The sequence below is a fragment of the Moraxella sp. CTOTU48268 genome (assembly GCF_032069585.1).
Taxonomy (GTDB): Bacteria; Pseudomonadota; Gammaproteobacteria; order Pseudomonadales; family Moraxellaceae; genus Faucicola; species Faucicola cinerea.
Map to the genome: position 1 here is coordinate 57,672 of NZ_DAMALV010000002.1, position 49,883 is coordinate 107,554.

The following is a 49,883-nucleotide window of genomic DNA, read 5'->3' on the forward strand; positions in this document are numbered from 1 at the left end:
CGTTTAGCATGGGGCTGTTTGGCTCACCGCACTGTCTGGGTATGTGCGGTGGCATTGTGACGGCGTTTGGGCTGTCTATGCAGCATGTATCTGATAGCAAAAAAAATGGCTTGATTTTGACGTATCATTTGGGACGCCTCATCAGTTATTCATTGCTTGGATTGATTGCCAGTCTTGTTGGGGTGGCAATCTTTCAGTCTATTATGAGCAATAGTGCGCCAAGAATAGTACTGGGTGCGGTATTGGTGTTGATTGGGCTTGCGATGCTTGGGTTACCGCTGTTTAATCAGTTAGAAAAGTTCGGGATGCGCTTTTGGCAATCGCTTGCCCCGCTACGCAAAAAAGTGTTTCCGATTGATAGCTTTGGTAAAGCTTTGTTTGCTGGCCTGCTTTGGGGGTTTTTGCCGTGTGGATTGGTGTATGGTGCGCTCATGATGGCGATTGCTGGCAATAACATCGCTACAGGGGCGGCTCTGATGTTTGTATTTGGACTGGGTACGATGCCGATGTTGATTGCCACGCAAAAAACTGTGGGGATGTTACAGTCAAGTATTAAAAATTTTCGTCTTCGCCAAATTAATGGGGTGATTATGATGTTGTCTGGGCTTGCGGTGATTTTTATTCCGATGATGATGCACCATAATCATAACCATGGTACACACAGTCATGCCAGTCATACCATGAATGAGACGAGTATGCACCATGATATGTCGACAATGAATCATTCTGCGTCTAATCTTGCTTCTATGACAGCTTCGACTACCATGCCGACTAGTATGCCTATGAACCTTAATATGAGCCATAACATGAATCACGACATGCATAATATGCAGGATATGAAAGATAAGCACCATGAGATGGCGATGCCTGCCAGTACCAGTCATAATCACTAGTCAGTAATCATTCATTTATATTGCCCAAAAAAAACAAACCTCTTAATCGGTATATTAAGAGGTTATCAGTTGCGAATTTTTATGTTTTACGCTTAACTTGCAGTTTACATTTCTACCGCATCATCGCCTTCGTCAAGATAGATGATATCGGTTTCATATTCAAACGCTTCATTTAACATATCTAACATTTTTTACTCCTATCCTTCTTTATCCAATATCCCATAGTGGTGGATTTTTTATTAATTTTAAGGCTTTTGCCATTTTTTAGTTGTTTACTTACTATTTTACGTTATCAATGCAACTTCATAACGTCATGATATTTAACGTGAGTTTGATGACAGTAACATGAAATTCCTGTAACAGGAATATGAATTTACAAAAAATTACTTTTATTGAAGAATACTCCCTCTACCATGAAGGTTTGTCGGTGTCGTAAGTAGTTTTAGGCACGCTTTTGAGTCGTTGTTGCTGTTCGTCATAGGCTTGTTTTTGGACGCGGTAAATTTCATACACGCACAATTCTTCGCAGCTGTTGTTGCAACATTCCCAGTCTTCGGGATAGGTAGGTTCTTCAATTAGGCGTTCGCCATTAGGTAATTGATTTTCCATCATTTTCTAAATCTTCTTTTTCGCTATAACACGCTTATGATGAGCCAATAATTATTTATTATCAGGTCATCATCACGCTTTTAAAGATAATTTCTCTATGAGATTCTTCACCGCGTCAATCCGCCCTTCTGGTGTGGCAAGGGCTTTGTCATCCATCATTTTTAGCCCTGTCGCGCCATTCATTTTAAATTTTTTCGGATTCGACTGAATAAGCCCAATAATGGTAATGGCTTCCACAGGGGTGCTGGGTGAAAACTCAAAGGTGACTTGCCGCTCATTGCCATCAATCTTACTTATCTCCAGCGCTTCAGCCATTAAACGGATTTGGTGAATGGCAAATAAATTTTTGGTCGGCTCCGGCAAACTGCCAAAACGGTCTAGCATTTCGCTGCGAATGCTAATTAGGCTGTCATAGTCTTCAGCATTGGCGATTTTTTTATAAAACAATAGCCGCTGATGCACATCACCCAGATAATCTTCAGGAATGAGTGCCGACAAATGCAGATTAATGTCACTGGTTAGCGATAATGGGGTGTTTAAATCAGGTTGTTTGCCTGCTTTGATGGCTTTGGTGGCACGGTTTAGCATATCCATATACAGGTTAAAACCAACCGCTTGCATATTGCCGCTTTGGTTTTTGCCCAGCAGCTCACCCGCCCCACGAATCTCAAGGTCTTCACTGGCAAGCATAAAGCCTGCCCCCAATGTGTTAGCACGGCTGATGGCATCAAGCCGCTTTTGGGCGTCGCTGGTCAAGCCTTTAATAGACGGCACAAGCAGATAACAATAGGCTTGGTGGTGACTACGCCCGACTCGACCGCGCAGTTGGTGAAGCTGGGCTAGCCCGAATTTATCGGCACGGTTGATGATAATGGTGTTGGCATTGGGGATATCAATGCCCGTTTCGATAATAGTAGTACACACCAGCACATTGTGTCTTTTGTGGTAAAACGATTGCATGATTTGCTCAAGCTCTCGTTCTTTCATCTGACCGTGAGCCACTGCCACCCGAGATTCGGGCACAAGCTCTCGCACGGTTTCTGCCATGCGCTCAATGCTCGCCACATCGTTATGCAGTAAAAACACCTGTCCGCCACGTAATAATTCACGCAAAATCGCTTCTTTGAGTAAGTTATCAGACTTTTGCATAACAAAGGTTTTAATTGCCAACCGCCTTGCCGGGGGCGTGGCGATAATCGACATGTTTCGCATACCCGATAACGCCATGTTCAGCGTGCGCGGAATGGGTGTTGCGGTCATCGATAGTACGTCAACATCCGATTGCATGGCTTTGATACGCTCTTTATCTCGGACGCCAAAACGGTGCTCTTCATCGACAATCATCAGACCTAAGTTGGCAAACTTGACATCTTCTTGCAAAATACGGTGGGTACCGATGACGATATCCACTTGCCCATTTGCCAAATCTGCTAAAATTTTGTCGTGTTGTTTTTTGGTGCCAAACCGAGAAAGCGACTCAATACGAATGGGCCAATCAGCAAATCGATCCAAAAAGTTGTCTTCGTGTTGCCCAGCAAGCAGCGTCGTCGGTACTAGCACTGCCACTTGATACCCTGCTTGCACCGCAATAAAAGCGGCACGCATTGCCACTTCAGTTTTACCAAAACCGACATCACCGCACACCAGCCTATCCATGGGTTTATTTTGCTTCATATCAAACTTAACCGCTTCAATGGCATTGGCTTGGTCGGGCGTTTCTTCAAACGCAAATTGACTGGCAAATAAGTCATATTGGATTTGGTCAATTGGGAAGTTAATGCCCACTTTGGCATCACGGCGGGCTTGCACGTTGAGCAGTTCCGCCGCCACATCATGAATTTGGCTGAGTGCCTTGGCTTTGGCTTTATCCCATTTACCGCTACCTATGGTATGAAGCGGTGCTGTTGCTGAGTCGCCACCCGCATAACGGCTGATAAGCTGCAGATTCGCCACAGGCACATACACACTGGCATCATCTGCATAGGTAAGATGGATGAACTCTTGCAGTTGTCTATCAATCTCTAGGGTAATCAAGCCTTGATAACGCCCAATGCCAAAATCAATATGCACCACAGGGTCGCCGATATTAAGCTCACTGACCGATTTAACCAAAAATTCATCAGACACATCGCTTTGGCGACGGCGGCGAGTCTGTAACACCTGCCGTCCAAACAACTGGGTTTCTGAGACAATCGCAAACTTATCGGGGAGTAACGCACCTCGTTCAATCGGTGCAATGGTCAAGGCAATCGTAGTGCTATGCGCCTCATCCATGTTTGCAAGAAAGTCGGTCAATCCTGAAACACTTTGTAAATTAAAGCGTTTTTGCAACAGCTCCGATAAAATCTCACGGCGACCCGCAGTTTCGGCGACCAATAATATCGGTTTAGCAAATTGCTTACGAAATGCCATCAGTCTTTGTAGTGGTTCAGCAAGTTTATGGTCAACGGTTAAATCAGGTGGTGTGTCAACCACAGCATTGATTGCCCCTGCTCTGGTGTCATCAATTGGCTGTTCGCTGGTGATAATGCGAGGATATTGGGCAATTTTTTCGTTAAAGATATGCGCTGCCAGATACAAATCTTGCGGTGCCACAATCGGTTTTTCGATATCGTGCCTGCGGTCATTGTAGCGAGTTTGGATTTGTTGCCAAAAATTTTGGTAAGCCGTCTCTATTTGATTATCGACGATAAACAAGCTATCTTTGGGCAAATAACTAAAAAAATCCGAGCCATTTTGCCAACTATCCGTGTCAAAAAATAATGGCTGATAATACTCCACCCCCGCGGGTGCAATACCGTTCATCACATCGTTAAACAGCTCAAAACGGCGGGCAGATGTGTTGGCAAAGGTGCGGGCAAAATTGGCGCGAAACGTTTCTTTACCTTCATCTAGGGGAAATTCTCGCGCGGGTAAAATCTGAAAACTGGTGATTTTACCGATGGTTTCACCCGATTTTTTTTGACTATTCATAAACTTGACATATTGATGGGGGTCACTGTCTTTTAATTCGTCCAAATCCGCTTGGGTCAAGCTACGCTGGGTTTGCGGGTTAAAAAAACGGATGCTCTCAATCTCATCATCAAATAAATCAATGCGGACTGGGAATGGCTGACCAATGGCAAACAAATCAATCACGCTTCCACGCACAGCAAATTCCCCAGGCTCAAAGACATTATCTACCGCATGATAGCCCGCGGTTGCCAGTTTTCGACGTTCGGTTGCCACATCAAAGGTGTCACCCACTGACAAATCAAAGTGTTGACCCAATAGCCATGATGCAGGAGCAACGCGGTGCATTAAGGTCTGCACCGAAATCAGTAAAATACCATCAGTTGGCATATGGGTAAGCAAATGAATCCGCTCAGAGACAATGTCATGGTGCGGTGACAACTCGTCATAGGTAAGCGTTTCCCAGTCGGGAAACACATGGGCATCGACCCCACTAAATGCCAACTCTGTTTCAAGCTGATTGAGCTGATTTTGGTCACGGGTCACGACGACTTTAAGTCGGTTTTGCTGACCGCTATCACTGGTGGTGAGGCTGGCAAGCCATAAGGCTTGGGTCATGCCTTGTAAATTGCCCAGCCATTTTTTGTCATGCTTAGCATTGTCAAACAGAGATTGGTTGAGGCGAAAGGAAAGATGAGACAGTGAGTGTGTAACATTCGTCATTGTTATCGGTCTTTTGGTTATAAGTCTTTTGAGTTAAAAAGGCGAAAAATAATGACGTTATTGTGGGGGTTTTTGAGGCTGATTTAAAGCAAAAAATCAGCCAAATTTAGCGGATGTTATATTAAATCTTGAAAGCTTTTAACGTGGGGTATTATCGATATAGCAAAGTTCATAAACCACTGCTAACCACGGCGATTTTAAACAGATTTTTCATTATCATGTCCCTAGTCGATTAGTGATTTTTGACTAAGAATGATACCGTTATTATCCGCATACACAAAGTCGCCATTATTTATCGTTATTCCGCCAAAATTGAGCGTCACACCCACATCGCCCATACCCTTGCGATTAGATTTGCGGGGAATAGCGCCGAGCGCTTGTACGCCAATTGGCATTTTGCCCATATCATCTACGTCTCGCACACAGCCATACACAATCACCCCAGCCCAGCCATTATCAACCGCATTTTGTGCAATCATATCACCCAGCAAAGCACAGCGCATTGACGCCCCACCGTCTACCACCAAAACTTTGCCATTACCTTTATCATCTTTGCCATGCGTGGCTAACAGCTCTTTAACCCGGCTATTGTCTTCAAAGCATTTGATGGTTACCACTTCACCGCCAAATTTTGTATTACCGCCATAACTAAAAAAGCGTTTGCCTTCCATGTTGGGTGCACAAACCTGACATTCTGGATTATCATCTAATAAATCGCAGGTAATAAAATTTTGTAACGTCATGTCGCTCATCATCGTTCCTTAAGTCAATGGTTTTTTTGGGAAGGTTAGTTTCTAAACCGCGTCATCGCTAGCATTTCACCGTTACTGATAACTTGGGTTTTCTTGGCGGTATCGACGCGATTAGCAGATTTTTCATAAGTATGTTTGATGTGCCAATTGTTGCTCACCAGCGCCATTGCCATCGCCACCCTATCGGCTTCTATGGGACGGACAGGCAGTTTTTTGGGTACGATAGGTTTGATGAGTTTGTACGCCGTCTGCGCGATGGTTTCAAGTTTACGATCATCGTGTTTGCCAAGCAGTAAAGAGGGACGAAAAATTGCCAATTCTTGAAAGCCTAAATTACCAATCGCAGTCTCAAGCTCACCTTTGACACGGTTATAAAAAAAGCGACTGTCAGCATTGGCGCCCATCGCCGATAACAAAAAAAACCGCTCTACGCCTTTTTGTTTGCAGGCTTTGGCAAATTCGACATTATAGGTAAAATCGATTTGTCGAAAGGCGGCTTCACTACCCGCTTCCTTAATGGTGGTACCCAGACAGCTAAAAGCATCGGTGTCTTTACCTATCGACAGCGCAGACACAAATTCATGCATTTGATTAAAATCTTTGAGCTGGTAAAAATGCATCGAATCACTCAACCCTTTTGGCTGAGAGCGCGCAATAATAATGACTTTTTGATACAAACTGCCAAGTTGAGTGAGTAATGAATTGCCTACCAAGCCGGTTGCACCGATGATTAATGCTGTGCGCTGCATAAAACAATGACCTCAGTATGAATATTTTTATGAGTTTTTAATGTCATTTTATTTAATCACAGATAATCAAAACTTTCACCTACAAATACGTTTTTTTCAGCATTGATGGGCATTGCGCGATAGTTTTTTGGTCAATAGACGAAATACGCTGAATAATCTGCCGAAGTAAGTTGTTATTGTAGCGTGAGTTTGCTAAAATAGCGGGCTTTAAATCCGCTTGATATCGTTAATTGTGTTTCCGTGTCTAGTGATTCAAGGATTCAAGCAACCCTAACTACCCGTGTCTGTAATAAGCGAATGGCTGCTCACTTACTAACAGATCGATTTATATTGCAAATCCAAGGAGATTTACGTGGCAAATTCTGCACAAGCTCGCAAACGCGCTCGTCAAAACGTTAAACGTCGTCAATTAAAAGCATCACAACGTTCTATGGTTCGTACTTTCATCAAACATGTGGTAAAAGCCGTTGAAGATAAAAACTACGATGCAGCGACTGAAGCTTACAAAAAAGCAGTTCCAGTGATTGACCGTATTGCTGACAAAGGCGTGATTCACAAAAACAAAGCAGCACGTCATAAAAGCCGCTTAAACAAAGCAATTAAAGCCCTTAAAACTGCTTAATTGTTTTTTGCATTAAAAAAGCCAATTCACATTGAATTGGCTTTTTTATTGAGACTGATTTAGTTATAAAACTGATTTAGTTATAAAAAAAGCTGAAATCGAAATTTCAGCTTTTTTTATTTAGCTTACCTAAAAGCCCAATGAATGGTGCATTTCATCATGGTTTTAATTATGCTTTTAACTCGGCAAGGACTTGTTCACTGACTTTATCAATCGCTTGTGTACCATCAATTTTGGCATAGCGAGGCGCGTTTTGACCGGATTTTGCCAAGTCTTGATAAAAACCAACCAAGGCTTCTGTTTGGTTATGATAAGTCGCTAAACGATCGCGGATGGTATCTTCTTTATCATCCTCACGCTGAACCAATTCTTCACCAGTTTCGTCATCTTTACCTTCCACTTTCGGTGGATTATAGACCACATGGTACACGCGACCTGAAGCAGGATGAGAGCGACGACCCGATAGACGAGACACGATGTCTTCATCAGGTACGGCAATTTCTACCACGTTATCGATGTGTACGCCTGCATCGGCTAACGCTTGCGCTTGTGGAATAGTACGCGGAAAGCCATCAAAGATACAGCCATTGGCGCAATCTGGCTGCGCAATACGGGCTTTAACTAGGTTGATAATTAAATCATCTGAGACAAGTCCACCGGCATCCATGATACTTTTGGCTTGTTTGCCAAGCTCAGTACCTTCTTTGATAGCGGCACGTAGCATATCACCTGTTGAGATTTGTGGAATATTAAATTCCTTGGTGATGATTTGTGCTTGGGTACCCTTACCAGCGCCAGGTGGCCCTAAAAGAATAATACGCTTCATAAACCTATTCCTTAAGTCGAAATTATTAAAATCGCCCTATCTCATTACTGCAATAGCAAAAAAGACCCACAAATGGTGTGTTCGAATAACTAACAGTTTTGAAATACTGGGTTAACAATACTCGTTAACCGCTAAAATCTCAAGCAATTTTTGCAAAATAATTTAAATTGATAGGGGTATTAAAAATAAAAATGTGGCAAGCTTTAATCCGCCCCTTATTCAATTAAGCCCCTATTTAATCAAGGGAGTTTTCATGACGATTTAAGGCACGATTTTATCAATCAATACCGTTGTAGACTCAGCCGTTTTCTCTAGCGGTACGGGATTACTCGTCAAGTCGCCACTTTGCGGCATGGCGTCACCTGAAGCACTAACCCGGGCAGTAATCACTAGTGGCTCATTGGTGCTAATGGCCGAGCTTAAGGTCATGGTCGGCATGATGCTATCGTTATCGCTGATGTTGATTGCCATACCATTGATGGTTAAGGTATCTGCTGACAGTTTTTTGGCAGCAACAGGGGGACCACCTGCCATCTTACGCACATTAACAAATAAGCTTTCGCCTTTTTTCACCCGCCCTAATATCTCAGGGGTGACTTTGATATTGACTGTAATTGCCTGTTCGCCTTGGGCTTCCCGCTGATTGATAGTCTGCTCAAGTTCAGATAAGCTGCTTAGGGCTTGGGTATGATCGCCAGGACGCGCTTGAATTTCGGTGCGTAGCAGTTCTACCCATTTTCGAGACTGCGCGTAGTTGCCCGCCCGCATTTCGCCCATTGCCATTAGCATTTGTGCGCCTTGGTGTTTGGGACTTTTGGCTAGAATATGCTCAACCACTTGACGGGTTTTGTCATCCATTACCCCGCCTTGGGTAAAAAAGCTAGTTTGCGCGTAGGTGATGGCAACTTTTTCATCATCAGGATTGAGACGATACGCCCTTGCCAAAGCTTCAATTGCTTGCTCGGGTGCTTGCAAGGCTACAAACACTTCAGACAGACGAAACCAACGTAGCGGATCGGTGGCATGATGATGCACGTTGGTTTGCATGGCACTAATGAGTCCCACACTGTCTTTGGTCGCCCATTCGGGTGGCGTATCGATTTTTGCGGTCAGCAAATCATCCGCGACTTGTCCCAAGCGATTTTGTGCATCCCATAATTGATAGACAGGCGTGCGGTCGGCAATCATCACATAAGCCATCGCAGATAACAGCGGAATCCAGATGATAACTATCAGACGGCTTTTCCAATTGGGGGTAAAATGGCTGGTATCTTGATTGTCACTGATGTCTAGTAATTGACGCTCTAACGCCAGTTTTTGGGTTTGATAAGTCGCCTCATCGATTTGACCATCGCTAAAGTCCGCCTCCAGTTCTACCAACCGTTGTTTAAATACTTCAATATTGAGCGTTAGTAACTGATTATCAGCGCGATTGGCGATGGCGTGATGGTCTTCGGTTTGCAACCAAGGTAACAAAATAAATACCGCAAGCGTGATAGCAAACAGAAGCGCGACAATGATAAAAATAATTAGCGTTGACATTAATTTTCCTTAGCCGCTGCTTGATTGATTTCACTAGTTTTAGCATTGGCAGCGTTATCATTGGCGTTTAACAAGTCTTGTAATCGCTGTTGTTCGGCGGCTGAGAGTGGCGCATAACCCTCTTCTATGGGATTAGCGATGACAGCGGCAAGTTTTGACGAATTACGGTTACGAATAAACCAAGCCAGCATCACAAACACCAATAACACAGGCGGAAAAAACCATAAAATCCAAGTGGATGGTCGCACAGGTGGTTTGTAGCTAATAAAGTCACCGTAGCGCTCATTCATATACTGGCGAATTTCGGCGTCAGAACGACCGTCTTTGACCATATCATAGGTCTTTTGTTTTAAATCTTGTGCAATGGGTGCATCGGAACCTGCCAAGTTTTGGTTTTGACATTTTGGACAACGAAATTCTTCGATGAGCGCACGATACTGGGCTTCTTGGCGCGGGTTGTCAAATTGGTAGGTATCAATGTTTGCCCAAGCTGACATGGATAACCCTACGACTAACAATACCATAGCCATCGCCCTGACTATCAAATGAAGAATTTTTGCAAATGTGATACTCATTGGCACACCTCACGGATTTTAGCATCGGCGGCTTGTTCACGTAGCGCAGTCATACAAGGCAATACTTGTTTGTTGTAGCGCTCTTCGTTGATTTCACCCAAGATATGCTGGCGCACATTGCCTTTACCATCAACCACAAATGACTCTGGCACACCCGTCAAACCCAAATCAATGCCGAAATTCCCTTCTTTATCTTGCACATTGAGGGTAAATGGGTCTTCATGGGTGTTGAGATAATCGAGCGCGTCTTTGGTTTCATCTTTATAATTGACCCCAACAATCGGTACGCCGGCTTTTGACATCTGCAATAAAAACGGGTGTTCAACTTTACAAGTCACACACCAAGACGCCCATATATTGAGTAAAAATGGCTGTTTGGGTAACTGCGCTTGGGTAATCATTTGTGATGGGTTACCCAAAGACGGTAAGCTAAAACTTGGCAAAGCGCGATTGAGCGAGGTGTTGGTCACTACCGTGGTATCTTTGCCCAACCGCGTATAAAACAGCGCAATGATAATCAAAAAAAGCACCAAAGGAATCAAAAACCAAAGTTGTCTTTTACGCATTGCCATGAGCACTCTCCTGACCTAACTCGCTGTCATTTTTTACTAACACGGGGGCGATTGCCACTGGGGTGTTAATCGCTGCCAAATTCCCCGACTTGTCATCACTCATATCAGCAAGTCTAGGCAGTTTACGATAGCGTTTATCAAACATACTTAAAATCGCACCGAGCGCAATAACAAAACCACCCCACCACACCCAGCGTACGCCAGGTTTGATATAGATACGCACCGCCCATTTAGTGGCAGTGGCTTCGCTTTGATTAACCCCTAAAATCGGCTCACCCATTGCCATGTAGATATCTCTTAATGGGTTGTACTGGATAGAAGCTTCGGTCATGGGCATTTGACTGACCACATAATGGCGTTTTTCTGGATAAAGGGTGGCGACTATTTGGTTATTTTTACGAACACTGACCACCGCTTGGGTGGCATCAAAGTTGGCACCGCGGATTTTTTTTAGCTCATCCATCGTGAACTGGTAGCCTTGTACTTCAACCGATTGGTTTTTTTGCATGGCAATGTCTTTTTCGATACTTAAGCTTGTGGTAATGGCAATGCCCATCACGGATAGTAAAATACCCAAATGCGCTAGCTGCATTCCCCAATAGCCCATGTGCAGACGTTTCAGCCCAGCGCCCAGCGAGCGCGCGTTACGGGTTTTGTCTTTGATATCAATCACCATCCATACCAACACCCATAAACACAGTGCCGCTGACATAAAGATGTTGATATTAATGCTACTGACCAAGAAATAGCTCAGAACACCGGCTAACACAAAACAACTGGCTAAAATCGACAAGCCTATACCCAACAATGGACGGGTGTCTTTTTTCCAACGACTGACAGGTCCAATGGCTAAAAACAACAATAACAACCAAGTTAACGGCACAAATAACGCATTAAAATAAGGCGCGCCCACCGATACTTGACCCAGTTTTAACGCATCGGCCAGCATTGGGTAAAGTGTGCCAATCACCACCACGATGGTTGCGACTAATATAATAATGTTATTGATGACCAATAATGTCTCACGGGATTTGAGCTGATAATGGCTTTCTTGGGTTAAACGCCAACCGCGCCACGCAAACATCGCCAGACCGCCACCGATTACCACGCCCAAAATCACCAAGATAAACAGACCGCGGGTGGGATCTGCGGCAAATGAGTGAACCGAGGTAATGACCCCCGAACGTACCAAAAACGTACCCAATAAACTCAAGGCAAAAGTGAAAATCGCCAACATAATCGTCCAAGCTTTGAACACGCCGCGCTTTTCGGTAACTGCCAATGAGTGTAATAGTGCCACCCCACCGAGCCAAGGCATAAACGACGCGTTTTCCACAGGGTCCCAAAACCACCAGCCGCCCCAGCCAAGCTCGTTGTATGCCCACATGGAGCCAAACACGATGCCCAGTGTCAAACAGCACCAAGCCGCTAGTGTCCAAGGACGCGACCAACGCGTCCACACCGCATCTAACCGACCGGCCCATAAGGCTGCCATGGCAAAAGCAAACGGTACCACCGCGCCCACATAGCCCATGTACAGCATCGGCGGGTGAAAAATTAATCCGGGGTCTTGCAGTAGTGGATTCAAATCTTTGCCATCCACTGGGATGCTAGGTAGACTGCGATTAAAAGGTGACGACACAAAAATCACCATGCTTAGCATCATCATTTGCACAAAGGCTATAATCACCAACACGCGTGCGCGCATGGCAAGCGGCAAGCTTCGACTAAAAACAGCCACCGCCGCGCCCCAAGTCGCCAAAATGGTGACCCACAGTAACAGTGAGCCTTCATGCCCGCCCCAAGTGGCGGATAAGCGATAGTACCAAGGTAGCAGAGAATTTGACTGATTGGCGACATAAATCAACGTAAAATCATTGGCATAAAACCCATACATCAGGCACAAAAATGACATACCGGTTGCCAAAAACTGAGCAATGGCAAAACTTCCTGCCAGTCGTTGCCAAGCAGGTTGGTGTTTGAACACCCCCACTGCTGGCAAAATAACCTGTAAAATGGCAATCACCAAGGCTGAAATAAGCGCAAAATAGCCCAATTCAGTAATTAACATACCCACTGCTCCTATCGCTGTAGTGGTTATCACACTGTAGAATTTTCACCAAAAAAAATGGGTCAAATTAATAAAACACCAATATCAAATGTATCCAGCCCGCCAAAAACCCTGTCACACCGCCCAAAATAATCAGTGTTAATTCATCTTCACGAAAGGCAGGGCGCAACAGATTTTGAAATTCATTGGGCGTCAATGCGCGAATTCGGTCTCGAAACAGCCCAAAGATTTTTTCTGCGCGGCTAAGGTTAAGCTCAGGATTGCTCATCGGCACCATGGTCGCTGCAATTGACTTATCAATAATCACGTGTCTGAGCTGACCAAATTCTTTACGACCCAAACCAAATTTCAAGCTCGTTTGGATCACCTGTGATTCCAAAATTGGGTTTAGGTGCTTTTTAATCAGCTCACGCGTTTGCATCGCACGGCTGCCATACATCATTTCATACATGATGTTTTTGAGCGTGACCAAGTCTTTGACCACAATCTCAGCAAACACTTCAGAGACCTCAGGCTGGCGTTTCATAAAACCACCTTGCCAGTTAAATTGTCCCATATGCGGTTTTTCAAAGCGGATAAACGGCAGCGATTTGCTAAAACTAAAAAATTTGGGATAGCGATAATAATGCGGCTCAATCGGATTAAATACCATCCAGATAGCAATCCAGTTGGTCAACAGCCCCCAAATCGCGGCAAAAAACGGCACCGTCCAATGCTGCGGCACAAACCAAAAAATCGCCATCTGCAAAATACCAAATACAAATCCAATCAACGCACTGATATGCCAAATAAAATTAATCTCTTTTTGACCTACCTTTAAAAACATCCGCACCATCAGCGCACGGTCGCTTTCCATCTTGTTGACAATCATCTCGCGCATATCAACCAAGTTTTCGACATTGTAGGTCAAGTCGAGCACCAGATTTTTCATGATAGCTGGCAATTGCTCGTGTCCATACGCATAGATACGGCGTTTGACAGCAAAAGGCAGATTCGCCCATAGCGTTGCCGAGCGCTCATTCATAATTTCATCAATCAGCAAATCCAAGTTTTGGTTCATGGTTTGGCTGATAAAATCTGCCACTTCTTCAGGGTGCATGGCTTGGAAAAACTCATCGAGCGAGCCCAGCTTGGATAAAGTTTGGTCAACAATAATTCCTGATATTTTACCCGCTTTGCGTGGCACAATGCCCTGCCAGCCGATACCGCCGCCTGGGAATCCTTGAATCTTAATGCCCCAAAAATGAATGGGATAAAATAGCATCTTGAGCGCCATCCATACATGCGCCCAAGTCACGACTGCTGTCACAAAGGGAATGGTCAGCATGGCGAAAAATTGCGGATGGATTGCAAGCTTGTGCCAAATTTCTGCAAACATATCAAAAAAGCTCACATGGTGAAAAAGCTAAAATCAAAGGACCATAAAACCGAGATGACATTACAAGGTTTGCTTGACAACGTCTGTAGTATGGGTGCGTTAATATGGGTGCGTTCAAACTGCTAGATTTTAGCACAGAAAGATATATTTTACCTGAAGAAGTTATATTTTTAGCGGTTTTGCGTCCCTATGTTATCATCCATATTGCCGTCAATGCGGCTATCATAATTTGATACGTTTGTTTTGATAGCAGCTATTAGTTATTTGCGATTTTGGCAGGATTTGGGCATGCTTATTTGCCATGTTTTATGCTAGTATATCGCTCTTAAATTTTGACTTAAGCCATCAGATTTAAGCCACCCATATATAGTAGCTGGGTGATATCCCTATATTTGCATTAAGCTAAACATTCATCGCACCGCGACCCTTTTTAAAACCGTTCTAATTGCTGTTACCCGCTTATGAAACCACCCCATTCTTCAGATATGCAACGTGAAAATCTTATCTTTCGCCGCCGGGTAATTTTGGCATCGGTGTTTGTTTTTTTGGGCTTGGTTGGCTTGATTGTACGCTATGCTTATCTACAAATTTATACCCACGACCAGTACGTCACCCAGTCTGACAATAATCGTATCAAGCTGGTTTCTGCACCGCCCAGTCGCGGCTACATTTATGACCGGAACGGCGTGATTTTGGCGGATAACCAGCCTGTTTTTACCGCTGTCATCAGTCCTGATGAAATTGACAATCCTGATAATACCTTGGCGCTACTCACCCCGATTTTTCAGTTGACACCTGAAGAAATCAGTGAAGCTTCAAAAGCCCTTAAAAAAAGTAAAAACGAACCTGTCACCATTAAAATTGGACTCACCGAGCAGCAAGTTGCCCAGTTTAGTGAACGCAAACCGTTTTTTAAAGGCGTGACGATTCAAAGTAAACTCACGCGCACCTATCCCTACAGTGATTTATTTGCCCATGTGATTGGCTATGTTGGGCGTATCAGCGACAATGATAGTAAAAAGCTGGATAAAAAGCTGTATGCAGGCACCGATTTGATTGGTAAAACAGGGATTGAAAAATATTACGAGTCGCTGCTTCTGGGCAAACCCGGTTATCAATCAATTGAAACCAATGCTTATGGCGATATCATCAAAAAACTCGATACCAAACCACCCATTCCCGGCAATGATATTTATCTAAGCCTTGATTATGGCTTGCAAAAATTGACCAGCGATTTGTTAAATGGTAAACGCGGCGCAGCGGTAGCAATTGACCCCAGCACTGGCGAGATTTTAGCCTTTGTCAGCAACCCAAGTTTTGACCCTAATCCCTTTATCACTGGGATTAGTAGCAGAGAGTACAAGGCGCTGCAACAAGACCCCGACATGCCACTGTACAACCGTGCACTACAAGGGCAATATCCCCCGGGTTCTTCTATCAAACCGATTGAGGGGTTGGCAGGGATTCATTACGGCATCATGGGATGGGACAGTAGTATTTATGATCCGGGGTATTTTAGTCTGCCTGGCGATAGCCATAAATTTCGTGACTGGAAAAAATCAGGTCATGGTAACGTCAATTTGCATAAATCCGTGGTCGAATCTGTCGATACCTACTACTACAAGCTGTCTTATCAACTCGGTATTGACCGGCTTCATGATTGGATGACGCGTTTTAATTTTGGTAGTAAAACGGGGATTGATTTGCCGGGAGAAAAAACCGGCGTCTACCCTTCTACTGAGTGGAAAATGAAAACCTACAAAAAAGCCTGGTTGCCTGGGGAAACCATTTCTGTGAGTATCGGGCAAGGGTATTTTTTGGCGACACCCTTACAGATTGCCAATGGTATCGCCATGCTAGCCGGTGATGGACAACATTTAACCCCCCATCTGCTCAAAAAATCCACCGGTGCCGAACATGTCATCCCTATTGAAAAGCCCGATGGGAAAATTCAATACAACGGTAACCCCAATGATTGGCAGCGTATGCACCTAGCCATGGAAGATGTGGTCAAAAAAGGCACAGCGCATAATATCTATACGCCAACTTATCGCATCGCTGGCAAAACAGGCACAGCGCAGGTTAAATCTATCGCACAAGGTAAACGCTATAACGAAGCCGCGCTTGACTCGCGTCACTGGGATCATGGCTGGTTTGTTGGTTTCGCCCCGGTAGAAAACCCGCAAATTGCCATTGCCGTTATCGTAGAGAATGGGCGTCATGGTGGCTGGGTAGCGCCGATTGTGCGTAAAATGATGGATTATTGGCTCATTGATAAAATCAGAAAACCGATTGTGCCACCTTCGCCTGAAGAACTTGTCAAAATCAACGCCGAAAAACAAGCCGCTAAATTGCAACGTGAAGCGTTAGTTTTGTCAGGTAAACCTATTATCGCAAAACCCAATACCGCCAAACTCCCTGCGGTGGGTGGCGCTGACTAACGTAATGTAGATGTCCAAACTATGATTTCTAAACCATGATGTCCAAAATTAGCAAACGAGCCAATAAAGCCACCAAATCCCCCCCTATTTCTCACGTCCGTATCATCGGCGGCGAGTATCGGCGGCGTTTGGTGGCGTTTATCGATGCCGATGGATTGCGGCCCACCCCTGACCGTGTCCGAGAGACGCTATTTAACTGGCTTGCCGATGATTTAGTCAATGCCAAGGTACTTGATTGCTGTGCTGGTAGTGGGGTGCTCGGTTTTGAAGCCTTGTCGCGGGGTGCCAAGCAGTTAACTTCTATCGAGCCTAACCATGAGCAATTTAGGCAAATTAAAGCCACCCAAGCCATGTTAGGTATTGCTGATACAAAAATTGTGACAATGGAAGCTACGATACAACATGCCTTAATACAATTGGCAAACAATGAGCCGTTTGATGTGGTGTTTATCGACCCGCCTTATCAACTAGCGTTATGGGATACAATTTTGCATGGGTTAATCAACCATCAGTTAATCCATCCGCAGACATTACTGTATATCGAAAGCGATCAAGATCATAGCCACCTGTTAGAATCTTTTACCGCGTCACTTGAGCCACTTAAATATAAAAAAATGGGGCAAATTTTTGCCGGCATTTACCAGCCCAAAGCGCTTTAATTTAAAGCATTTTAATTCAAAGCCCTTGAACTTAGGCATTAAAAAACCGATAGGCATTAAAAAACCGACTGGATTAACCCAGTCGGCAGATATAATAACCATTCACGCCTAATAGCAAACCCACTATTAGCTTTTAATGCATATACCCACTTGTACGGCAGAAGCAGACGGACATAAATATTTTGATGACTGTCCTTTTAAGTTGTTGGCTTCATACAGATAACTGACCCCCACCACCATCAAAAATGTCACCACGAGCGATAACATAATCACCAGTACAACACTATGAATGTTGATTTTGGAGTGATGGCGCGTCATTTCTACACTATCATCGGTGCCTTTAGTATCGTTCACTTGATGGATCATAACTTGTATCCTAAAAAATTTGAAACTTAACTGTCTAAATTTCATCGTGTTACTTAGCAACTATCCATATACGACATAGACCACATAGAATAAAACCTATGCGTGGTAGTGCTATAAAAGCAATTTACAAAGGTAATCAAACATTACATTTATCTTATATTGATTACATTCTACAATGTATTTGTTACTAAATTATAACAATAATAAAAAATTACACAATTGTTTTATCAGAAAAATTCCTATTTGGTCATTTTTTTGCGATAAATGGTATAGTGTCATCAAACTTTTGAAAAAATATTCATCCAAACTGGTTAATAATCAATTATCTAGCTAGAATCAATTAGCTAGTTAATCCCATCCACCCCATTTTTCTGTAAGACTGAAAACAATAATGAAAAAAAATACACACAAGCAATGGCAAGCGCTGTTATCTGCCAAACCTATCTATCACGGCAATCAGTTTACCCAATCCAAGACGTCAAGGACGGCATTTCATAAGGACTATGACAGGCTGGTTTTTTCGCAATCTTTTCGCCAACTGAATCAAAAAACCCAAGTGCATCCGTTAACCCATGAGATGGGTATTCATACCCGCTTAACCCATTCGCTTGAAGTGTCTTGTATTGGGCGCTCACTAGGGATGATGAGCGCGGAGAAACTCGGTAATGACTTGCCAAGCAGCTTTACCATGTCGGATATGGGTGTCATTGTGCAAGCAGCTTGTCTGGCGCATGACATCGGTAATCCCCCGTTTGGGCATGCAGGTGAACAGGCGATTCGAGATTGGTTTTTTCAGCCTGCGCAGCGCCAGTATCTAAGGCAGCTTACCCCACGCCAGCAAATAGATTTATTAGCGTATGAAGGTAATGCGCAAGGCTTTCGACTGCTGACCCGTAACGAGCATCATCCGGATGAAGGTGGCATGCGCCTGACAGCGGCGACGCTGGGCGCTTTTATGAAATACCCTTATCTTTCCACCCCTATCAACCCAGTCAGCGACAGTGACTCACTGCCCTCACCCTTAACGCTCAAGAAATTTGGCTGCTTTGAAAGTGAAGCGCCGTTTTTGCATGATTTGGCAGAGCAGCTGCAATTACCCAAAACCCAAAGGGGTTATGCGCGGCATCCATTGGCTTATTTACTAGAAGCCGCCGATGATATTTGTTATGCGCTGATTGATTTGGAAGATGGGATTTTACTGGGTATGTTAGAGTATCATGAAGTTGAGCCACTGCTGCTCAAACTCGTCGGTAAACGGCTTGGCGTACCGCCTGAAGTCATGACCAATGCGCCTATCACCCAAAAATTAGCCGCATTAAGAGGGCGAGCAATGCGGCGCTTGGTAGACAAAGTCACTGATGCTTTTGTTGCCAACCAAGCCGCCTTATTGGCAGGTGAGCTGACGGGCAGCTTATTTGACTACTGCCCCAATAACGTACGCAGTAGTATCAGTGAAGCCAAAAGCCTAGCCAATACCCGTATTTTTCAACATCCAAGCAAAGTACGGGTTGAAATCATGTCGAACCGCTGTTTACATACGCTACTTGATGCGTTTATGCCGCTCGCGTTGACGGGTGATTCCACAGACAGTATTGCTCAGTTTGAGCAATTACGCCTGCTTAATCTATTAAATGCCCATTTAAGCAATGTTAGTCGGCAATTAGGGGATGATGTTTATCAAAATATCTTGTGTATTTTAGACATGTTGACTGGCATGAATGATCATGAAGCCTATCGGCTCGCGCAAGCGTTAAAGGGCAATTGGTCGGTGAATATTTAAACCTCATCACTTATCGTTTCGTTAATCGTCAACGATTGTATATTTGGCGTTTTCGGCTTAGAATATTTTTCCTTATTTAACCCGCTGATTGGATACCTAATGACTAGCCGTGACTTGCAAAAACGCCAAACCCGTCAAGCCTTTTTTCAATCGGTACTGCAGTTATCGAGGTCAGGGCATGCGTTTTCGTCGATTTCACTTCGCCAGATTAGCCGCGAAGTGGGCGTAGTGCCGACGGCTTTTTATCGACATTTTCAGGATATCGATGAGCTTGGCACCTGCTTAGTCAATGAAGAACTCGGTCACACGCTGCAAAGTCTTCGCGATCATTTGCAGCTGGGTCGTACCCGAACGCATGAAGGTCAAATTGCCTCAAGCGTGCGTTTCTTTTTGGAAAGTGTGGAGCACGCGTCATTGCACTGGCACTTTATTGTCTCTGAGCGCTATGGTGGCAACCAAGCTGTGCAAAATGCACTCGATGAGCAAATCAGCTTGTTTGCGCAAATCATGACCGATGATTTGGCGATGCAGCCTGCCTTTGGACATTTAAATCAAGAAGTGCGCCTGTTGATTGCGGATATGGGCGTGAATATGTATTTTTCCTGGGTGTATAAATGGCTCAAATTTGACCCCACAGACGTACAAAGTAAGCAAGATTATCTCAATCGCTGTATCAAACAGGCGCAAGTGCTGTTTTATGGGGTCCGTAATTGGTGTCCTTAACCAAAACTTAAGCTAAAAAACAGTGAAACCAACAGACAGTTAAATAAAAAAAGGCTGAGCATTGACTCAGCCTTTTTTATTGGTCTTTGTTATTAGCTTGTGTTGTTAACCCGTCAATAGCGCCAGTTATAAATCAAATCGACAGAGTTATTGATGGCGGATTTAGCCTCAATGTACAAGCGTCTTGTTAATTGATAACGCATACTGAGCTCAGGCTGCGAGGTGAACACGCCCACCCCATACCGTATAAACAAGTCTGGCGTGATATACCCTGTTAGACTCACCAAGGTGTCATTGCCCGAGCCATTGGCGTCTAACGTTAAACGCTGCAACCCAAATGCCCGACCAATTTGGTTGGTAAATTTGCGCGTCCCGCTTAAGCCATAACTTAACCCTGCTGCGGCAATGGTATTGTTGACGCGGTTTCTAAAGTCTTGTTCGTTGGTATTTTCACCTGAGTTGTTATTTAGGCTACCCGTCACCAACGCATTCATCGCCTGCTGTTCACTGAGTCCGCCATTATTAAACACGGTAATATTTGGTGCACTGGCACTGCCTTTGACTTTGACACCCACTTGTACGCCTTGCACGTCTTTTACTGCCTCTACGTTTAGCAGTGGTTTCATCACTTCACCATTGAACCGAACTTGCGCAAAGTTTAGAGTCAAGCTTTGCCCAAATACTTCGACTTTTGAGCGGCGTGATACTTGTACCACCCCTTCTGCTTTCATGGTGCCTTGACCACGCTGGGTAATATGCAGTGCACCCGCCAATGGTAAGCGTGCGCCAAAACCTTGGAAGCTTACGCGCTCGCCGAGATCCACACCCACATCTGCGTTGATGCTCCAGGGTTGGGTGACTTTTAGCACATCATCTATCTGCCCCATCAAACGTCTATCAATCACGTTAACATCTGGGGATTTGCTCACCACATTGCTTGTGGTTTCAGGGGGGCGAATGGTGGCACGAGGCACATCAACCACGCCTACGATATTCACGTAGCGCTGGTTAGGTTTGACAATCACATCAAAGATTGGATTAATAATGGCAGTAATTTCAGGTGGCTGACTCACTTGCAGCGCTTTACCTTGCAACTTCAGCTTGGCCTGCAGCTCATGTGTCCAGTCAACTGTACCAGTAATGGTACCTTGACCATCGCCTGCACTGGCAAAAGACCCATTGATAGAGGCTTGATTGCCTGCCACGTGCGATAACACATTAATCTTATCAAAACGCATCGGCACACCTGTGATGCTAAGGCCGGCATCTTGTAGCTCAATATCGCCCACAAATTTGGGCTGCATGAGTGAACCACTGATTTTACCTGCCACTAGACCGTTACCGGTCAAGCGTTCAAACGATGGGAAGAAAGGTTTAAATACCGCCAAGTCAATATCTTGAAAAACAACAGTGCCTGAAATCGGTTTTGACTGTATGTAGGGATTGACGGTGGCATCCAAATAACCATTGCCCGCGCCATTGGCGGTTTTGATATCTGCGCGAAGTTTTAGCCCTTCTGCGGTTGAACGGGCGATGACACTGATACGCTCATAGGCAATGGTCGTTGGATTTTCTTCCGGGGTTTGTGCGGCAGTACCAAATACGCCGTTATCGGTAAAGAAGCTGGCATTGATGGTGGGTCGTTGGTTCTTCTGCCAATGAACGAGTGCGGTGCCGTTGAGTTTACCTGACCAAGCGATATCACGCGGCATCACCACAGAGAAAATTTGGCTATCAATTTGTTGCACGCTAACATCGACATTGCCTTGCCCATTACTGACCATGAGGTTGTTTTTTAGACACAGACTGCCGTTCTGACCCACCATTTTCCAGCAGTGTGCCGCCATTTGTACATTCAGGTTTTGCCAGCCAAATAGCATTTGTGCGGGTTGTAACTGTTGCAGCTTGGCATATTTGGTACCAATTTGTCCATTACCGAGCAGACCCGACCACTGTTTTTTGGCAAGATCGATACGACCTTTGAGCGTCGCTTGTACTTGTCCTTTGGTACTATCTGCTTTGACATCCAAGGTGTGATTGTCTTGGGTACCGTTAAAATACAGTTGCAAAGAGCGCAGCGGTTGATTAGCGATATTGATACCCGTTGCAGTCAATTGCAACTGACTGGGTGATTTGGCAAGATTGACCAATTTGCCGGTGATTTTGGCATCGAGTACCACAAAGTTTGGCAGTGAAATGTTACGCCCGACTAAATCCACATAGATGTTAGGCAGGGCTTGGTTGTTATCTTGGGTTAAAACAATGCCGCCTTTAACGATACCTTTTAGCTGCGGCATTAGCTGATTGAGTGTACTGATATCGACACTGGTCACCAGTTGGTTTTGGTTGCCATTGGCGGTGATACGATTGCTACCCCATTGTACCAGTAGATTATTGGCTTGCAGACTTTCAATAAGACGGCGGATTTGCCCGTATTTTTGACTATTGGCGCTATTTTCAATGACTTGACGCAGACTAGTTAGGTCTTTTGGCAAATTCAGTTTTGCGGTCAACTGACCCGTTGCCAATAACGGTTGGTTTTTTAGCCTGCCTGTGAGATTCATATTGGCAATATGAATGTACTGAGCGCCTGCCCGCCAATAGCCATCGGTATTGATGGTCCCGGTGATTTGGCTTGGCAGACTTGGCACAAAATAGCTGGCATCAAAATTTTTCATGTCAGCATTGATATGCCAGCCGGCACCATTGGTCATATCAATGCTACCGTTGGCGTTGATATAGCCTTCTTTACCTTGATGGCTAAATTGATTAATTTTGAGCTGTTGTGGTGTGCCTGCAATATCAAATTTAAACGAGCCTGCAGGTACGTTTGGCGCATTCAGGCTACCATCAAATTTGGCGGCGATATAAGATAACTTATTGCCGAGTACATCGGCACGTACTTTGCCTGCGCCTTTTAACGCTAAGTGTTTTTTGCTATTGTTGGCGCCCAATAAATCCCCTGTCATGTCAATTTGGTTGATAGTGACATCATGACGGGTCACAACTGCTCGATTGGCTTGGCGGATCTGTTGCTGGGTGCCGCTGGCAACCACATTGCCCGTTAAGTCTTGCAGCGGGATGCTATTTAAAATGCTGTGGGCATTTAAATGGTTGGTTTTGGCATTGATTTGCCAAGCTAACGGCTGATTGCCGCTGGCTAGTTTGAGCTTACCATTGCCTGCCAAATTACCTGCCACGCCTTGGTACAGCAATTGAGTGATGTCAACTATCTGACCTGATTTGTTGACATTGACTTGGTAATGACCGCTTGGGGCTTGATTGAGCTTTAGGATATTGGCATTGACTTGGGCTTGTACACTGCTGAGTCGCTTGCCGTCTGCCGGCTGAAAAATCACGTGCGCTTTGCCATTGGGACTGTTAAGCTCGCCAATACTCGGTAGATTGTGACGTATCAGCTGTTGCCAATTGGCATCGATAGTATAAGGTTTATGGTTGCCTTTGGCTTGTCGGATATCGGCATTGATAATTTCACCGTCATCTTGGCGCAGATTTGCCCGTACTTGCATCGGCAATTTATCGGTTGCCACATCATAGACGATGCCTAATTTGCCTGTTAAAGTCTCTGGCGCATAGGGGGCGATGTCTTTTGGCAACAACTGACGAATCTTAAAGCCATTCCCCGTATTCATCAGGGCAATACGGGTGCGGTCATGCCAATCAATCGTGCCTTGACTGGTCAATGTGCCTTGCGCGACCTTAGCCGTGAGGTATTCGATACTGAGTTTTTGATTGGCAATCACGCCGCGACCTTGATAATGCCCATCAGGGATATCTTTGGCAGTCAAATCGGCATTGATACGCAGCTGGATATTATTGGTCACGCCTGTTGCGGTCGCTAGTCCATTTTTTAGATGGATGTTTTGACTGGTGGCATAGGGCAATAACACATCTTTCCACTCAAGTTTGGCGTTAAATGGCGCATTTTTATCCATCGGCTGCGCTGTTACATGCCCAGTAACATCCGATTTATTGTATTTACTCTTTATATCCGCGGTCAAAAATTTCAAACTGCCTGTGGCATGGGTATCAAGCGCATCGACATACACTTTTGACAATGAATTGACAATAACCAGTCCTGTCACATCCAGCGGATAATCATGCTGCAGGTCAATTTTGCCTTTAACTTTATCAACGCTTAATAAATTGTTATACGCCAATTTGCCTTCGCCAACCGTGATTTGGGTATCATACCAAGTAAAATCTTGGATATGCGCTTGTTTAAAATCTATGGGGTCGCGGGTCACTTGCTGATAGCGCACTAAATTCGCTTTTACGTCATCTAAGGTTAAGTTAACAGGCAGCGCAATGCGTGGGTAATCAAAGGGTTTATTAGAAGGTGGTTTTTTGTAGGTGATGACCATGCGATTGATGTTGGCTTCACGCAAATGCACTTGTTTATGGATGAGGGCGCGCCAGCCAATTTTGACATAGGCTTTATCAACGGTGACTTCAACATAATTTTTTGGCGGTTTATCAGGAATTTTAAGATCGTAAACCCAAATGCCATCGCGAAGATTGCCTTTGCCATATTTTAGGCTGATACCTGTTTCTTGAACGATGGCATTGATAAGTAACCGTGTACCCCACGGGGTGCCGACGGCATAATAAGCCCCTAATAAAATTGCAATCAAAATAACGGCTAACACCATCACGATTTTGGTGACAAGACCCTGTCGATACCAGTGCCGAAGCCAACCCGCCTCTTTTTTTGCAGGGTCTAAATCTTCACCGTCTGGACTTTTAGTTTTTAGATTTTCAGTGTCTATTTTAGCGTCTAGGTCATTATCTACCAACGATTTATCGTCAGGCTTGGTGCCATCTTCGGGCAATGAGTCGTTGTTATTATCGTCTTTCATTAATATCGCAAATCAATCGTTGGCTAACTACAAAAACACAGGTTCTATGCGCTGTATATGTATATCGGCGGTATATTGGATAAACCTTACATACTAGCAAAGTTTTATCCAAAAATCTTAACTAAAAACCTTGCACAAAATAATGCAGTGATTTTTAGCCAAACTATTATAGCGGTGAACCGATAAAGAAGTGTAAACGGACATCGTTGTTATCCCCGGTCAGACCTTTTGCCACATCGAGCCGTACCAAACCTATCGGTGATTGCCAGCGGATACCTGTACCGATACTGACCGCCGTTGTGTTATCATATTCGCCAGTCGTATCATACGCATTACCAAAATCAGTAAACACAGCGCCCCGAAAGCTCGGTCTAAACTCATAGTTATACTCTGCCGAGCCTACCGCTAAGGCATCACCGCCCACTAAAAAATTTTCGCCGCCATAGGTCGGTCCTAAACTATCGGTGTTATAGCCGCGAATACTAGAATCACCGCCGGCAAAAAAGCGTGAACGATAAGGCACATCATAAAAATCACCGCTATATAGATAGCCCAAATCCAGCCGCCCAATCACTTGTTGTTTGTTATCTTTGCCAAAGGTATACATCCCCGTACCACCCGCACGTAAAATGGCCATATTGGTGTCACTCAGTGCCCCTTTAGCACCGACTTCAAGCGAATAACGTTGGCTATAACCCCACGTCGGCGTCAGCATATTGTCTGCTACTGTTTTATTGATTGCATAACCCGCTAACAAGGCTTGTTGGGTATAATCTGATGCGTAGTTGTTAAAAGGATAAGGCAAGCTATCGGTGCTATATTTTTCAGGATCGACTGTGAGTTTATCGCCGCGGTAGCGTAGTGAATAGGTGCGATTCCAACCACTATCATGATAAATATTGCGGGCGATACTGGCATAGACCGTGTCCGCTTCAAAGGTGTTGACTAGGTCATCAACTTCTTTGTGCTGATAGCCGACTGTGCCTGTCAGCTTATCGTTAAGGGGATGCTTGTAGGGCAAGCTGGCATTAAATTCAACCGCTTGATCAACTTTGGATAACGCCACTGATGCCCCAGTCTGCAGACCACTTCGGTTAACCAAGTTGTTTTGGTATTTACCGGTCAAGCGCACGCCTACGTCAGTTTCATAACCCAAACCCACTTGTGCCTCATGCGGCTTGGTCGCATTGAGTACCACATAGGTTGGGATTTGCTTACTTTCATACACTTGTTGTGGCGTGAGCTTTGGTATGACTTGGTCTTCTCGTGGTTTAATGGGTAAGTCTTTGTCCTTATCCAGTTTTTTTGCCGTTTTACTGACCGCATTGGCAATGACTACCAGCGGATTTTTACTTTTATTTTCAGCCTCGGGTGATAACTCCATATCTTCGGGTGCGGCTAATAAATTTTTGGCTTTTCGGCTAATGGCATTGAGACGTTGTTCGGTCGAATCATCGACTTCAAATTGAATGGGCGCGATGTCATTGGGGTCTTGCACCTGATTGACGGTTTTTTGTGTCGTGCTATCGACAGTACCTGCGGATTGAAGTTCAGATGAGTTACTTTGAGGGGAGTTGCTTTGAGCTAAATTACTTTGAGATGCGAGAATTTGAGCGGTTGACTTGGTGGGTGAAATACTGGCGGATGTATCAGAAGTGTCTGCGGTATTATCGGCTGTGGTATTGCTGCTGTTGGCATTGCTGAGTGTCGCCGAGCCCGATTGTTCAAATGCGATATCGCTTGCTGCTTCGTCTGATGGCATGATGACATCCACATCCACCCCATTAAAATAACGGGTAGCAGTCAAGTTGTTGGTAAATTCGCTGACAAAGGGTTGATAGTAGGCATCGCCTTTTTGGTACGTCATTAAGGCTTTGATCAGCTTTGGCTTTAAAGGCAGTTTATCTGGGTCATCGGTCAAATTGCCTTGCTTATCAATGCTATATATCTTCACATCATCAAAGTGATAGCGAGTTTTTGTGTCATAAATTAGGTCAACATCGGCGGTATTGTCCGGCAAAATAATATCTACTGAACTATTGAGCCATTTGGCATCAAAGTAACCATTGGTCTGCGCGACACCCTCAATCGTGGCCTTTGTGGCTTTATAGATGCCATGACTGAACACATCCCCTTCTTTGGGCGGGATTTCTTTTTCTATCACGGGATACACCGGCAGCGCGTTATCGCCTTCCCCGCCTTCACCACGGATATCAATGATGCGATTTTGCACGATGACGGGTTTACCGACCTCTAAGCTGACTTGGATATTGTCTTTGCCTAAATGCTTAAAAGCAATTTTAGTGTCATAAAAACCCACCGCCTCTGCCGCATCTTTGGCAATTTGGCGTAATTTGTTCACACTGGCATTAAAATCCGACACCGATTCGACGGTCACTTTTTCCAACGCCGCTTTGATATTGCGCGCAGGCTCAAGTTTGGCATCTGCATTGGCAAAGCTGATATCAATATAGTTTAGCCCTTCGCCGCGACCAATGATTTTGTTCTTCAAGCGCGCCACAATGCCTTGCGGCTCTGCGGTCACGGTTGAGTTGGCTTGTGGGGTGGTCAATGCCGTTGTTTGCTGTTGATAGGCGGGCAAGTAATCATTGGGATTGATGGTGTCGGTGGATTTGATATTGCTGACATCATTGGCGACGCCTTGACTAGTCAGATTCTGATTAGCAATATTTTGGTTAGCGATATTTTGATTAGATAAATTGGTTTGCTCGCTCACCTTTTGATTAATCGCGTCGACATTCTGTTTTTCGGTGGTTAGCTGCTCAGTGACTTGCGCTTGGGCTTGCGCCTGAGTGTTCATGGTTGCCATGGGTGCAGGCTTGCTATTGTTGATTTGATTGGCAACCGACTGCGGTGTGGCTTGATCTAATGCTTTACTGTAGCCGACACTAGGTTGATTTTGTTTCAACGTCGCCACAGGTTGGTTAAAATTATTAAAGTCTGCTAAGGTCTGATTATCGAGTTGTTGACCAATTTTATCTTCAACGCGCTGCTGATTGAGTTGATACAGATAAGGCTGAGCGGTGTTGGCATCGGTATTGATACTGTCTTGCCCAGTTGCCGCAGGCGTGGCATTTTGCGTTGCTGTGGTGCTCTTGCTGTCATTGGCGGTGGTCTGCGCTGCGCTGCTAGTGGTTAGCGTGCTATTCGTTGCTGAGCTGTTAGCTAAAGTATTAACTGAGCTATTAGCTGAAGTATTAGCTGAACTATTAACAGTAGCTGACATTATTGGCGTTTGTGCCCCCCAAGCAGGCACCATACTCACACTAACCAAGGTAATTGCCAACCGTATGGGGGTCAAGCGAAATACGCTAGACTGGGTGGGGCTTTGACGAGGATTTGACGGACAAGGATTTGACGATAGTGGACAGATGCCATGAAAAAAACTGAACGGGTTATCGGTCAATGCGGTTGACGGACGATAGGGTAGCAAATTTATTGGTTTCATGATAAAAATCAAATCCTTGAGCGAGCACTAGGCGATTTTAGCATAAACATTTTACTAACCAAACATTTTCCCAACCCATTATAAAATATTTGTTAAGATAGTCATCATCAGACATTTCTAGGATTGCTCATGAGTACCCAATTTGCGCTTTTTAAATACAAACGGTTTAGCGCCATGTTTGCCACCCAGTTTTTAGGGGCATTTAATGACAATGTATTTAAGCAAGGTTTGATTCTGGTGCTGACCTTTATGGCAGCGGCAAAATTGGGGATGCGTGTCAGTTTGCTCAACAATCTGGCGGCGATGCTGTTTGTATTGCCGTTTTTTTTGTTTTCCGCTTTGGCGGGTCAAATCGCTGATAAATATGAAAAATCTTGGCTGACAAGGCTGATTAAAATCCTTGAAATCGTCATCATGGTCGTTGCCGCATTTGGGTTTGTGTTTGAGATTTATCCGCTATTATTTGTTGCGTTATTTTTGATGGGTACCCATTCGACGTTTTTTGGTCCTATCAAATACGCCTATTTACCCCAAGCCATGACCACCGATGAGTTGGTGGGTGCCAATGGGCTGTTTCAAATGGGCACGTCACTGGCTATTTTGACAGGGATGATGCTGGCTGGCGTATTGATGAAATTAGACAGTCCACTGTTTTGGATATCTGGGGTGACGGTTTTTGTGGCAATTATGGGCTACTTGGCTTCTCGGTTTATTCCCGTCATGACTGTCCCACAGCCTGATTTGACCATCGACTGGAATATCTTTCGTACTAGCTGGCAAACCATCGCCAATTTATATCGTTTGCCGATTATGTGGTTTACCATTTTGGGTAATAGTTGGTTTTGGTTTTATGGTGCCACGTTTTTGACCCAAGTACCTGAATTTAGCAAGTCTATTTTGCTAGGTGATGAAAGCGTGGTGATATTTTTATTAACGCTGTTTTCTGTCGGTACGGCGCTCGGCTCACTGTTATGTAAAACGTTGACCAAAAACCAAGTGAGTTTAAAGCTCTTGCCCTTTGGGATTGCTGGATTGACGATTTTTGCGATTGACTTGTATTTGACGCTTTCAGCGATGCATTTGCCGCCACTCGCCAACAACGCGCACTATAGTATCGGTATGATTTTTGCCACGCCGGGTGCTATTCGTGTGTTTGTCGATTTGTTTTTATTAGGTTTCTCAGGCGGTATTTATATTGTACCTTTATACGCTTATATGCAAGCTTATTCACCTGAAACAAGCCGTGCTCGCATTATCGGTGCCAACAATATTTTAAATGCCGTATTTATGGTAGGTTCAGCGATTTTTTCGATTGTTTGTTTGACGCTAGTTAACGTGAGCCTGCCGATGCTATTTGCGATTGTCGGGGTGATTAATTTGGTCATGGGCATTTGGCTATTTTTAAAACTAAGAAAATATAGCCCTTCCAAGCCAATTATGACTTAGGGATACACCCTATCGCCCTATTCAATCAGCCTATTTAATCGCCCCATTAGATAGTTAGCACAAATAGTTAAGGATGCTAGGCAATGAATGGAAGGCAAGCAATGATTAAATAAGGGGTTTTGCGCCATTTTTTCATTTGAGTCCAAAATGTTGCTATTTGTTATCGTTTGGCAAAGAAACGTTGTTGTTAACTTCAGTTACTTTGTAAGTGGTTAAAAGTTAGTTACTATACCCTGACTTGTTGTAATTTTTTTTGTATCACTTGCTAGGAATGACTGTTATGTTTGCCACTTATAAAACAATTTGCACGCCCAAACTGGTAAAACTCAGTGCGATAGCCTGTACGGCGGTATTGATGACCGCTTGTGCTTCACAAAAGATCACCACCGTGGATAAGCGCCCTGTATATGTACGGGGTGTCCCCAACTATTATATTGTCAAAAGCGGCGATACTTTAAGCAAAATCACCTCTATTTATGGATTGGATTATCGTCGTGTTGGCGCGCTCAATGGGCTCGATAGCAACTATACCATTTATCCAGGGCAACGCTTGATTTTAACCTCAGCAAGTAATCCCACTTCTTATCGCCCAACAACCATTCGCCCGGTGACGGTCAATCAATCATCCCGCCCGTCTAACCCGACTTATTACCCACCTAGACAAGCCAATAATTCATCAACCCCGTTACCGATGCCAAACCAAGTCATCGTGCCAACTAGCAGTTTGTCACAAGGTTGGTTACGTCCTACCACTGGCAATCTATTGCGACCGTTTAACCAGCAAACAGGTACGTTAGGTATGTGGTTTGGCGGACAAGCAGGGGCAAATGTTGTCGCCAGCCAGCCAGGTACGGTGCTGTATGTCGGTAGCGACTTGCCAGAATATGGCAAATTAATACTGATTCAGCACAACAGCGACTATATTAGTGCCTATGCGCATTTGGGAAATTTTGCTGTACAAGAGCGCCAAACGGTGCAAGCAGGTCAAACCATCGGTACCGTTGGAACGGACAATAATTTGAATCAACCCGCTGTAGAGTTCCAAATCCGTTATCGTGGCACGCCAGTCAATCCTGCCAGTTATTTAAAATAATCAAGCAGCTATTTAAAATAATCGCAATAAAAAAGCCAATCCATGACGATTGGCTTTTTTTGTCAGCGTAATTATCGGTGAGAATGATTAGAGGGCAATCGCGGTCGCCATATTATTGGCATAGCCAATCGCATGATACAGGCTATCGGCACTCGCTTTGCCTGTCCCTGCCAAATCCAGTGCCGTGCCATGATCGACTGAGGTACGAATATAAGGCAGCCCTAAAGTGATATTCACGGTTTCGCCAAACCCATGTGATTTGAGCGGCGCCAGTCCCTGATCGTGATACATGGCGATAATAGCATCGGCAGTGGCGATATGTTTTTGGGTAAACAAGGTATCGGCTGGCATCGCCAAACTAATATCGATACCTTGATCGCGATAGCGCTGTAATACAGGATTGATGATGTCAATTTCCTCTCTGCCTAGATAGCCGCTTTCCCCGGCATGAGGATTGAGTCCACAGACCAATATTTTTGGGTGAGTAAGACCAAATTTTTGCTGACAATCATGGATGACAATATCAACGGTTTTTGCCACTTCTTCGTGAGAAATCGCATCGGCGACCGCACGCAGAGGCAAATGGGTGGTGACTAATGCCACTTTCATCAGGCTATTGGCGAGCATCATCACCACTTTGTCCAGCCCCGACTGCTGCATAAAAAATTCGGTATGTCCCATAAAATCTGGCAACACAGTCATAATCACCGATTTTTGCAGTGGCGCAGTGACAATTGCAGCGACTTGTTTGCTGATGGCGAGCTTATGCGCCAGTTGCAGCTGTGCGATGACCATTCGCGCGTTATGCGGATTTAGCTGCCCTGCTACCACAGGTTCTGCTGTCGGCACATCCACTACCAAAATAGTGTCATGCGCTGATGGTTGCGCAATTTTCGGTAAATCTTTTAACTCATGTAACTCATGCATCGCTAACTGTTGAATCAATAATCCGTGTTTTACCGCGCCTTTTTGTTTGAGCTCACTATACCTTTCTTGTAGCGCGTTGATATCTGCCAACACAACGACAGCGCGATTGGGCAGATTTAATTGCTTTTTGTCGGCAAGCATCAATATGATATCCATGCCAATACCTGCAGGTTCGCCCGAAGTAATCACTAAAGGAAGACTTTGAATGGTCATTTTTATACCTTTTGATAAAAACTGATAAAGCTATCAGTTAATATTTTATGAATTTATTACCAATGATGCGGCTTATAGTTAACTTGAAAAAACAGTTTCATGCTCATGAGTTTAACTAAAACCCTGATTACACAGATGATTGTTAGCGATTACCAATGGTTTGATTAAATGAAATCTAATTATTTGGGTAATGTTAAGTAAGTATTGTATACCCAATGAGTTTGCTATTATTAACTTAATTTAAATCAGTGTATAATAGCACTACACTTTACTGTCAATCCTGTATTTTACTGTTGTTATCAATGGAGTCCCTATGGCTACCTACGAACATATTAACCAAAAAGTTGAAAAAATGTGTCAGCAATCTGAAGATTTTTCAGTTCGCGTACCACAAGTCATGCAGCGCCGCATCTATATGATGGCAAGACAAAACCCACTCAATAATGCCAAAGAAATGAAAGAAATGGAACGTATGGTGACTGAAAAACCCATCGCATTTTTTGAATCTTGGACGCAAATGGCTTGGCAAGCGCTCGTTGCGCAGCAAAATATTGGGCAATTAATGTTTTCAAATTGTATGAAATTAAGCTTGGGTCAACCGGTTTCATTGGAAAACTTCTTTTATGCTGTCAACCAAGAAGCGCTGCATGTATTGGAAAAAGGGATGCATCCTATCTATAGCCGCGTTGCCGCTAATGCCAAACGTTTAAGTTAAGTTTTACTTTTTTCAACCACACCCAATAATTTTTTATTGGGTTTTTTTATTTTTATAGGTTTTTATGTCAAAAAACTGGTACGCCCAGCGGGACTTGAACCCACGTCGGTCGCTTAGGAGGCAACTGCTCTATCCAGTTAAGCTATAGGCGTAAAGGTCTGCTATTTTATCATATTAAATCGTAAATGCTTAGTGTCCGCTGATACTTTTTGAGTCTTTTGTTGCTGATTTTGTAGGTTCGCAGTTTTGCAATTCATAGTATAATAGCGGGCTAAAGATAAACCGCAATAAAGGCAATCCATGGCATTTGTACACTTTGGTATTCACACCGAATTTTCTATCACTGACTCGATTGTACGCATCAAAGCGTTGGTCAAAGCTGCCAAAGCCGATAACCAACTGGCGCTTGCCATTAGCGATTTATCCAACCTGTATGCCACGGTCAAATTTTATAAAGCTTGCTTGGATGCCGGTATCAAGCCGATTATTGGCTCTGAAGTATGGCTTGAAAATGATAGTACGACGGTAACGCTACTTGCCAGCAACCAAGTCGGCTACAAGAATTTGACCAATATCGTGTCAAAAGGCTTTGTCGATGGTCAAGTAATGGGCAAACCGATTATTCAGCGTGACTGGATTTTTGAGCGCAGTGAAGGGGTGATTGTGCTATTCACCGAAAAATCAGACGTCGGTCAAGCCATGTTATCAGGTCACCCAGAAAAAGCTGATAGCCTACTACAACAATGGGGAACCACATTTGCCGATCGTGTCTATTTTGCCATTAAACGCACCCAACGCGCCAACGAAGACCGTTTTATCGAGCAAGCCATTCGCATGTCAAATGCCTTTGATGTGCCTATCATTGCCCATAATGACGTGCGTTTTTTAACAGAAGATGATTTTGAAGCGCACGAAGCACGGGTGTGTATCGCCAATTCGCAAGTGCTTGCCGATCCCAATCGCCCACGTGATTATTCCTCTGAGCAGTATTTAAAAACCCAAGATGAAATGACTGCCCTGTTTAGTGACATGCCAGAGGTGATTGACAATACCTTGGATTTGGCAAAACGCTGTAACGTCATTATTCCTATGGGTCATCACGATTTACCCGAATTCCCCATTCCCGAAGGCGATACCATTGAAACCTTTTTCCGGCGCACCGCCCAAGAAGGTCTAGAAAAACGCCTTGAAAAACTCTACCCCATCGAAAAGCGCGACGACAGCTGGGTAGAAAAACGCAAGCCGTATGATGCGCGTTTGGAGTTTGAACTCACGACGATTTTGAATATGGGTTTCCCCGGTTATTTCTTAATCGTGATGGACTTTATCCGCTGGTCAAAAGCCAATGATGTGCCGGTAGGTCCTGGTCGTGGCTCAGGCGCGGGGTCATTAGTGGCGTATTCGCTCAATATCACTGACTTAGACCCGCTGGAATATGACCTACTGTTTGAACGGTTTTTGAACCCTGAGCGGGTATCTATGCCAGACTTTGACGTCGATTTTTGTATCGAAGGGCGCGACCGCGTCATTGATTATGTGGCACAAAAATACGGACGAGAAGCGGTATCCCAAATCATCACCTTTGGTACGATGGCGGCAAAAGCGGTGGTGCGTGATGTCGCACGCGTTCAAGGTAAATCGTATGGTCTTGCTGATAAAATCTCCAAACTTATCCCCAAAACCCCAGGTATTTCGCTGGCTGAAGCGGTTGAGACCGAACCGCAGCTCAAAGATTTGCTTAACAATCCTGACAACATGGATTATGAAGATGCCAATGAGATTTGGGAAATGGCGGTACGGCTGGAAGGGATTACCCGGGGCGTTGGTAAACATGCAGGGGGCGTACTTATCGCGCCGACCAAAATTACCGATTATAGCGCAATCTATTGTGATGAAGAGGGTCATCCCGTCAGTCAGTTTGATAAAGACGATGTGGAAGCAGTCGGCTTGGTAAAATTTGACTTTTTGGGGCTGCGCAACCTAACGGTGATTAATGCGGCGGTTAAAAATATCAATGCACGCCGCGCTAAAGAGCAACAGCCACCGCTTGATCTTGAGACTTTACCCTTAGACGATAAGCCCACCTACTCCCTGCTACAAGATGCCCATACCACCGCTGTGTTCCAGCTTGAAAGTACCGGCATGAAAAAATATTTGGCTAAGCTTAAACCGACCAATATTGAAGACGTCATCGCCATGTGTGCGCTGTACCGCCCGGGTCCACTAGATGCCGGGATGGTCGATATGTATATTGACCGTAAACACGGCCGCGAGGAGGTCATCTATGACCATGATCGACTTGAGCCGATACTGGAAAATACCTATGGGGTGATTGTCTATCAAGAACAGGTGATGCAAATCTCGCAAGCGATGGCAGGCTATAGTCTAGGCGGTGCTGATATGCTACGCCGTGCGATGGGTAAGAAAAAACCCGAAGAAATGGCAAAACAGCGCAGTATTTTTGTGGAAGGGGCAATTGATCAAGGCATCGATGATAAACTTGCAGGTGGCGTGTTTGATTTGATGGAAAAATTTGCCGGCTACGGGTTTAACAAATCACACTCAGCCGCATACGGCGTGTTAGCCTATCAAACCGCCTATTTAAAACACTATTACCCTGCCGAATTTATGGCGGCAGTCATCACCTCGGACATGAATAATACTGATGGCGTAGTGTTTTTTATCAATGATTGCCGCGAAAATTTTGATTTAAAAGTAGAAAACCCCAGCGTTAACCACTCCAATTGGGCGTTTGTGCCGATTAACCCGACGACCATTGTATATGGGTTAGGCGGCATTAAAGGTGTCGGTGAAGGTGCCGTAGAGTCTATCGTGGAAGCGCGAAACGCGGGCGGTGAGTTTACCGATTTGTATGATTTTTGCCGCCGTGTTGACACACGAAAAGTCAATAAACGCACCCTTGAAGCATTGGTTAAAGCAGGCTGTTTTGATAGTTTTGCGCCAAAATTACGACCTGATTTGCCTGCGGATGAAGCTTATCACATCCGTGGCGCGTTACTTGCCGAATTGCCAAAAGCGGTACAAGCAGCCGAGCAACAGCGTAGCAATGACAGCCTAGGGATGATTGATTTATTTAGCGATATACAAGAGGTCACTGCGCCACCCCCATTGCCCCGTGAGCCGGTTTGGACAGATGCTGAACGGTTAAAAGGCGAAAAAGATACGCTAGGACTTTATCTTACTGGTCACCCGATTGATAGTTATCGCGATGAGTTAAAACGCTATACGCCAAAGACATTGGGCGATTTGAGCGAAACCAGCTATGGCGAAACCGTATTTTTTGCAGGCTTGATACTCGATGTCGCAAACTTTGGTAATCGCTCAGTGATTACCTTAGATGACGGCACAGGTCGTATCGAAGTGAGTTGTTATGCCGAGCGTTTTGCCCGCGTCAAAGACAAGCTTAAAGTGGAAACCGTGGTGATCATCGACGGCTCTATTCGTGAACGCGATGGCACGTTTTATGCCAGCCTACAAGAGGTAATGACCTTAACCGATGCGCGCAAACGCTGGCTAAAAAAAATCAGCATCAAAATTGCAGGTCATGATATGGCACTGTTTGAACAGATACAGCAATTGTTAGCGACCGCCAATAACTCAACAATTCACTATTTATCGCATCAATTTAATCATCCGGCCGACAATGCCCAATTTGCGGACAGTCAACCCGCCAATGCATTGGCTCAATCGGGTCAATTAGGGGTACCGATTAACCTATGTGTGTATAACGACTATGCGATTGCGCATCTTAATATGCCAACGCATTGGCAAATTTTGCCGACAGAAGAGAATTTTGGCAAACTCAAAAGCTTGGTCAATGAGGAAGATTTGCATTTACATTTTAGTTAGCGTCTGATTTTGGTGAATTTGGCCGATAAACCCATCATGTGATAAACGTTTGTATCCTTTAAACTGACTTTCATCAAAGTTTTGATAAAATTCAATGAGATATGGGCTAAAATAAGCCAATCAAATTTAATCAATGATGTTTTATTTAATGTCCCATCAACAGGAAACTCTCATGACTCAGCCATCCCATATCAGCCTACCCCAGTTCGAAGAATTAAGAGCGTTACTTGACGAAGATTTTGTCGATTTGATGCATACTTATATGCAAGATAGCTTACAACGTTTATCGGAAATGGAGACAGCTTATGCCAACTTAGACAACCGTTTGGGGTATAATGCAGCGCACGGCTTAAAAGGCGCTAGCTCTAACCTTGGCGCTACCGAGCTGACCGAACTTTGTTATAAACTGCAAGAAATCTGCCGCACGGGTCATATCCACCAACATGAACAACTGATTGAAGAAATCAAAGCGGAATGCCATGCAGTGAATGACCAAATACAATCGCTTATTGCGTAACGACTGACTAAAATTTGATAACCCATGGTAACGACTGACACTAACGCTTCTCCGCAACCCTTCTCAACCCTTGCGGCATTTTTAGCCGGTATTCGCATTGTGATGGTGAATACCACCTTGCCTGCCAATATCGGCTCTGCCGCCCGCGCCATGCACACCATGGGTCTAACACAGCTCACGGTGGTGGCGCCCAAACTACCGATTGACGAAGATGCCTATGCCCATGCCGCAGGTGCCAAAGCAATTTTAGACGCTGTGACCATTTGTGACACCCTTGAGCAAGCCTTGCAAGATTGCCACTGGGTGATTGCTACCAGTAGTCGCCAACGCCATATTCCAAGACCCGTATTATCGCCCCGACAAGCGGCTGAATTGATGGTCACTAATTTTCAAAACCTTGGCGATTTAATGACAGACTCTGCGCATCGCAATTGGCAACTTGCTATTGTGTTTGGTCGTGAAGATCGGGGTTTAACAAATGAAGAGCTGCAATTGGCCGACTACCATATTCAAATTCCTGCCAATCCGCAGTATGGGGTGTTAAATGTGGCAGCTGCGGTTCAAGTGATTGCCAGCGTTTTTTACGAAACTGCCGAATTGGCATTAACAGCAAAAACAGCGGCTGAAAAATCCATTGATTTGACTTTTCGCCAGCAGTGGGATGAGCCGCCTATCTCAAATGAACAGCGTTTACAGCTAGAAAATAGGCTGTTGGCATTGCTGGAGAATTTAGATATCTACAATCCTGCCCAATCTAAAGTGATGCCTCAGCGTATTAATCGACTCCTTAGTAGATTACAGCTTGATATCAAAGAATATCAGTTACTCCAAGCCACCATCGCAAAATTACTCAAACGATAGAACATTACTCAAACGATAAATTATTAACCCGTTAAGCGCTCAAAGTTTATGTCTGCCACTGTTTTGCTTGCTGTTGTGTTTGTGCTGAGCTTAACGCTTGTCACTTGGCTACTCAATCAACTCCCCCAACGGATGATTGTGGGGTTTGATGCCACTCAACGCCATTCCCCATTAGATGGTATCCGTGGCATTTTAGCGTTATCGGTGTTTACTCATCACTTTTTTAAAAATTATTTCTTTCAAACGACGGGGCGCTGGCAGTCACCCAATATTGATTTTTTTACCAACTTGGGTAGTGTGCCGGTATCGCTGTTTTTTTTAATTACCGGATATTTATTTTTTGGTAAGCTCAAACAGCCGCGGATGGATTGGCAATATCTTTATCGCTCTCGGCTGCAGCGTATTGTGCCGCTGTATTTATTTTTGGGCATTTGTATCGTCGCTATCTATTTCACCCAGCAACATCCACCGTTACCCCTGTCTGAGTGGCAACAATGGACGCTGCGCTGGTTAAGCTTTAACAATCAATCGCTTAAAGATTTTTACGCTTGGCCACTAGTTGCGGGCGCGGCTTGGACGCTGCTTTATGAGTGGGGTTTTTATTTTAGCTTACCGTTACTGTTTTTATTAGCGCATCCAAAACAACTAAGCCAGTGGCAAAATATCGCGATGCTGATGATAAGTTTGCCTGTGTTATATTACGTTTTCACACATACTACTCTCAAGCTGTATTGGTTATTTTTGTTGGCTTTTTTTGCAGTTTGGCTGCAAGATTTTTTTAAAAACTTACTGGCAAAATTTCCTGCGGTTTTTGCAATCGCTTTATGCCTACTCACCCTGTTTATTTTATTTAAAACATCGGCGTATTCTTATGGGCAAATGCTACTTTGTGGCTTACTTTTTTGTTTTATCGCCAACGGTTTTACGTATTTTGGGGTGTTATACCAACAAGGTCTAAAGGTTTTGGGTGAATTAAGTTATAGCTTGTATCTGACTCATGGTTTGGTCATGTATGTTTGGTTTAACTTATTACACTTGCATGACTTTAGCCAATCGATAACAGCCTATGTGTGGACGTACCCGCTGGTGCTGGTATTCGTTGTTATGTTTGCTGTTATAGGCTACAACTATATTGAAAAACCTTTGATGCATCGACCTAACTATCGCCGTGATGCGACAACAGTATTGCAATCATAGCCAATCATAGCCAATCATAGCCAATCATAGCCAATCATAGCCAATCATAGCTTAGTTTAATGAGTTCGTGATATCATAATCCCTTAAAATTTTTAAAATCGGTAGTCAGTATGTTGTCCGTCATCCAAAATTTATCCAAAAAAACCCAGACCATTAAAGCAGAATTACAAGAGGACATCCAAGCGGTGTTTGACCGTGACCCTGCGGCACGTAACACCCTTGAAGTGCTGTTGACTTATCCTGGCGTCCATGCGCTATTGATTCACCGCGTCGCTCACAGTATGTGGCAACACAATAACAAAGGCTTGGCACGGTTTGTATCCTTTGGTAATCGATTTTTGACCGGGATTGAGATTCACCCTGCAGCAAAAATTGGGCGTCGATTCTTTATTGACCATGGCATGGGCGTGGTCATTGGTGAAACTGCTGAGATCGGTGATGACGTCACCTTGTATCATGGCGTCACGCTCGGTGGGGTATCATTAAATGAAGGAAAACGCCACCCCACGCTGGAAGATGGCGTGGTTGTCGGTGCAGGTGCCAAAGTATTAGGCGGATTTACCGTGGGTAAATATGCCAAAATCGGCTCCAATGCTGTCGTTGTCAAAGAAGTGCCTGCCGGTGCGACCATGGTAGGCAGTGCCGCGCGTTTGATTCATGATAAAGCCAAAGCAGAGCAAATGGGGCTTGATAGCTTGGCAAATAATGGGGTAACCCCAGCTGACGACTATATCGAAAAAACCATTATCGAAAAAACAACCGATGCTGAGCAGATAAAATCGGTTGAGAAAACCTCTATCAACACATCCGCTACCAATGAGGAAGATTGCAATAAAATTAAGCTAGAGCAAGCGGGTGTTTTTCATCAATATGGGATTGACCCAAATACCCCAGACCCCGTGGCAATGACTTTTATCAAAATGCTCGAGCACATTCGCCAGTCCGAAGCGCGCCTTGATGAATTGCAAAGTGCGATGTGCAGATTGGATCCAAATTTCTGCAAAAAACAATATACCAAACTTGATGTGCGTGATTTGGATGCCGTCGATCCGCAATTTTTTATGGAAGATGAATTGTAAAATAAATTCCACCCGATGGTAAATATCAGAGGTTATTGGGTGACTGCTTAGGTGATTAGCTTAGAAAGACTGGGGCGTTGGCGTAGGTTTAAGTAAAAATTGGTTGCTTCGTTTGGTGGTTTGCAAATCCGCTAATACCTGATCTTGCCAACCCGTTTCTGCACCCGTCAAAGTCACATCGGGTTTGACGCCTACGCCATCAATTTTCTCACCTTTACTTGAGTAATAATGAGCGACCGTTAGCTTTACCGCCTCGCTGTCATTGATGGGTACAATGCTTTGGATAGAGCCTTTACCATAGCTGGTTTCGCCATATACCTTGGCACGTTGGTTATTTTGTAGCGCACTGGCTAATACTTCAGCCGCCGAAGCGGAATAACGATTTTGCACTACGACCAGCGGTAAGTCCGCAAATTGGGCTTTGCCGTGCGTGCGCATCACCTCTTGTATGCCTTGCCGATTTTTAATCTGCACCACCACTTTATCGTTCATAAATAAGCTTGCGATATCATTGGCAGCTGACAACACGCCACCTGGGTTATTGCGCAAATCAAGTACCAGCACGCTAAAGGGCTGATTTAATTTGGTGAGTGCCATTAAAAATTGCTGCTGGGTATTGTTTTGAAACACGGGGATTTGTACCACCGCAACACCATTAATGATGTTGGTACTCATGGCTTGTTGTTGTACCAAGGTTCTTTGCACCACCACCAGATGTTTACGACGACCTTTATCCGAGACTAACAACCGAGCCGTTGTCCCTGCAATGCCTGTCAGCAGCTGATCGACATCTTGCGAGGTTCGTGTGTTGTCTAGCTTATTATCATTGATTTGATGCAAATAATTGCCGCGCTGAATACCCGCTTTTGCAGCAGGCGAGTTGGGCAGCACATCATCAAACACCCAGCTATCTACATCGGCATGAAAACTGACACTCACGCCAATACTGCCAATATCGCCTTCGGTAAATAACCTTAAGTTTTCAAACGCGTTCGCATCCAGATATTCAGAATAAGGATCGAGCGCCGCTAAAGTGCCTGCCATTGCATTGGCAAACAGCGATTCATCATCGACATTTGTCACATAGTTTTGACGGATGATATCAATCATTTTGACAAATTTTTCGACCGTGACGGGTGATACTGCCCCCAACGCCACTTGCTGAATTTGCCCAGAGGCTGGCGCGATGGGCTGAGTGTCTTTTGGCTGAGTGTCTAGGTTTGGCTGAGTAGCTGGATTAGTCATCATAGGCGTGGTTGACGTAATATCCACTTCCCCGCCATCGTCAGCGCCGTCATCCGTCAAATTATCGTCATCAGCGGCATCTGGTACACCATTAGGTGCATTCACTACACTAACGGGCACGGCAGTAGGATTAGTACCCGCAATCGCCTGAGTGATTGCAGGTTTTAATGCCGTTTTATCGGTTTTTGCCGCAACTGAGGCAGCAGAAGTAACAGGTGATTTGACAGGCGCACTGACAGTCGGTCGGTTAGCAGCATAACCCAATGAACCTATCCCCCATAATGCCAGCGCTACAATATGTCTTTTGAAAGTAGGGTTAGATAGTAGTTTGAAACGCTGCGTTACCATAGGATAGTTGTACCCATTAACTGTTAATTTGCTACGATTAAGCTTTCACCTGTCATTTCGGCAGGTTTAGCAAGGTGCATTAAGTCTAATAAGGTTGGCGCCACATCTGATAGCTTACCACCCGTGCGAATGTGCACGGTATCAGGCGCTTGCTCGTTGACATAAATAAATGGTACTAGCTCTGTGGTGTGCTGGGTGTGTACCTGTCCGCTATCATAATCTTGCATTTGCTCGACGTTGCCATGGTCAGCGGTAATCAGTAAATGCCCATGATTGGCAATCACACAATCGGCAATGGTTTTTACACAGTTATCCAACGTTTCGACGGCTTTGACAGCGGCATCGAACACACCGGTGTGCCCTACCATATCGCCATTGGCATAATTCACAATCAGTACATCATACGCACCGGAATTGATGGCATGGGTCAATTTTTCAGTGACCTCTGGCGCACTCATTTCGGGTTGTAAATCATAAGTAGCAACCGAAGGCGAGTTGACCAAAATACGCTGCTCCCCCTCAAACTCTGCTTCGCGCCCACCACTAAAAAAGAAAGTCACGTGCGCGTATTTTTCGGTTTCAGCAATGCGCAGTTGGGTTTTGCCTTGCGCTTGCAAATATTCGCCCAATGTGTTGGTTAGCGATGTCGGTTCAAAAGCGATACTGGTCACGCCATTGTTTTGTAATTCATCGGAGTATTTGGTTAGCATTACAAATTTTGACAGCGTTGGCAGTTTTTCACGCGTAAAGCCATCAAAATTAGCTGAAACCAGTGCTTGGCTGATTTCGCGAGCGCGATCGGCACGAAAATTCATAAAAATCACACTGTCATTGTCTTGGATAGTACCAAAGTCAGCGTTTTGATTAGCATAACCCACCCAAGTTGGTTTAACGAACTCGTCACTTTCACCTGCGCCATACGCCGCGCTAATCGCTTCAGCACCTGATTGCACCACCCGTTCTGCTTTGGCTTGGGTCAGCAAATCATACGCTTGCTGTACCCGATCCCAACGTTTATCCCGATCCATCGCAAAGTAGCGACCAATAAGACTGACCAAATAAGCCGTGCCTTCATATCGCTCATTAAGCGTGGAAAGCGCTTGTTCTAATTGTGCGACATAATTGTCTGCACTTTTAGGTGGCGTATCACGACCGTCCAAAAATGTATGGATAAAGACCTGCTTTGCACCCTGCTGCAATGCCAGTTCGACCATCGCGACAATATGATCTTGATGCGAATGAACTCCCCCATCCGATAACAATCCCATGATATGCACATTGGCTTGTCGGTCATTGGCAAGCTTTACTGCTTCGGTTAATGCAGGGTTGCTAAAAAATTGTTGTTCGCGGATTTCTTTATGAATACGGGTAGAGTCTTGATACAAAATACGACCTGCCCCCAAATTCATATGCCCGACTTCAGAGTTACCAAACTGCCCTGCGGGTAATCCCACGTCTTCACCTGACCCTGAAATCAAACCATGGGGATAATGCTGATACAAATAATCAAGGTTTGGGGTGTGCGCCGCGGCAATCGCATTATCACGCTGATCTTCGCGATGTCCAAAACCATCTAAAATCATCAACACATGGGGGATTTTTTTAACCGTCGATTGATGGGTAACCGAGTTAGATGCTTGATTCATTGTTGCCTCTAGAAAAGCTAAAATAAGGAAAATACAAAACTAGTATTAAAAAAATTTTGAAAATTATAGCATAGCTCGCTCCATCTCTTTAACCCAGATTTTGCGTCATTCTGTTAACTGCAAAGCCTGTTAAATGCTAAGCCTGTTAACTGTTAACTGCTAAGCGAGATGATGAGAACAAAAAACCTTGTGATGTGTGTTGACGATTTGAATGGTATTTTGACCGTCAAGTGTGATTAATTTAATCAATCATTGAATTAATGAGCGAGCTTTTGCATCATTCTAGGTAATCTGCTACAATACATGCATCTGGGGTATTCGCCAGTTTATGGTTTTACCTGAGCTGATAATTTATATAAGGGTATGCGTTCTTTTCACTTGTTGTGCAAGCCTGCATCCAGCTACGCTGCGATGATTCAGGAAGCCTTAAGAGTGGTTGCCATACCCACCCTGAACGTTACAGTTCATGGGTTCACATAGACAGCGGTACTCTGGACCAAAATTTAATAAAAAAACCATCTAACCCAATTCGGCTAGATGGTTTTTTTGCTCAGCGATTGATTAACTCAAAAAAATCAATTTTGCCAATAAAATCACCGTTAACACCCAAACCGCAGGGCTAACTTCTTTATAACGTCCACTCACCAATTTGGCAATGGTATAGGTAATAAAACCTAACGCAATCCCATCCGCAATTGAGAAGGTAAGCGGCGTCAACAGCAGCACTACCGCGACAGGTGATGCTTCGGTCAAGTCATCCCAATCAATCTCACGCAGCGTAAATAACATCAATACCGCGACATAAAAAATCGCCCCTGCCGTCGCATACGCAGGAATCATCCCAGCCAATGGGGCAAAAAATAACGCCAATAAAAATAGCACACCCACTACAATCGCGGTCAAACCGGTGCGTCCACCCGCTGCCACCCCAGCTGTGCTCTCTACATAACTCGTTACCGATGAAGTCCCTAGCAATGAGCCTGCCACAGCCGCCGTTGAATCAGCAAACAAGGCTTTACCTAGATTCGGGATTTGACCGTCGGTAGACATTAACCCGGCTTTTTTGGTCACACCGATTAATGTGCCTGATGTATCAAATAACACCACAAATAAAAAGGCAAAAATCACGCTAACCATACTTACATCAAGCGCGCCCGCAATATCTAACTGCATAAACGTCGGTGCAATCGATGGCGGCATTGACACAATCCCTGAGTAATGGGTTTCCCCTGCCAACAAGCTAATCACCGTCACAATCAAAATTGACAATATCACTGCCGCAGGGACTTTACGCTGCACAAATACGACAATCAGAAAAAAACTTAAAATCGCCATCGCAGGACCAAAATCAGTGATTTTGCCCATGGTCACAAATGTGGCAGGACTCGCCACAATGATGCCCGAGCTTTTAAGCGCAATAAATGCTAAAAACGCCCCAATCCCTGCCACGATACCTTGTTTAAGGGTATAGGGAATCGCGTTGATAATCCATTCACGCAGTTTAAAGGCACTAATCAGCACAAAGAGCAAGCCTGAAATAAATACCGCCCCCAACGCCACTTGCCAGCTTTTACCCATCCCCAAGACGACGGTAAAGGTAAAAAACGCATTTAAACCCATGCCAGGTGCCAATGCCACGGGCAAACGCGCAATCAATCCCATCAAAAAACAGCCCAGCGCTGAGGCTAGACACGTCGCCACAAATACCGCCCCTTTATCCATCCCAGCTTTTGCCAACATGTCGGGATTGACAAAGATAATATAAGCCATGGTCAAAAAGGTTGTCAGACCTGCCAGAATTTCAGTTTTTATCGTTGTATTGCGGCCATCTATGCCAAAATAGCGCTCGATTACATTCATCTATATTCACCCAATTTATTCATCCAATTTATGCGTCTAGGTTACATCTAGGTTGCATCTGTATCCGTTGTGTTGACAACGCTTTTGTGCCCGTTTTCTGCCCCATCGTCATTTAACAACGCCCAAGCAAACCCCCTATTTTACCCTAGAATACGTCAGCAACAAATAACTGATTAAAATAAAGACAAAATAACTGAGAGTTTTAAAGCCAATTTATTGCGCTGCTGCGTTATTGGGCAAAGGGTAAAAATTGGCGGTTGTAAGTGATGAGTTGCGGCGGCGTATTATTTTGCGTGCCATTTTGCGTATTGACTGGTGCTGGCATGGGCGTCGCTGACACACTAGAAGCAGCTGCTGGGTCATTGTGAGTTTCAGGTAAAATCTTAGCGATTTGGCTATGCAAAAAAAGCTGCTTGTCGTCACTTTTGACGCTGACAACGACGCGAAAACTTTGACTTTGGGTGGATAACAGCTTGGCGATGCGTGCTTTGTTACCCTCGTCAATCTGGGCAAAACTTGGCACTGCCCACAGTTGACTCAAGTTTTGCACCGGTAGATTATTTTCTCGGGCATTCGCCCAATTGATGATTGCCATATCGTCGATTTGGTGGGTAGCCGCCACATTTGAAGCTGCGCTAGTGTCTTGCCCAGATTGTGGGGAGCCATCGCTGTCCGAATGGTTTGAGCCTTGCGGATGGTTACCGCTGGTTGCGGTGGGTAAATTCACCAGTATGCTTAATAGTTCGGGCTTCACTGTGTTGATATTCATGGGCAGATAGTATGGCACTGCGGTCAGGTAAGGCGCTAATTTTTGCAATCCTTCGTTATCCATCCCGCGCACATATTGCAATTCATTGACTGAGATAAAAGGCTGATTAGCGATACCCATCGCCATTTTTTTGCCCGTACTTTGATAATACGCTGCTTCTGCGCCACCATCGGCACGGGTGTCACTGTCTGGGTCTTGCCAATCGAGCACCGCCATCGCAATGTTGGGCGATAAGCCATTGGCTTGTAACAGCGCTTGAAAAAAAGCCAGTGCCGTATCATCCACTTTGCCATCGTGATACAGGTTATTAATATTAAAACGGCTGGCATCATCGTCGATTTTAATGTTGACTTTGGCTTGATTTAGGGTTTGCTCTGCCAGCGGTTTTGCCCAAGCGTCTGCTAAACTATCGACTTGGTTGACTTGGCTGTCTTGCGCGATCAAATTGGTCGCCATAGCTTCCCCTGCTAAGGCATATTCTTTAAGTTGCCCTTGACCTTTGGTCAGCTCAAATTCTCGAATCATCACTTTTTGATTGGCAAGCATACTGCCTGCCACGATGGTAATCGCCACCACCAATAACAAAATAGTCAGTAACGCCATCCCTTGTTGCCCATGCCGATATGTCGGGTTTGCTATGGCAACATTTGCAAAAATTTTAGACGGATTGGAGTTTGTTGGCATGGTGTATTTGCTAAAATTTGATTGCATTATAGGTTGGGCGCGTTTGGCGGTGTGTTTGGTAACGCAAATCGCCAAGTAATCGGCTCGCCTTGGTAACTAAAATTAAGCTCGATGCCGCGTGGTAACTGTTGATAAGGCGTTAAATCTACGCTATTTTGCGAATTGCTATTTTGATCTGTTGTGTTATCAGGCGTGTTAGGAATCGGGTTGGTTGAAGCATTGGCCGTTTGATTGGTCTTTTTTTGCGCTTGTATTTGCTGAACTTTTTGCAGCGTGGCTTCATCTGGAAAAACACTCACCGCGTCAGGCGTCAATGCTCGCCAACTGGCATCCTTGATACCTGTCAATAAGACACTGGTTGCAGGGTTTTCGTTGTTGTCATCTAAATGGTAAAAACGCTTTTTAGTTAGCGTTTCACCTGCCAACGAATATTGTATTTTTGCTAGCATAGGTGATGGCTGATAACGCGGATCGGGCGCAGCAAAACGGATAAAACTCATTTGTGACGCATTTAATACGAAAGTTGGCGTCATAGCGGCACTATTGGCCGATGCCGTATCATTGGCAGTCGCTGATAGGATTGGCACTGCCACATAATTGCTGGTTTGTGCCAAATCTTGCGACAGCTGTAAATAAGCATAATCAAGCTGTGATAATGATTTTTGATGTTGGTAGCCGCGCTCACGACTTTTGGTCAGACTATCCATAATCTGCCATCCCGCCAATGCCAGCATCGCAAAAATCACCAACGCAATCATCAATTCGATTAAGGTAAAGCCTTGCTGGGATGTTTTATGCTTTGCGGTTGCAGCCGAGGGATGAATAAAAAAAAGGCTCACGGCGTTGTCCCCATATCCTTTACCAATACTGCGTCAATATCCACCACGTTTTTTTTTGGACTGCCATCGACAATAGGTGCCACGCGAATATGAATGGGTTGGACAAAGCCTTGACTGGTTTGTATGGTTTGCGGTGAGATAACCACTTGCCATTGACGGCCTTGCGAGGTGATTTGCCGAGTATCGGATGCGGTGAGCCAAGTTTTTTGTACTCGTAATTCTGCCAGCGTGTTTTGTGCCACATAATAGCCAAAGGTTCGTGTTTTCATGTTATCCACGGATTGCACATAACTGCGACTGGCTTGGCTGGCTGATATCGCAACCACCGCCAAAATCGCTAATGCCACCATGACTTCAAGTAACGTAAATCCTTGCTGATACTGTCTGATAGCCAATCTATTTAAGGGAGCCAGTCTATTTAAGGAAGCCACAGTCATTTTGCCACCTCGACTGCCCCAGCTTGGTTGACAATGATGGGATTGCCAACCGCAAAGGTTTGTTTGTCGGCATTGGTTTTTTGGATGCTGATTTGTACGGGTGTCGCCTCGCCTGTCCCAAACCACACCACAGGCGGTGCTTCACTGCCGCTTAACCAGTTGGCGGCAGGTTGGGTATTTTGGGCGATGGTGGTGTTAAATGGGCTATCCAGTGGGCGGATTTTGACCTCAAGGTTGTCTGGCACATCCAGCGGTGGGATTTGTTTTTCTATCACCCATTGTGGTGGCGCAGGTTGCGAGGTTGTTGAGGGGTTGGCATTGCGAACAGTACTTTGAGAATGGGTAAAGGCGTTTTCTAATTTAACCACCACCAGCTGATTGGGCGCGTCATTTTGCGGCAGTTTGATTGCCAGCCCATAAGGCTGCATGCGTTCTGTTGATAACAAGCGTACATAATCAAGATTACTGGTCAGACGCTCATAAAATGCCGTGTTTCTACGATTTTCACTACCCCCCACCGATAAACTCATCATACCAGCAAAAATAGATAAAATGACGATGACCACCATGATTTCGATTAAGGTAAAACCTTGTTGCCCACCCATCGCACTGGGTGCGGGAGTAAAAGTTTTACAAGACCGACCAAATAGCAATCGCATCGTCATGCACTCAGACAAAACAGGGATAGTTTATAAAGCTTAACCGGGGGTGATGATAGTTAACTAGTATTCTTTGACATCTACTATTTGACATTTATTATTTGACATTGCGCGGCGTCAAGTTTGACTCAGTCTGTGAATTTGCCGTATGAGTAGAAGCGTTTGATTGACTCGCTCCAGTAGGCGTATCGACTGATTGTACCGCAGCAGGGTATTGCTTGGGAATGTCTAAAATATGCTGAACCAAGGCAAAACGTAAAGTATCGCGGCGACCGAGATAACGTTGGTAAAAACTAGAATTCAGCAATCCTGCACCGCCTTGACCCATCGCCCAAATGGTTGACAGATAATCTCGGGTACTCATGGTACTGTGTAGCGATTGCAGATATTCAGCCGTGGTATTGATTAATCGCTTCATGCGTTCACGGCGAATTTCATACAACTGCGAAAAAAGCTTATTAAGCCCTACAGCAGAATTGGCTAAGCGTTCTTCGATTTGGTTGAGTAATATGGCTTTTTGCGGATTAATCAGTTGAAACAGCGTAAGACGTGCCACACCTGCGGCAGGACAATCGCCGACTTCGCTCAGCGCAAGTAGTTGCTGCTCATGACGGATAATGATGCGTAAAAACAATTCATCTTTGCTGGTAAAATGCTTGTAGAGCGTACCTTTGGCTAAGTCTAGCTGCTCGGCTAAACTATCTAGCGTGATATCGCCTTCCCCAGACTCTAATAGCAACTGCTCGGCAACTGCCAATATAACTTCTTCACGATTTTTGAATTGTTGTTGACGACTCATTGATTACTCCATCAGTCTGTTCTAGTAGCCCCTATTGTTGACGAGACCCGTTACATCAACCCATCTACGCACAACTGTTAAATGATAAAAAAATGCT

General features: G+C 44.7%; 36 protein-coding genes, 1 tRNA gene and 1 other RNA gene (1 of these 38 only partly in view). 15 read left to right on the forward strand and 23 right to left on the reverse strand.

The genetic code is table 11. The features are described from left to right. Positions 1–893, forward strand: the 3' portion of a protein-coding gene (locus tag RT143_RS01075; protein ID WP_313090557.1) for a sulfite exporter TauE/SafE family protein. Its footprint begins 25 nt before the window's first position; 893 of the gene's 918 nt are visible here — the last part of the coding sequence; its start codon lies beyond the left edge, outside the window; its stop codon occupies positions 891–893. 408 nt (positions 894–1,301) lie between these two features. On the opposite strand, the gene RT143_RS01080 is transcribed toward RT143_RS01075, so the two are convergent. From RT143_RS01080 to RT143_RS01095, 4 genes are all read right to left on the reverse strand, one after another. Next, a complete protein-coding gene (locus tag RT143_RS01080) occupies positions 1,302–1,505 on the reverse strand; it encodes a hypothetical protein (protein ID WP_313090558.1) in 204 nt (67 codons plus the stop codon). Positions 1,506–1,574: 69 nt separating this feature from the next. After that, entirely contained in the window at positions 1,575–5,177 is a 3,603-nt protein-coding gene (gene mfd / locus RT143_RS01085) for a transcription-repair coupling factor (RefSeq protein ID WP_313090560.1), read from the reverse strand. Between the two features lie 224 nt (positions 5,178–5,401). Beyond that, entirely contained in the window at positions 5,402–5,920 is a 519-nt protein-coding gene (gene rraA, locus RT143_RS01090) for a ribonuclease E activity regulator RraA (protein ID WP_313090657.1), read from the reverse strand. A 44-nt stretch (positions 5,921–5,964) separates the two neighbouring features. Next, on the reverse strand, positions 5,965–6,678 hold the full coding sequence (locus tag RT143_RS01095) for an NAD-dependent epimerase/dehydratase family protein (RefSeq protein ID WP_313090561.1): 714 nt from the start codon (positions 6,676–6,678) through the stop codon (positions 5,965–5,967). Positions 6,679–7,030: 352 nt separating this feature from the next. On the opposite strand from RT143_RS01095, the gene rpsT reads away from it, so the two are divergent. Next, on the forward strand, positions 7,031–7,300 hold the full coding sequence (gene rpsT, locus RT143_RS01100; RefSeq protein ID WP_065263785.1) for a 30S ribosomal protein S20: 270 nt from the start codon (positions 7,031–7,033) through the stop codon (positions 7,298–7,300). Positions 7,301–7,469: 169 nt separating this feature from the next. Here the strand turns inward: rpsT and adk are convergent, their stop codons facing one another. The 6 genes from adk to RT143_RS01130 all read right to left on the reverse strand — a co-directional run bounded on the left by adk (position 7,470) and on the right by RT143_RS01130 (position 14,264). Continuing rightward, a complete protein-coding gene (adk, locus tag RT143_RS01105; RefSeq protein WP_313090563.1) occupies positions 7,470–8,126 on the reverse strand; it encodes an adenylate kinase in 657 nt (218 codons plus the stop codon). A gap of 261 nt (positions 8,127–8,387) precedes the next feature. Then, positions 8,388–9,668, reverse strand: a complete 1,281-nt coding sequence (gene ccmI / locus RT143_RS01110; protein ID WP_313090566.1) for a c-type cytochrome biogenesis protein CcmI — start codon at positions 9,666–9,668, stop codon at positions 8,388–8,390. Beyond that, positions 9,668–10,198 carry a cytochrome c-type biogenesis protein gene (locus RT143_RS01115; protein ID WP_472796610.1) on the reverse strand — a complete coding sequence of 177 codons (531 nt, stop codon included), beginning with the start codon at positions 10,196–10,198 and terminating at the stop codon, positions 9,668–9,670. The genes ccmI and RT143_RS01115 overlap by 1 nt, the downstream gene beginning before the upstream one ends. Positions 10,199–10,239: 41 nt before the next feature. Beyond that, positions 10,240–10,815, reverse strand: coding sequence for a DsbE family thiol:disulfide interchange protein (locus RT143_RS01120; RefSeq protein WP_065252789.1), 576 nt, complete (start codon positions 10,813–10,815; stop codon positions 10,240–10,242). Further along, positions 10,802–12,886 carry a heme lyase CcmF/NrfE family subunit gene (locus RT143_RS01125; RefSeq protein ID WP_313090570.1) on the reverse strand — a complete coding sequence of 695 codons (2,085 nt, stop codon included), beginning with the start codon at positions 12,884–12,886 and terminating at the stop codon, positions 10,802–10,804. Before RT143_RS01125 ends, RT143_RS01120 begins: the two co-directional genes overlap by 14 nt. A 67-nt stretch (positions 12,887–12,953) precedes the next feature. Then, positions 12,954–14,264, reverse strand: a complete 1,311-nt coding sequence (locus RT143_RS01130; RefSeq protein ID WP_313015994.1) for a DUF445 domain-containing protein — start codon at positions 14,262–14,264, stop codon at positions 12,954–12,956. Between the two features lie 461 nt (positions 14,265–14,725). Here RT143_RS01130 and mrdA point away from each other — a divergent pair, with 461 nt between their 5' ends. Together mrdA and rsmD are read left to right on the forward strand one after the other, a co-directional pair. Next, the gene (gene mrdA, locus RT143_RS01135; RefSeq protein ID WP_313090571.1) at positions 14,726–16,705 is read left to right on the forward strand and encodes a penicillin-binding protein 2; all 1,980 of its coding nucleotides are present in this window, start codon (positions 14,726–14,728) and stop codon (positions 16,703–16,705) included. A 35-nt stretch (positions 16,706–16,740) separates the two neighbouring features. Next, a complete protein-coding gene (rsmD, locus tag RT143_RS01140) occupies positions 16,741–17,364 on the forward strand; it encodes a 16S rRNA (guanine(966)-N(2))-methyltransferase RsmD (protein ID WP_313090572.1) in 624 nt (207 codons plus the stop codon). Positions 17,365–17,490: 126 nt separating this feature from the next. Here the strand turns inward: rsmD and RT143_RS01145 are convergent, their stop codons facing one another. Then, positions 17,491–17,730, reverse strand: coding sequence for a hypothetical protein (locus RT143_RS01145; RefSeq protein WP_313015996.1), 240 nt, complete (start codon positions 17,728–17,730; stop codon positions 17,491–17,493). Between the two features lie 391 nt (positions 17,731–18,121). Here RT143_RS01145 and RT143_RS01150 point away from each other — a divergent pair, with 391 nt between their 5' ends. Both RT143_RS01150 and RT143_RS01155 read left to right on the forward strand, forming a co-directional pair. Then, positions 18,122–19,510 carry a deoxyguanosinetriphosphate triphosphohydrolase gene (locus tag RT143_RS01150; protein WP_313090574.1) on the forward strand — a complete coding sequence of 463 codons (1,389 nt, stop codon included), beginning with the start codon at positions 18,122–18,124 and terminating at the stop codon, positions 19,508–19,510. Between the two features lie 99 nt (positions 19,511–19,609). Continuing rightward, positions 19,610–20,233, forward strand: coding sequence for a TetR family transcriptional regulator (locus tag RT143_RS01155; RefSeq protein WP_313090575.1), 624 nt, complete (start codon positions 19,610–19,612; stop codon positions 20,231–20,233). 113 nt (positions 20,234–20,346) lie between these two features. Here the strand turns inward: RT143_RS01155 and RT143_RS01160 are convergent, their stop codons facing one another. Next, positions 20,347–25,113, reverse strand: coding sequence for a translocation/assembly module TamB domain-containing protein (locus tag RT143_RS01160; RefSeq protein ID WP_313090577.1), 4,767 nt, complete (start codon positions 25,111–25,113; stop codon positions 20,347–20,349). 166 nt (positions 25,114–25,279) lie between these two features. Next, positions 25,280–28,582, reverse strand: a complete 3,303-nt coding sequence (locus RT143_RS01165; protein ID WP_313090579.1) for an autotransporter assembly complex protein TamA — start codon at positions 28,580–28,582, stop codon at positions 25,280–25,282. Positions 28,583–28,711: 129 nt separating this feature from the next. Here RT143_RS01165 and RT143_RS01170 point away from each other — a divergent pair, with 129 nt between their 5' ends. Both RT143_RS01170 and RT143_RS01175 read left to right on the forward strand, forming a co-directional pair. After that, entirely contained in the window at positions 28,712–30,028 is a 1,317-nt protein-coding gene (locus tag RT143_RS01170) for an MFS transporter (protein ID WP_313090580.1), read from the forward strand. A gap of 280 nt (positions 30,029–30,308) precedes the next feature. Then, positions 30,309–31,121, forward strand: coding sequence for a peptidoglycan DD-metalloendopeptidase family protein (locus RT143_RS01175; RefSeq protein WP_313090582.1), 813 nt, complete (start codon positions 30,309–30,311; stop codon positions 31,119–31,121). Between the two features lie 87 nt (positions 31,122–31,208). Here RT143_RS01175 and pdxA read toward each other — a convergent pair whose 3' ends face one another. Beyond that, the gene (gene pdxA, locus RT143_RS01180; RefSeq protein ID WP_313090584.1) at positions 31,209–32,261 is read right to left on the reverse strand and encodes a 4-hydroxythreonine-4-phosphate dehydrogenase PdxA; all 1,053 of its coding nucleotides are present in this window, start codon (positions 32,259–32,261) and stop codon (positions 31,209–31,211) included. 313 nt (positions 32,262–32,574) lie between these two features. Between pdxA and RT143_RS01185 the strand changes: the two genes are divergently transcribed. After that, on the forward strand, positions 32,575–32,976 hold the full coding sequence (locus RT143_RS01185; RefSeq protein ID WP_313090585.1) for a hypothetical protein: 402 nt from the start codon (positions 32,575–32,577) through the stop codon (positions 32,974–32,976). 76 nt (positions 32,977–33,052) lie between these two features. Here RT143_RS01185 and RT143_RS01190 read toward each other — a convergent pair. Further along, a tRNA-Arg gene (locus RT143_RS01190) sits at positions 33,053–33,128 on the reverse strand. A 148-nt stretch (positions 33,129–33,276) separates the two neighbouring features. On the opposite strand from RT143_RS01190, the gene dnaE reads away from it, so the two are divergent. The 5 genes from dnaE to cysE all read left to right on the forward strand — a co-directional run bounded on the left by dnaE (position 33,277) and on the right by cysE (position 40,500). After that, a complete protein-coding gene (dnaE, locus tag RT143_RS01195; protein WP_313090587.1) occupies positions 33,277–36,846 on the forward strand; it encodes a DNA polymerase III subunit alpha in 3,570 nt (1,189 codons plus the stop codon). Positions 36,847–37,018: 172 nt separating this feature from the next. Then, the gene (locus tag RT143_RS01200) at positions 37,019–37,363 is read left to right on the forward strand and encodes an Hpt domain-containing protein (RefSeq protein WP_062330911.1); all 345 of its coding nucleotides are present in this window, start codon (positions 37,019–37,021) and stop codon (positions 37,361–37,363) included. Between the two features lie 24 nt (positions 37,364–37,387). Next, on the forward strand, positions 37,388–38,224 hold the full coding sequence (locus RT143_RS01205; RefSeq protein WP_313090589.1) for an RNA methyltransferase: 837 nt from the start codon (positions 37,388–37,390) through the stop codon (positions 38,222–38,224). A gap of 48 nt (positions 38,225–38,272) precedes the next feature. Further along, positions 38,273–39,421, forward strand: coding sequence for an acyltransferase family protein (locus RT143_RS01210; RefSeq protein WP_313090591.1), 1,149 nt, complete (start codon positions 38,273–38,275; stop codon positions 39,419–39,421). A 152-nt stretch (positions 39,422–39,573) separates the two neighbouring features. Next, positions 39,574–40,500: a serine O-acetyltransferase gene (gene cysE, locus RT143_RS01215; RefSeq protein WP_409519673.1), complete on the forward strand. Its 927-nt coding sequence runs from the start codon at positions 39,574–39,576 to the stop codon at positions 40,498–40,500. Positions 40,501–40,560: 60 nt separating this feature from the next. On the opposite strand, the gene RT143_RS01220 is transcribed toward cysE, so the two are convergent. After that, on the reverse strand, positions 40,561–42,093 hold the full coding sequence (locus RT143_RS01220; RefSeq protein ID WP_313090594.1) for a S41 family peptidase: 1,533 nt from the start codon (positions 42,091–42,093) through the stop codon (positions 40,561–40,563). Between the two features lie 23 nt (positions 42,094–42,116). Then, positions 42,117–43,739, reverse strand: a complete 1,623-nt coding sequence (gene gpmI / locus RT143_RS01225; protein WP_313090596.1) for a 2,3-bisphosphoglycerate-independent phosphoglycerate mutase — start codon at positions 43,737–43,739, stop codon at positions 42,117–42,119. A 303-nt stretch (positions 43,740–44,042) separates the two neighbouring features. On the opposite strand from gpmI, the gene ssrS reads away from it, so the two are divergent. Then, positions 44,043–44,241, forward strand: a non-coding RNA gene (gene ssrS / locus RT143_RS01230) — 6S RNA. Positions 44,242–44,300: 59 nt separating this feature from the next. Here ssrS and RT143_RS01235 read toward each other — a convergent pair. The 6 genes from RT143_RS01235 to RT143_RS01260 all read right to left on the reverse strand — a co-directional run bounded on the left by RT143_RS01235 (position 44,301) and on the right by RT143_RS01260 (position 49,786). After that, positions 44,301–45,599 (reverse strand): NCS2 family permease, encoded by a 1,299-nt coding sequence (locus RT143_RS01235; RefSeq protein WP_313090597.1) that lies wholly within the window; start codon positions 45,597–45,599, stop codon positions 44,301–44,303. A 229-nt stretch (positions 45,600–45,828) separates the two neighbouring features. Next, positions 45,829–47,052 (reverse strand): type II secretion system minor pseudopilin GspK, encoded by a 1,224-nt coding sequence (gene gspK, locus RT143_RS01240; RefSeq protein WP_313090599.1) that lies wholly within the window; start codon positions 47,050–47,052, stop codon positions 45,829–45,831. Between the two features lie 26 nt (positions 47,053–47,078). Beyond that, entirely contained in the window at positions 47,079–47,891 is an 813-nt protein-coding gene (gene gspJ, locus RT143_RS01245; protein WP_313090601.1) for a type II secretion system minor pseudopilin GspJ, read from the reverse strand. Continuing rightward, complete coding sequence (gspI, locus tag RT143_RS01250; protein WP_313090604.1) at positions 47,888–48,328, reverse strand: type II secretion system minor pseudopilin GspI; 441 nt, start codon at positions 48,326–48,328, stop codon at positions 47,888–47,890. The genes gspJ and gspI overlap by 4 nt, the downstream gene beginning before the upstream one ends. Then, positions 48,325–48,987, reverse strand: a complete 663-nt coding sequence (locus RT143_RS01255) for a type II secretion system protein (protein ID WP_313090606.1) — start codon at positions 48,985–48,987, stop codon at positions 48,325–48,327. Before RT143_RS01255 ends, gspI begins: the two co-directional genes overlap by 4 nt. A gap of 97 nt (positions 48,988–49,084) precedes the next feature. Next, positions 49,085–49,786, reverse strand: coding sequence for a TetR/AcrR family transcriptional regulator (locus RT143_RS01260; RefSeq protein WP_313090608.1), 702 nt, complete (start codon positions 49,784–49,786; stop codon positions 49,085–49,087). Between the last annotated feature and the right edge of the window lie 97 nt (positions 49,787–49,883).

Bases quoted from the DNA above. Each gene is read 5' to 3' on its own strand.
- RT143_RS01080 (WP_313090558.1), bottom strand. From the start codon at position 1,505: ATGATGGAAAATCAATTACCTAATGGCGAACGCCTAATTGAAGAACCT.
- mfd (WP_313090560.1), bottom strand. From the start codon at position 5,177: ATGACGAATGTTACACACTCACTGTCTCATCTTTCCTTTCGCCTCAAC.
- rraA (WP_313090657.1), bottom strand. From the start codon at position 5,920: ATGACGTTACAAAATTTTATTACCTGCGATTTATTAGATGATAATCCA.
- RT143_RS01095 (WP_313090561.1), bottom strand. From the start codon at position 6,678: ATGCAGCGCACAGCATTAATCATCGGTGCAACCGGCTTGGTAGGCAAT.
- adk (WP_313090563.1), bottom strand. From the start codon at position 8,126: ATGAAGCGTATTATTCTTTTAGGGCCACCTGGCGCTGGTAAGGGTACC.
- ccmI (WP_313090566.1), bottom strand. From the start codon at position 9,668: ATGTCAACGCTAATTATTTTTATCATTGTCGCGCTTCTGTTTGCTATC.
- RT143_RS01115 (WP_472796610.1), bottom strand. From the start codon at position 10,198: ATGGCTATGGTATTGTTAGTCGTAGGGTTATCCATGTCAGCTTGGGCA.
- RT143_RS01120 (WP_065252789.1), bottom strand. From the start codon at position 10,815: ATGGCAATGCGTAAAAGACAACTTTGGTTTTTGATTCCTTTGGTGCTT.
- RT143_RS01125 (WP_313090570.1), bottom strand. From the start codon at position 12,886: ATGTTAATTACTGAATTGGGCTATTTTGCGCTTATTTCAGCCTTGGTG.
- RT143_RS01130 (WP_313015994.1), bottom strand. From the start codon at position 14,264: ATGTTTGCAGAAATTTGGCACAAGCTTGCAATCCATCCGCAATTTTTC.
- mrdA (WP_313090571.1), top strand. From the start codon at position 14,726: ATGAAACCACCCCATTCTTCAGATATGCAACGTGAAAATCTTATCTTT.
- rsmD (WP_313090572.1), top strand. From the start codon at position 16,741: ATGATGTCCAAAATTAGCAAACGAGCCAATAAAGCCACCAAATCCCCC.
- RT143_RS01145 (WP_313015996.1), bottom strand. From the start codon at position 17,730: ATGATCCATCAAGTGAACGATACTAAAGGCACCGATGATAGTGTAGAA.
- RT143_RS01150 (WP_313090574.1), top strand. From the start codon at position 18,122: ATGAAAAAAAATACACACAAGCAATGGCAAGCGCTGTTATCTGCCAAA.
- RT143_RS01155 (WP_313090575.1), top strand. From the start codon at position 19,610: ATGACTAGCCGTGACTTGCAAAAACGCCAAACCCGTCAAGCCTTTTTT.
- RT143_RS01160 (WP_313090577.1), bottom strand. From the start codon at position 25,113: ATGAAAGACGATAATAACAACGACTCATTGCCCGAAGATGGCACCAAG.
- RT143_RS01165 (WP_313090579.1), bottom strand. From the start codon at position 28,582: ATGAAACCAATAAATTTGCTACCCTATCGTCCGTCAACCGCATTGACC.
- RT143_RS01170 (WP_313090580.1), top strand. From the start codon at position 28,712: ATGAGTACCCAATTTGCGCTTTTTAAATACAAACGGTTTAGCGCCATG.
- RT143_RS01175 (WP_313090582.1), top strand. From the start codon at position 30,309: ATGTTTGCCACTTATAAAACAATTTGCACGCCCAAACTGGTAAAACTC.
- pdxA (WP_313090584.1), bottom strand. From the start codon at position 32,261: ATGACCATTCAAAGTCTTCCTTTAGTGATTACTTCGGGCGAACCTGCA.
- RT143_RS01185 (WP_313090585.1), top strand. From the start codon at position 32,575: ATGGCTACCTACGAACATATTAACCAAAAAGTTGAAAAAATGTGTCAG.
- dnaE (WP_313090587.1), top strand. From the start codon at position 33,277: ATGGCATTTGTACACTTTGGTATTCACACCGAATTTTCTATCACTGAC.
- RT143_RS01200 (WP_062330911.1), top strand. From the start codon at position 37,019: ATGACTCAGCCATCCCATATCAGCCTACCCCAGTTCGAAGAATTAAGA.
- RT143_RS01205 (WP_313090589.1), top strand. From the start codon at position 37,388: ATGGTAACGACTGACACTAACGCTTCTCCGCAACCCTTCTCAACCCTT.
- RT143_RS01210 (WP_313090591.1), top strand. From the start codon at position 38,273: ATGTCTGCCACTGTTTTGCTTGCTGTTGTGTTTGTGCTGAGCTTAACG.
- RT143_RS01220 (WP_313090594.1), bottom strand. From the start codon at position 42,093: ATGGTAACGCAGCGTTTCAAACTACTATCTAACCCTACTTTCAAAAGA.
- gpmI (WP_313090596.1), bottom strand. From the start codon at position 43,739: ATGAATCAAGCATCTAACTCGGTTACCCATCAATCGACGGTTAAAAAA.
- RT143_RS01235 (WP_313090597.1), bottom strand. From the start codon at position 45,599: ATGAATGTAATCGAGCGCTATTTTGGCATAGATGGCCGCAATACAACG.
- gspK (WP_313090599.1), bottom strand. From the start codon at position 47,052: ATGCCAACAAACTCCAATCCGTCTAAAATTTTTGCAAATGTTGCCATA.
- gspI (WP_313090604.1), bottom strand. From the start codon at position 48,328: ATGACTGTGGCTTCCTTAAATAGACTGGCTCCCTTAAATAGATTGGCT.
- RT143_RS01255 (WP_313090606.1), bottom strand. From the start codon at position 48,987: ATGCGATTGCTATTTGGTCGGTCTTGTAAAACTTTTACTCCCGCACCC.
- RT143_RS01260 (WP_313090608.1), bottom strand. From the start codon at position 49,786: ATGAGTCGTCAACAACAATTCAAAAATCGTGAAGAAGTTATATTGGCA.